Below are 55,499 nucleotides of genomic sequence, written 5' to 3'. Positions count from 1 at the left end.
GAGAAGACGTAATCGGCGGCGTCACCATCAATCGACCGGGGATTTTCGGTAGCGTCGCCGTGTGACCGAGGACCTGGATTCTGTGGACTGGAGCTTCTCCGAGAGCTGCAGCTCGACGGTCGGGTGAGCATCGCCGAGCTTGCTCGGTGAGTAAGCCTGGGTGCTAGCGCAACCTCTGACCGGGTGAAGCGTCTTGAAACGGCGGGCGTCATCACCGGCTACCAGGCGTGGGTCAACCTCACCACTGTTGGGCTACCTGTTCAGGCGGTCGTCCGTCTGCAATACGCTCAGCGTCGACATGCGCCCTTCCATGACCACCTTGCCGAGCGACACGAGATCATCGAGTGCCGGCGGATAACCGGCGAGGACTGCTACCTCCTCAAAATTGCAGCGGAATCGACAGCGCATCTCGAAGAACTCGTCGACGAACTCGGCCAATCCGGTCACACCACAACCAGTGTCATCTATAGCGAAACCCTCAAATACCGCGGACCGGTATCAACCAGGACGCGCCCCACGAAGCGTGCGTAGACCGTTCCCCCTCGTGCGCAAGGGCAGTCTCCTAGCGGGCTTCTGTTGAGCCCTGAACTGGGACATGCTCCGGCCCGTACCGCGCTCGTATCTTCTCAGTATGCGGATCAACCCCAGCTACCTTCTCCGGTCTCTCGTGGTGCTCGCGATCATGGGGGCCGTTCTCGAGGTCGTCTTGTTCGCCGTGGCGCTCATCCACCTCACCAACGGCCCGTCAAATTCGGCCTACGAGCTGCTGAACGTCGCCGTGAACGGTGCCATCACCGTCACGGTGATCGTGGCCCTAGCCTCAGCAACGGCAGCCTTTATTCGTCAAAGCCCCACGATTGTGCACGGCTTCGTGCTGCTGCTCGCGAGCGGCTTCACGGGAGGCATTGCTTTAGGTTTGTTCTGGATGGGTTCGGCCCTCGCCGGAATCGACACCAACACCCAGCCCAAAGATCTCAACTCAATCATTTTCGCGATCTGGGGCGTTGGATCTCAGCTCTGGCCCATCCCCGTGATTCTGGCAGTGACCGCAGCGATCGTGTGGTCTTCGCCCACACTTCGCACAGCCTGGTCGGCGCGCAGTCCCCACGCGACGCTGCGGACAGCTAGCTGAACAACGAAGGTGTGGACGTATGGGACGAGCAACAAGCTGACATGGACTTGGATTCTCCAGCGGTCCGCGCATGGGCGGCCGTAGCACCGATAGCGATTGAGGCGACGGCCGCGGGAAGTGACGTAGCGCCACCCCGCCGCCGGACCCTGGCGTCGAGCAGAACGCGGCACGGATGGTTCATCGCCGCGTCGCCACTTATCCTGATGATGACGATCACCGGCCTTGCCGCACTCGCAGGCGGGCTCTCCTGGCCTGAACTGCTTTTGGTCGTAGTCATGGTCGCGGGAGCCAACTTCCTTGCTGTGCGCCGCGACCTCGACGAACTCGACCGACGAGGATTCAGCCACGGCCTTTCACAGCGTGCGATTTGGACAACTCCGTTCGTGTACCTCGTCCGTCGCGCCAGGGGAACACGGGACGACTTCTACTCGTACCGGCTTGTCTGGGCAAACACGGCCTTCACGATCGGAGCATTTGCCTTCGTTGTCGCGCCAATCCTCTCCGCGACTTGGATTTCTGGTCTGACTGGGATTCTGGGATCGAATCCCTGGTAACCGCGGTCGCCTGTGGAACGCACGAAAGACGTTCTCTTGCGTGCACTCTGGAGCATTCGACAACGGCGCACGATGGACCTCCCGCTTTCGTGCGCGACGTGGTCAACCCATTCAACAGCAGCCTTTCGGCTAATGCGTTCGATAGTCCTCGAACTCCCAGTGGCCCAGGCGGCCCAGTCGAACGGCGAGGTCCGCCCAATCGTCTCCCTCCTCACGCGTGAAGAGATCCGTGAGAGTCTGACGAATGCGCGCGGCGTTCCACCGCTCAACAATCAGATGGTGTCGACCCACTACCGCCGGGTTGCGGGAGACCATGTCGGCTAGCCAGGCGGGTGTGCAGACCAGGAGATCGAAGCTCTCATCGCCGCGGTCGTCTTGAGGGCCGGCCATCACGCGTACCCACTGGGCCACGAAAGTAGGATCTGGCGGAACTACCGTCTCAAGGTCATCGTGTTCGATTGTCCAGACACTTACCTGCGCGCGCATGAAAGCAATGTAGCTGGCGCGCTGCACGCGTGGGGTTCCCCCTTCCCCCCGAGCGACGGGCGAGGCGCACGGTCGACGTTCCCTCGCGAACGCCAGCTGAGCTGCACGGAAGCCGTCCGGCTTGCGCGCGCGATTGGTCAACTGATTTGACAGCAGTCCCGGTCGACGTAGAAGTCGTCGCCGTCGACGTCGAAGTTAACTTGGCGTCCGACGAAGGAGAAGCCGGCCCCGAGCTCTTGAAGGGTTCGGATGATGTGGTCGACGAGAGCTTGTTCGATGTCTTGTTCGTTCGCGTCGCTTTCGACTCGAAGGAAGTCCAGGACGTACGGGTCCTTGACGATCTGTTGAGCCAGGTCGGAGTCGGTTGGTTCGAGGATCTGTTTGAAGTTGGTGGGGGCTGCTTCAAATCGGGTGTTGGCGCCCGTGCGGATATGGTGCTCGAGCACGTTCCGTGACCACCCGTGAGTCACGCTGTGGTGGGCGACCTGGCGCGGTCGTCTTGGTGGTCGAGGCGTCCGAAAAGGAGCTCAAGGTGCTTCCACGGTAATTGCTTAGCAAGGGGCTGACTAAAGTTGTCTTCGTTTTAGCGTGCAATTATGCGTGCTTAACTACTCGTTTGTTCGAGGGCTTACGTCTACCATGGGCCATGGCCACGATGCGACCCGCGACATCCGCACAGCGACCGGGACTCCGAGCCTACGAAGAATCGGTCGGCCTGCCATTCCCCGAGCTCGTCGCCCGCCTGCGCGAGATGCTCGGTGTAAAGCTCGTCGCCTACCTCGGCAATGTCGGCTCGACTCGCCCTGTGTCCGGCTGGGCCGCGGGCACGAGCTCGCCTGGCCAGGTCGACGAACTGCGCCTTCGCTCGGCCTACCAGATCGCCGGCATACTCCGCGAGCGGTACTCCGCCGCGACGACGCAGTCTTGGTTCCAGGGCATGAACCCGGCCCTCGACTACACGGCGCCGGCGAGGATCCTCCGCGAACAGGAACCCGCCGTCGTCGGTGGCCAGCTGCTCTCTGCCGCAGCGTCCTTCGCCTTCGTCGGATGAGCCCGACCGGCATCCGCGCCGCTGGACAGGCTCGAGACGCTATCTGCGCGTTCCAAGAACGCTGACACGCGAGCTCCGAGCCGAAAGGACCGCCGCAATTTATGCGCATGACGGATCGCCTGAGGACCTACTCAACGGGTGCATCGGAGCGTTCTATGACGATGCAGTCTGTCGCGCATCCTTGGGCCTCACACGCACAATAGATACTCACGTCGGATAGGCGAGCTATGTTTTGCCGATGCGCTCCGACGCGTTACTCGCCTCGTATCCAGTAAAGGTCGCCGTGAGGATCACCAATAGTTCGACTCGGATTCCGACTCACCGGAGATGGTCGTCTGGTCGACGTTGAGCGATCAGGTGACTTTTCCTTCTGCTGTCGCGGAGTTCCCGCGGAGGAGGACGACTCGTGTGCCTACCGCTGCCAGGATGCCGAGGTCGAGTTGCGCCCAGAGGTGCATCTCGACTTCTTGTTCGCGTCCGTTCCGGGCGCCGAAGACGCACTCGACCGCGAGCGGGAATCCCTGATCCGCTGGGTGGAGAAAGTTAATGTTCTGGTAATCGGGTCCCAAGACAATTCTTTGGCGCATGACGACATCGCCGGCGCGGTGTGCGGTCGAGAGACTTGGGGCCCTCCAACGAATCACCGCCTGTAACGTGGGCATGCCTTGTCGATCGGTGACGTAGAAACTCATGCCGGAGCTTCCGCTCTGACCACGGGGGCATGGATGGCAGCCCTTTTTGCTGCCGATTGAGAGTGGAATAGCGGCCCTGTCCGTAAGGTGTAGGCGTGGCATTCGCGCCACCGGTTCGTTCCCACGGCCCGCCAAACGTCAGCAACGTGCACGCCGAACCGCGCCGTGGCCTGCGTTCTCTCGTCGGAGTCCAACTGGCAGGGAAACTCTTCTGCAAGGTCCCTCGTGTTATGGACAAGGGCCTGGAGAGTTATCCGGAACGTCGCAACGCCTGAGCTCAGCTGCCGATAGTGTTTGCCGAAGGCGTCGGCTGCGTTGCCCCAGTCTCGGCCGCTGTAAAGATGCGTGAGTTCTTCGACAACACGCGCCCAGGATGTGGGCAGCGGCGTCGTGTGCTCGACCCGCCACGGCTGATAGTCGTCGCTGGACAGGTCAGGCATCGGAGACGAATTCCGTTTCAGAATTAGGCGAGGATCGTCGCATACGGGACCGCTCGCGGAATGCAGGTCCGACGTGCAGGCTTCGATACTCGCCTGTGGCCCAGGAGATCATTCCGGTCCGTCGCCAGGCGAGTGCGACGTGGTGCCGGAACGCTTTTTTGAGATCCGCCCGGTCGCGGCTGCGCATACCGGCAGGGAATCGAGCGGGCAGTCCTGAGTAGTCGTCGATGAGGTAGCGGAACAGCTCGTTGAAGGTCGGGCTTTCGTGGCGTCGCTTGCTGAATCCAGCGACGAAGATTGCGGCAGAGATCGCCCACTCGTGACCGTTCTCGCCCTCAGTGAGGTCGTCAAACGCGGTCACCCATTCTGCTGGTGCCGGGCTGGACTGCTGGCGCCACCATATCGGCGTGCCTACTGGACTGTCACTCATGGCGGCCTCCGGCTGTGCCATTTGTGCGTTCCGCGAGGAGTTGCTGGTGGAGGCTCAGGTGGAGTTCGACCCAGTCGGCACGGTTGTGCTGTTCGCGTGGCGTCAATTGATTCCAGGTCGTAGATCCCTCGCCGCCGAAGAGCGCATGCATGTCGTTGACCCGCTGCGCCGTGTCGTATACGGCTGCCACGTAGTCGGCGCTGCGCCCTGCGCGCCACGGTCCGCTCCTCGGATCGGGCAGGTCGTCGCTCAGCATCAATCGCGCTCGCGAATCAACGTGACGACATCCGCAGCCGGGTGTCCGTCGCGGAGCCACTCGACGGGGGTTTGTCGACCCCAGGCGACGAGCGCCGATTTAGGAGCGTTCATGAAGGAGGAATCGTTCCGCCATCCTGCGTCGCCCTCGGTGAGGGCGCCGAGGACTTCAGGGAGGCTCGGCAAAAGTTTGACGTGGGACCCGATGTTGCACTGCCAGCCGGGGAACCGGATGCGGCCGGCGATGACGACGGCGGCAACTTGACCCGCTTCCACTTTCTGACGAAGCCCCTCCTCGTCGACTCTGAGGTACCCACACATCTCGTCGACAGACAAGGTCTCGCACACACCGGTCAGCCATGCCCGCAGCGCTATGTCATGCAGACCGCCGGCTGCCACCGCAAGTTCGGCTTCATCGAGGTCCTCCTCGGTCGTGGCGCCCGAGTCGGTCAGGGCCGCCCTCTGATTAGCGCTCATGCCTTCGCGGCTGACGGGAGGCATCGCCAGCACCTTCTCAGTCAATGCTTCGACCAGCCAGCGCCAGTCGGCGTCGAGCCTCTCTAGGGCGTCGGCAAGGCGGCTTACGGTTTCGTTTGAGGGGCGTGTGCAAGCGGCTGAAATACTTTCCAAGGTAGCGTCTTGTTCGGTCATGACAAGGCAGTTTGACGGTGTTCCGGCCCCCCGTCAACTAATTTCAAGAACGAGAGTTCGACTGAGAAATATCGCTTCTGATCTGGGATTAAGATTCAACGATCACGTCGTCAATCTCGCCGTTCGCTTATGCTCGTAAACGAGGAATAACGCCGTCTTATGTGTCCCTCAGAGCAAAGATCCTCGGGCAGTATTTCACCCGGGGTGCTCTGGCGACATCTCACCTAGAGCTTCCGTCCTGGTGCATGGCGGGCTATTCTCGCGACATGTTCTCGATTGCCGGGCGCCTCGTCGTCGCGCTGACCACGGCGTGCGCTCAGATCGACAGCGTCCTCGAGCCACATGGCTTTAAAAGCCACCCGCACCCCTCTCTTAGACGCCGAGATGCGCGACAGGGGAACATTAAGCGCTATGGCAAGTCCTGAGGCGGTGTCGTGAGTGATGCTGTCAGGTCCATTGGTGGCCCCGGCACCCCATGAATGTCATGAGCGAGGCATGCCCCGACGCAGGCGCTCGGCGGCGACATGGTGCGCTGCCCGCTACCCTCGTCGTCGATCATCTCTTAAGGCGACTCGGCGCCAGACTCGTCGCCCACGTGGCCGGGGTTTGTGCCTCTGGCATCGTCATGGGCTGGGTCTAGGGCTAAATCAGACCCTGGACACACGGAGACGCGCAACTTTGAGGCTCCCACGACAACAGACGACGCTCGGCGCGAGATGCGGGTCGACGACAATGCAAACGTGGTTTCGAGGATTGAATCCGTCGGTTGGCAATACGGCTCCAGTTCGTCTTCTGCGCAGAAGACGCCCGGCAGAAGTCAATGCTTTTCCGCACGCCGCCGCCAGAAGTTATGCCCGTGTCGAGCAGCCTCATTCGCAGCGACCCGCCCTCGTCGCTGAGGCCCATCGCTCGATGAGGAAACGACTTGACCGACGATAACCTGAGCACTTGGGACGCGTACGTTGGCCCGTTCCACGACACTGCCAGCGTTCTTCGGCTCCTGAGGATCGATGCCGACGGTCTGGAGGCGCTCGTGCGGAGGCGAGAAGTGCTTCGACTGGTCACGAAAGACGGCGCGGATGTCTATCCCGCCTTTCAATTCGGTTCCGACGGCAGCCCGCTGCCACACATATCGAAAGCGCTCAACTACCTGACCCCGGCACCCGAATGCAGGTGGGGCGACGCACTGTGGCTCAACGCTCCCGACGCCGACCTCGACGGGCTCACTCCCGCCCAAACCCTCAGAACCGATCGCTTCGAGGAGGCCCTGCGACTCACTTGTCAGGCCGGCGCCTTCCGGCTACCGTGACCTGCGTCTCCGCGCCAGTGCCAGGAGGGACTAGGACCGGGCGCTAAAGTCGAGCCCGGCCCACGTCCGCACTGCTAGGCCAATGACGGGTCATCGCGCCCGGTGTCGCGATCAGAGTCATCGACGTCCACTTCCGCCCGGATCCTGGCCAAGCGTCGCCGACGATCGCGCTCAGCCGCCACAGCCGCCACAGCCGCCTGACTCTCTTTGGCGATCGGCTCCGCAGCGTCGCTGGCGACGCGCGGATTGACCAGGTGGCTGTCCGCGAGCAGTCGATCGACGGCAAGGGCAGAAGCCGTGTCGGCCGCAATCTCGTCGAGGTCGGGTCCACTCGCTGCCGCGGCACCGTCCAGGCGAGTCGGCCAGGAGGCCGTATCGAAGACGGAGACGTGATCCTGAGGTGAGTCGCTGTCCTCCCCGTGCGAGACTCCCGCTTCGTCACGCGCCGCTGCTGATGGCGCCGTTGATGATTCGGTCGCCTCTGCCCGTGCACTCTTCGACGACAAGTACTCGTCGATCGACTCGGCGCTCCGGTCGTGCGCTATCTGATCGGCCTCGTCGAGAGCAGACCTCATTCGCTTTGCAAACGAAAGCTCAGCAGGCGTCTCCAGGAACGCGCTGCCCCGGATACCGGCAGTAGCCGGCACAGCGTGCGTCGTGGCGTCAGCAAGATCAAGCTTGTCGTCGTCGCCGGACACCTGGCGGGGCCGGCCCGGTCGAGCAGCTTCGGGTGACGGCTGGCGTCGCATCTGCTCGAGCGACTGCACCAGCGCCTCGTGTGTGAAGTCCTCCGACAGGAACGATGCCTTGCGCCGCTTGAGGCGCGGCACCGGCATCGACTCGTCCCGCATCGCGAAGATGAACCCCTGGACGGACGACCCCGCCGTTCGAGCATCACGGCCGCCGTGGCTGATCCTGTGTTCTTGCACTTCGAGGCGCACACCAAGTCGCTCGCACACAGCGCGAAATGCGCCCAACAAGGTTTCTTGATTGGCCTCGAGGCTGTTGGCATATTTACGCAGAGCATCGTCACGAGCCGCCGCGACGCGGTCACCGAGCTCGACCTCAAACGGCGTCAGCCTGGAACGCTGCCTGGACCACTCCGGTGCCGTGTACTTCCGGTGGACGTCGAGGACGTCATGACCGACTTCGCGCATCAGCTCGTCGTTGGCCTGCTTGACCTGCCAATGCGTCCTATAGTCGGCTAGTGCCTTGCCGGTGACCGTGTCGTGGTTGAGAACCTTGACGTGCGCATGGGGTGCACGCCCCTTGCCGTCGGCGTGGACGACGACGAGACAGGGGGAATGCGGGTGCATCTTCTTCGCGAGGAGGAACGCCACGTCGCCGACTCGGTGCAGGTCGGCGTCGCTATCGACGGAAAGCTCCTGTGGTGAAAACGACAGCACGTAGCTCTGCGCTTTGACCTTCCGGCTGTGACGCCGTGCCAGGTCGTCGCCAAGCGCGACGAACGACGCCACGTCGGGCGCGTCGCAGTAGAAGCCGGGAACGAGACGATTTGTGCCCCCGGCGAGGTGCTTCTTCCGCTTTGCATCCGTGCCCAGCACGAGGTACTCGGTGCTGCGCTTCAGGTCGTAGTCCGGCTTGACGTCGGTCACGCTCACGGGTGCGACCGCCCACCCAGCAGCCTGACCACCTCGCACATCGACGCAGAGAGAGCATCGATTGCAGCACCGAGGCCATTTAGATCAACACCGTCCGCGCTCGCACGACGGGCCACCTCACGCACTTCGATGCCAGCCCGCATCACCTCGACCCGAAGCGCGGAAATGGCATTGATGTGCCCATCGGTGAGTGGCGGCACAGCCGCCACGGGAACACTCTCGGGAGAAGGAGGCCGGCCTTCATATGTGTTTGCGACGTCGACCGCAACAGCGCGAGTGAATGCCGAAACCGTGAGAGCGCGACGGTGAGCCGTACGTTCGAGCAACAAATACTCCTGGAGCGTGAGTCGCATGTCGAGCTTCCTCGGCCGCGACGGGGGAGCGCTCTGCCGCGTCGCCTTCCCGCTCACGACGACTGCTCCTTTCCTTGAGTACCCGAAGGGTCTGGATCCGGTTGACGCAAGCAGACGTTCTGTCCGACACGCGAAGCAGGCGGAAGCCCGTCCAGACAGGACTCATGACGCACGGCGACGTGCCTGCTGCCCTCGCCAGAATTGGTATGCGGGGTACCCTGCCGGTGCTCATGGTTTGCCATCGGAGTCGTGATGAACCCGCTCACTGGTTGAACGGCTGTTCGAAGATGGACCCGGTCGAGGTGCCGCGCGTTACGGGCATGTCGAACAGGTTGGGGTCGCCGATCCGTGGCGTGGCCTGACCGGGAGAAGTCGCCGGCCTCTCCGCGAATGCAGCCTCCGAAGCGTCAGCGGGAGCTGCAGCGTTCTGTGTTGCGACAGTCGGAATCGACCAGGCGTCCGGCTGGGACTCGACATCGGGCATCGGCAACGCAAACGGATCGGGTGTTGAGGCGGCGACGGTCCAGTCGGTTGTCGTCTCGTTTCGCGAAGTCGCAAATGTTGCCGCGCCGTTGGACGGCGCGGTCCTCTGTGAGCGACTTGCCACTTTCCCGGAGCGGGCACGCGCGGACCTCGCGCTTGTTTCCGCGTCCATCAGCGAACGGGCCCGGTCCGCATACTTTTCGTAGGTGACGGGGTCGTATTTGCGCAGGAGCTCGACGATTCGTTGGTCGAGCGTGGCCTGCTCCTTCTTCTGCTTGTCGCGGATGCTCTTGATCCGCGCTTTGTGCTTTTTGTCCGCGGCGGCGAGTGCCGCGTCGAATACTGACGTCATGCGATGGTGCTCCTTATTGAGGTGGGAGAGGCGACGATGATGTTGGTTACTCTTGCGGCGCCGAGCAGAAGCCGATTCCTGCTGAACGGAGTAGGGATGGGCGTGCGACCGCGCACAGTCCCGCGACACAGGGCTCCCGGGGGTGCGTCGGCGCGAGTCCGGTCTCAAATCCCGGCTCGAAGTCGTGCGAAGAGGTATGCGGCCGGTGCTCAGTGCACGGGGCGCGCATCAGTTGGTGGCGTCGAAAAAGTTGCGGAGCGCGGTCTCGCTGATGCGGATCGTGCGGCCGGACGTATGGGGGCGGAAGGCTTTGAGGTCTCCAGAGTCGACCATTCGGCGCACGGTCTTGAGGCTGACGCCGAGACGGTCGGCGACCTCGGCGAACGAATAGGCGCGGAGCCTGTCGAGTTCGAGAGGGGTGGAGGGATCGGTTTTGGGCATGGGTATTCCTTGCGTCGCGGTGGCGATGGCAAGGGACCCCCGGTCAGCCATCTCAGGCTGTACCCCGGTTCTGCACGACGTGCTGTCCGATGTGTGGATCGACGGTGACCCGTGCCCCCTTGTTGCTGTCTTCGGGGGCGATCTCTTTGTGAGCAACCGACGATACGCATGACCGTCCGTGACCGACCATGCCCAGAACGGGGGCCACGCGACCTCTCTCGACCAGTCCTGTCGCTCGCAGGATCATCAGCAATCTCGGTGCAGGTGACGTGGCCGCGGGTTTCCACAGCACCCGTTCCAAAACTTCCGGGCCGGCCCGGAATCTCGTGTTACCGTCGAGCCAGCCCGAAAATGCAAGGGTCAGAGCCAACCGGACGGCAAGCCGATTGATCTCGACGAGTGGACACGCACCTTCGGTGCACGACCGCCCCAGCAACCGGTAATAGGTTCGGCGGAGCCGGTCCCTCGAAAGTCACGAACTTTCGAGGTACGACCATGCCCATTTCCGCACACACTCCGACAACGCCGGCACCAGTATCCTTATCGCCCATCGGTCTTCAGACCGACGCGGCCGCCGCATACATCGGCGTCACCCGCAAGACACTCGCCAACTGGCGCGTGCTCGGCGAGGGCCCCCGTTACGTCAGGCTCGGGAAAACTGGCTCTCGGCTGATCTACCGGGTTGTCGACCTTGAGTCCTTCCTCTCTGAGCGCGTTGTGGACGCCGCCTGATGGGCGCAGTCAAGAAGGACGAAGAGTCGCCGCGCACCCGCCAGCCCAAGAAGGGCACGAAGCGCGCAGCGACGACCCGCCTCGAGCCTGGCAAGGACTCGATCGAACGTTCCGAGCCCACGGAACGCAACAACGACGGCATCTACATGTTGGATTGGTCGATCCGTCTGCACGACGGCAGGCTGCTGCGTCGGCGATCCCAGGGAAGCAGCAAATCTGATGCGCGTCGACGGGCTCGGGCCACGGCCGAGGAACTCCTCACCACGGGCGGGAGCGAGTGGAAGACGACGTCGAAAATGGTCGACTTCATTAATGCTTTTTCCCGGCCTGCCGTCGACAATGAACCTCTCCGCCCGAGGAGTAGAGCGTCATATCGAACGGCTGTGAGCCAAATCCTTGGCGAGTGCGGCGACCACAAGCACGCGGCAGCCCTTGGAAACCTTCCGATCGCAACGGGAACACGCCTTCGGTTCCTCGAAGCATGCATCCGTGAGATCGCTGAGCTCCATGGACCTAGTTGCGGAACGCGAGCCCGGACCGTGCTGTCAAAGTACGTCATCCAACAGCTCAATCGGGAAGAGCTGTTGGTCGGCAACCCTCTCAAAGGAGTCTCGATCTCGATGAGGCGCACCGGCACGGAATCGACGATGGTAAGCGAGCCTCAACGCAAGGCGCTTACGAAGAACGAGCACCAGCGGGTCCTCGCTTACTTGCTTGAGCTCGACCCGTCGGCCGGAGTTGTCCAGCCAAAAAGGAGCCGCTTCACGATCGAGGACAGGATCGCCCGCCGTCGCAACGCGATCGAGATCACCTTGCTGCAGGCCACCACCGGCCTCAGGGTCTCCGAAGCGAACGCGCTCACTTGGAACGACGTCGAGATCACAAAAGACGGCACCGTGTACGTGACCGTGCGAGCCAGCGTGTCGAAGACGCACAAGTCGCGCAAGGTGCCCATCCTCGATGATCGCGTAGCCATGCGCGTCGCCAAGCGGTACGACGCGAGCAAGCCCAGGAACTTCGTGATCGGAGCTCCTACCGATTCATCAAAGGAGTGGGATGCCAGCAACTCCAAAAAGCAGACGACGCCCCTCTATCTAGAATTCAGCACGGAGCTGGGGATCCCCGAGTTCGCCGTCCTCCGGACACACGTATGGCGAGCGACGCTGAACACGATGTTCATGGGCAAGATCGACGTCGTCACACGAGCCGCCTACTTCGGGCACGACCCAGAGATTAATAAGTCGTCCTATACGGACGTGACGGACACGTCAGCGATGCTCGACGTCGCTCGCGAACTAAGGCGGTCGTAGTTGGCTTCGGACGGCGCTGCCCCGAAACGTCGGATGTCACGCCGAACTAGTTACACAAAAAAGGCCCGACGGAGCGAGATGTGAGCGGTGAGGAAGTTCAAACCGATAACGTGCCTGGGGCCGACACATCTGTCGCTGACTACGTGTGGTTCCCGATCCGATTGAACTGTGATTGTCCCGTCATCGAATGGCTTGATGAATGGCGCGTCGACGACTACGAGTCATTAATTCGAGCCATCCGGCTTCGCTGTCTGCAGGTGTCGCTGGCTTCGAGGCCGTGTGCACCCCAACGAACACGCTTGCGCTTGACCGGTGAGCGCCGCCTGTAATGATCATGCTCACCATTGGGGATAGTCTCTGCGGTCCTGTAGGTCCGCTCTTTCAGGAGTTCCACGTATGGATTTTGAAGAGAGTCAGGCGTCTGGTGGTCGCGACGAGCCTCGTCCTGAAGATCTGGCGGTGGCTGTTCGGTTGGAGCGCCGTGAGTTGTTGCCGCTAACGTTGGGCTACGGCCGTGGTCTCTAGCGCCCGGTCGTAGAACGCCTTCCTAAGCCCCGCTCGAGTAGGTAGGGGTGGATCGTGCGAGCCGAGAGGTCAAGTACTTCACCGATACGAGCCAGTGACTCGCCGGGTTCGTATCGCCGCCGAGCTTCGTCAATGACTTGTTCGCCCATGCCCTTGTTTCGAGTCCGCACGCCGCCTGCCGCGAGACGAGCGCTGAGTGTCGCGCGATGGACGCCCACATCCGTGGAAAAGCGCAAGAGTAATTCGGCCGCCTCGTAGGGTCGAGCGGCTTTCGCGCCTTCGGTTTGATTCAGCTGCATTGCACGCCTTCTGGGGGCAGCCTGTCCGGCCCGGCCATTCGGTCTAATTCGAGCCAGTTTAAGGGTGCATCGTATGGGTCTCTGTTTTTCTGTCGGAGGCCATAGGCCCGCCCTGTGCCTTGGCAAACGAATTCGCAGGGCCACGAATGCTGCATCGGCCGATCTGGGACAACGGGGCTGGCATTGCTCCTCGCAATTGCTTTGCTCACGGGATTGCTGGGTTCTGCGGAACTCTGGCGAGAAGCTCGTGCTGCTCGAACTCGTGTCAATCCCCGCGCGCTAACTACGCGCAGAACTACGCTCTAGCTCCGGGATTCGGGAGGTATGCCACGGGTCGCGAAGGCATCGCAATCTCGACGAATGCCCTCGTAAACCAGGCAAAAGTGACCGTGATCCCGGGGCTATCGAGAGTCTCCGCCGATAATCGTGGTGTCGCGGGTTCGAGTCCCGCTCCCGCTACACGTAAGGCCCTCTGGCCTGGGTCACCCCAGGCGGAGGGCCCTTTTTCACGGTGTCTCGGCGGTCAGAGGCACGACGATCGAGTTCACGAGGGCCCGCGAGGGCGGTGCGTGTGAGAACGTCGCGTTAACTCTTCTCAGTCGTGTCTTCTGTGCCGCCAGAATGTGGCTGGCGGGTATCTGCTCGCCGTTGTGAATCGCTTTGTGAGCTGGGAGCTTCGATGAGCACGATTACGACTTCTGACGGAACCGAGATCTTCTACAAGGACTGGGGCACCGGGCAGCCCATCGTCTTCAGCCATGGCTGGCCTCTGTCGGCCGATGACTGGGACGGACAGATGCTGTTCTTCCTGAGCAAGGGCTATCGCGTTATCGCCCACGATCGGCGAGGTCATGGACGATCGACTCAGACGTCCGAAGGCCACGACATGGACCACTACGCGGCCGACCTCGCAGCACTGACCGAGCACCTCGATCTCCACGACGCGATCCACGTAGGCCACTCGACCGGTGGCGGCGAGGTGGCGCACTACATCGGGGTCTACGGGGAGGCGCGGGTCGCTCGGGCGATTCTGATATCGGCTGTCCCGCCGCTCATGGTCCAGACCGAGACCAACCCGGGTGGCTTGCCGAAGAGCGTCTTCGACGGGTTGCAGGCGGCACTGGCCGCGAACCGGTCGATCTTCTACCGCGACCTGCCCGCGGGTCCGTTCTACGGGTACAATCGCGGCGGCGTCGAGCCATCGGAGGCGGTCATCCAGAACTGGTGGCGGCAGGGAATGATGGGCGGCGCCAAGGCCCACTACGACGGTATCGTCGCGTTCTCGCAGACCGACTTCACCGAAGACCTCAAGAAGATCAGCGTGCCGACGCTGGTCATGCACGGCGAGGACGACCAGATCGTCCCCTTCGCCGACGCAGGCCCACTCTCGGCAGAGCTGGTGCAGAACGGCACCCTCAAGGCCTACCCCGGCTTCCCGCATGGGATGCCGACCACCGAGATGGACACCATCAACGCCGACATTCTGGAATGGCTCACCGCCTGAGTCGATGCGCGCAGCCACGCGTTGATGCCGAGAGGAGGTTCGGTGGCGCCTCGGCACCCCCCGAGCCTCCTCCTTCGTCTGGGTGCCGGCCATCGACATCGGGATCGGGTCGGGTCGGCCGGACCGGACGATTCTCGGCTACAAGTCCCCGGCGAGACGCCGTCGATCCTCGAAGGTGTGAAGGGGTGTGCAGGACCGCTGGGTGAAGGCTGACGCTCAGATCGATGTCCTCATCCCGCGTTTCTTGGGAGAGCGCACCAAACTGAATCTCTATGCAAGATCAGGCTGTCGTTAAGCTCCGAGTAATCCTGTTGACCCGAACGACGGAGTGCCCCCTATGACCACAATCCAGAACGATGCTGCCGCCCGCTGGGCTGCAGCCGCGAAACTCGCGGACGGCGTTACCGATGACGGCCTTCACAAGCGGCGCGCCCGAGTGCTCCTGCAGGTCGTTGCCCTCATCGGTGGAAGCTGGATCGTCGGCTTCGTCATCGCCCTCATCTTCATTCCCCACGGATCCGGCCACGACACGTCTGGGTCCTCCGACGCGCAGTTCCAGCAGCTCATCGCCCAGTTCGTCTTTCTTGGCCTCGGCTTACTCATCGGCATCCCCGGTTTCATCTGGGCTAAACGCACCGGCCACTACATCACGAGGTGGCGGGCTGTCGCGAGCCCCCTCAATCGGAAGGAGAAGAAAAGCGTCCGCCGGCAGATCAGCGGCAAAGAGCAGCCCGACGAGGGACACCTAGGAACTGTTGTGGCGATCGCACGCCAGAACCGGCGAGCCACCCTCGGCATCGCACCCATCTACTCGGCGCTGGTCCTCTTTGCCATCGCCACCGCGGTCGGCTCCAATGATCTCCTCATCAAGCTCCTCGAGCTCGCGGTGTCCTTGATGTTCGTCGTCGTCGCGATCCAACTGGTCGTGCTTTACCGCCGAGCTGGCCGTTTCATCGAGCTCCACCCAGGCGAGACCGAATGAGAGTGCGGGGGAGCAGCCCGCAAGCAATCGGTGGAACACGGGCAGCATGAGGCCGATCTCCGATGCACTGCCGGCGGCCAGTAACGAGGATCGCCGGTGGGCTGAGGCTTCTCGGCGCGTCCGGGACCAGATGGAGCATGGGCCGCGCGTGCGGGTGATATCGAACCAGCTGGCTCTTCTCCTTCTGATCGTTCTCGTTGGCGGCCTAGGCGTCGTGGCCCGCTTTAGTGAGCCTCTGAGCGCTGCTGCGGTCGGCCAGTTCCTGCTCCTCGCCGCGGCGCTTGCTGTGAGCAGTGTGGGCTATGCCCGGGCAAAACGCGGTGGCCGCCTCCTGCCGCAGATCCCGACACCACGCGCAGAGTGGCCCCTCTCGCCGCTACTCGCCGAAGAGCGTCGCTCTGTGGCCCGGCAGCTTCGCGGACGCATCCCGCCAACCGAGCATTCTCGCGAGATCGTGCGGGATCTCATCGCGAACGCGCGGATAAACAACCGGGCCGTGATGCCCTCCCTCGTTGGGTTCTTCTTGTTTCTGTTTGCAGAATCGTTGTATCTGGGATGGCCATGGCCACTGATCATTGCGGGCCTCGTGGTCTTCCTGGTGATCATGACTAGGGTCGAAGCCCGAAGGTGGCAGAAAGCACTCGAGCAGAGCCGTTCGACGTTTCACGCGTGAAGTCTCGGAGACTCGATCGCCATTCGGGAATGGCGGCTTTGTCTTGGAAACCCTCAAAAGGACTGCCTAGCTAGCGTTGCGGCGGGAACGACTTTTCGAGACGGCGCGGGGCTCTCGAATTCAGGGTTTGCGAGGCCCCTGACCCGGCGATTGAGACGTCTCGAAGACCTTCAGTGTCCCGAGACGCACCTCAGAGCACCCGTTCCGGGACTGGACCAGGTCGCCCAGCCGAGATGGACGAACCCGGGCGGGCAAGGGAGCTGTCCTCTGATCGGTGTGTCCGGCAGCGGCGCGACTGCTAGGTGCTCCCGGCGGCTCTCGACTTCGCGGCGCGAAAGTTCGCGGCGGCGTCGCGGAGCGTCATCTCAGCGTCGTCGTGGAGCGACTCAGCCACCACGGCGAGGTCGGCTCCCGAGAGGATCGCCGCTCCGACCCTGTCCGTGATGGCCTGGACGACCGTGATGAGAGCACTTGCGTGGGCCCGGGCGACCAGGGGGTTCAGCTCGGGGTCGGTGTCCCGTATGGCTTCCGCCAGCGCGTCGCCCTGCCGATGGCGGAACTGCAGGGCGTAGCGCCGCAGAACGTCGCTCTCGATCGACTGGGCCGGATACTCTCCGCGAGCGAGGACGGGATCCTCGGTCACGAAGTGGTCGATGTCGGCGTGCACCAGGTCGCGAAGCGCATCGGCGGGAGTCAGAGACGGATCCCGGTCGGCGACAGCGCGACGGGAGCGCTCGAGCATGTCGTCGGCCATGTCGAGGACGAGATCGGGCTTGGTGGGGAAGTGGTTGTACACCGTCTGCTCCGCGACCCCGGCCGCGGCCGCGACGCTCGTCATGGAGACGGCGTCGTAGCCGTGTTCCGCGAAGAGTCGAGCGGCGGCATCCGCCACGCGCTCGCGCATCTCGCGCTTCTTCCGCTCTCGGCGTCCTGGCTCCTCGGTCACGCCGATCATTCTTCCACAGTGGTTGGGGTTACTCCACCTTCGTGCTAGCGTGAAGTCGATGGGGTTACCCTACCAATTTGCTCGGGCTGAGAGAGGACGATTCATGAACACCACGAAGACGCAGACGACGGGGGAGGTCCTGATCTCCGGCGCGAGCTTTGCCGGGCTGACGACGGCCATCTGGATGCAGCGCCTGGGGTACCGGGTCACCATCGTCGAGAGGGCAGCAGGGCTCCGGAAGGGCGGCACCCCCGTCGACCTCCGGAACGACGCCATGATGATCTTCGACAGGCTCGGGTTGCTTCCTGCGGTCCGCGCGAAGGCGCTACCCGCCCGCGCGACCGAGTTCGCCCACGTCGACGGCACCCCGATCGCGAGCATGGGGCCGGAGCCCACGGCCGACACGATCCTGATCGACGACTATGAGATCCACCGCCACGACGACGTCGAGATCCACCGCGACGACCTCCTCGCCATCTTGTTCGCGGAGGTCGAGAAGACTGCCGAGATCGTCTTCGGGGAGTCCATCGCGGCTCTGACCGACACGTCTGAGGGCGTCCGAGCCGAGTTCCGCGGCGGTCCCGTCCGCCACTTCGCGCTCGCCGTCGGATGCGACGGCAACCACTCCGGTGTCCGCGGCCTCCGCTTCGGCCCCGAATCGGAGTACAGCCACTTCCTGCACCACTACACGTCCGTGACGGTGGTCGACGGCGCGCTCATCGCCCCCTGGACATCGAGGATCCAGAACACACCTGGCCGCACTCTGCTCCTGAACTCCTACGACACCACGACCGACGTCGTCCTCGTCTTCCAGTCCGACGACGAGATCGCGTACGACTACCACGACGTCGACGAGCAGAAGCAGCTGATTCGCGACCACTTCGCCGACGCCGGCGAGCCGTTCAGCGACGCCATCGTCGACAAGGCCCTCGGCGCCGACAACTTCTACTTCGACAAGCTGAGCCAGATCCGGCTGCCCGGGTGGTCGTCCGGCCGAGTCACTCTCGTCGGCGACGCCGCCTACTGCCCGTCGCCCGCCGCCGGGATGGGCGGCTCTGTCGCCATTCTGGGGGCGACCGCCCTGCACGACGCGTTCGTCACCGCCGGGGGAGACATCGAGATCGCGTTTGCGGAGTACGAGCGGAGCTTCCGGCCGACCGCCGAGAAGATCCAGACGGAGACCGAGCAATTCGGCCTCCCCATGATCTTCCCCGACACCGCCGAGGCGATCGAGGCCCGCAACGCCCAGCTTCTCGAGATGTGATCAGAGGCGTTTCCTGCCGACGACCTCGGGTGCTCCAGCCGACGCCGCCGCTAGATCACGTGATCCGGCTGCGATTCCTGTGGCTCCGGAATGAGGGCCAGGCCGGGGTTGGAGTTCGCCGCCGCGGTCAGAATCTCGATCCAGGCCCGACTGATCGACGGCATGAGCCGATTCTCGTAGTCGAAGTTCAACGGGATCGAGGGATGCAGCCAGATCGTCGACTGAGGGGCGTCGCCGTCGGCGCCCTTCTGCCACGTGAACGAGAACGACTCATCTCGCCGGAGCTTGGCGAGGATGACCAGCTGCAGGTGCGCCAGCGCCCGGTCGTCGATCCCGATCGCAAACCGGTTGTCGCCGTAGAACAAGGTCCCCACGCCTATGCCGCCTTTCCGGTCGTGTTCACTCGTCGAATTCATCGAACGGAATGCCGCCCTGGGCGCCGGAGCCCGGACCGGGCTCGGTGAGCGGAGCTGCTTTCACGTCGCCGAGGGCAGCGGTCCTCGCCCGGAGGTCCGCAATCGCGGGCCCGTCGACGATGTCGGCGTCGTCGTAGCCTGCAGGCTCGGCCATGAGCTCGCTGCTGGGCCCGATGAGGATCGTCGACTCGCCCACGATCCCATCCGGACTGATCGAGGGAATCTGAAGTGAATCCGTCGCTCCGCGTTGGCCGAGACGGGTGGCGTAGTCCACGACGGCGTCGACCAATCCGTCTGTCGTCACCAACGAGCCGCCAGCATAGAGAATTCGTTTCACAGGACCCACCTCTCATGTGCGGCGCTCTGCCGCCGGACTCGGTCTCTGAAGCCGATTCAACCTCATCGGGTGTGGTCGTTGCCGTTTCGGGGTACGCGAGAGGGCCGATCAGGACGCCGCGCACCTGAGCGCCGCCGCCACGGCGGAAGTAGCATGACGCATGCCCGCCGCCATCCGCTCCATCGAGACAGCTGTGCCGGCGACGATCGTCGGGCAGGCCGCTCTCCGCGACCTCCTCCACGAGCAGGAGGTGTACGGCCCGCTCGGGCGCCGCGTGATCTCGGCGGCTTTCGACGGGTCGGAGATCGAGACGCGCCACTCCGTGCTGGAGGAGCTCGGATCGGACGCGCCGCCCCGCGTTCCTGCGCTCTATGAGGCCTCGTCGCGGCGCCTCGCCGACCCGGGCACGGCCGCACGCAACGACGCGTACGCCCTGTACTCGAAGCCGCTGCTCGTCGAGGCGGCGCGCAAGGCGCTGGCGGGTGCGCCGGGCATCGACGCGGCTGACGTGACGCACGTGGTGACGGTGTCGTGCACCGGCTTCTACGCGCCCGGCCCCGACTACGTGCTGGTGCGGGAGCTCGGGCTGAGGCCCTCGACGCAGCGGTTCCACCTGGGGTTCATGGGCTGCTACGCGGCGTTCCCGGCTCTGCGAATGGCGGCGCAGTTCTGCGAGGCCGACCCGTCGGCCGTGGTGCTCGTGGTGTCGGTCGAGCTGTGCTCGCTGCACCTGCACGTGGTCGACGATCCCGACGCGATCGTCGCCGCCTCGGTCTTCGGCGACGGCGCCGCGGCGGCCGTCGTGACGGCGCAGGGCGGATCCGGCTCGCAGCTCGACCTCGACGCCTTCGAGTCGACGATCGTGCCCGAGGGCGCGGGCGAGATGGCCTGGACCATCGGCGACCACGGCTTCGACATGGTGCTCTCGTCGTACGTGCCCAAGATCGTCGAGCACAACATCGGCGCCGCCTTCGAGCCTCTGCTGGCCGGCGCCGGGCTGGCGGTCGCCGATGTCGACGCGTGGGCGGTCCACCCGGGCGGACGCAGCATCCTCGACCGCGTCCAGTCGGCCCTGGGCCTCGACGACGAGCTGCTCGCTCCGTCGCGCCGGGTGCTCCGCGACTTCGGCAACATGTCGAGCGCGTCGGTGCTGTTCATTCTGAGCGACCTGCTGCACGAGCAGGGAGACGGGCACCGGGCGCAGGAACTCGCCCTCGCCACCACCACGGCCTCCGCCGGCGCCTCCGCCCTCGGCGAGCCCGCCCCTCGTCCGACGGCCCTGGCCCCGTCGGCGCCCCGGCGCGTGGCCGCCGTCGCGTTCGGCCCCGGGCTCACGGTCGAGACGGCGCTCCTCACCCTGCGCGCGGGGTCGTGATGCCGCTCGCCGTGCGCGAGACGGCGGCCGCGGAGCTGATGGACGACCCCGACTGCGACCCGCTCGCGCTCGACCGCACGTACGGCCACTTCGCGCTCGTGAACCGCCTCGTCGCGGGCTGGCGGTCGGTGTACACGACCCGCATCCGCCCGCTGGCGCAGGTGGTGCCGGGAACCCTGACCGTCCTCGACCTCGGGTCGGGCGGCGGCGACGTGTCGCGGGCTCTCGCGGCATGGGCGCGGAGCGACGGCCTCGACCTCGAGGTCACGGCGATCGATCCCGATCCGCGCGCGTTCCGCTACGCCTCGTCGCGCCCCGGCTCGGAGGGCGTCCGCTTCGAGTGCGCGTCGAGCGGCGACCTGGTGGCAGACGGGCGCCGGTTCGACGTCGTGGTCTCGAACCACGTGCTCCATCACCTCGACCCCGCGGCGCTCGCCGAGGTGCTCGGCGACAGCGAGCGTCTCGCCACGCGCCTGGTCGTCCACAACGACATCCGCCGCAGCGCCCTCGCCTACGCCGCCTACTGGGCCGCCACCGTCGGCACCTTCCGAGGCTCGTTCATCCACCCCGACGGCCTCCTCTCCATCCGACGGAGCTACCGGGCGCCGGAACTCGCCGCCGCCACCCCCGCCGCCTGGACCGTCACCCGCCATCGCCCCTGGCGCCTGCTCCTGTCGTTCGCGCCACCCGGTCCGCCCCGTGCGTGACGTCGTCGTCGTGGGCGGCGGGCCTGTAGGGCTCTTCCTCGGGGCGCTGCTCGCCGAACGCGGGCTCGACGCCGCCGTGTGGGAGCGCCGCGAGGCCCCGGGGGCGTCGTCGCGGGCCATCGGCATCCACCCGCCGTCTCTGGCCGCCTTCGACCGGGTCGGGGTGGCCGACGCCGTCGCCGCCGAGGCCGTGCGCGTCCGTCGCGGCATCGCCCGCAGCGGCCGCCGCACCCTCGGCGTCGTCCCGTTCGCGGGCGTCCACCCCCGTTTCGACTTCGTCGCCGCGCTTCCGCAGCACCGCACCGAGGCGATGCTCGAGGCGCGGCTGGCCGAGCTCGCGCCCGGGGCGCTCCAGCGCGGGGTCGAGCTCCTGGCCGTGGACGACGCCGACCCGACGTGCGTGCGGCTCGTCGCGCGGGCATCGGGCACCGCGTCGTCCGAGGTGGCCCGCTTCGTCGTCGGGGCCGACGGGCCGCGGAGCACGGTGCGGGGCCACCTCGGCGTCGCCGCGGCCCTGCGCAGCTACCCCGACCCGTACGTCATGGGCGACTTCCGCGACGACACCGGGTCGGGTGACGACGCCGTCGTCCACCTGGAGGGCGACGGCGTCGTCGAGTCGTTCCCGCTCCCGGGCGGCGCCCGTCGCTTCGTCGTGCACACCGGCACCCGGCTGCAGGATGCGACGGCGGAGGACGTCGCGCGCCTCGTCTCCGAGCGCATCGGGTCGCCGGTCGATCCCGCGACGAACACGATGCTCAGCGGCTTCGTGGCACGGCGGCGCATCGCAGACAGGACGGTGCGCGGCCGGCTCGCCCTGGTGGGCGACGCGGCGCACGAGATCAGCCCCATCGGCGGCCAGGGCATGAACCTGGGCTGGCTCGACGCGCTCGAGCTCGCGCCGCTGATCGTCGCGGCCGTCGCGAAGGGCGCTGTCGATGAGGGTGCGCTCACGGCCTGGGGGGCGCGGCGGCTCGGGGCCGCCCGGCGCGCGGCCGGGCAGGCCGAGGCGAACATGGCGCTGGGCAGGCCCGTGGGCGCGGCCCGACGCGTCGTGCGCGACACGGCGTTGAGCGCCGTGCTGGCGACACCCGCCCGGCGCACGCTGGCGCGCGCCTACTCGATGGCCTGGGCCTAGCCGGCCAGGTGTGCCCCGCCGGCGATCAGCTCGGCGGCGAGCACGACCGCGGCCGCGATGACCAGCCGGAACAGCATGCGATCGGGCGGCCGGGTGACGAGCAGCCTCGTGCCCCACGCCGCGATGCCCACGGCGACGACCAGGCCGACGAGGGAGGCCGCGGAAGCCCGAGTTCCTGCGACCACGATCACGGACGACAGCACGAGGGCGCCGAACGCCACCAGACCGGAGGTGCGCGCCCCGAGCCGGTGCGGCAGCCCGCGGACGCCGGTGGCCGCGTCGTCGGCCAGGTCGGGCAGCACGTTGGTGAAGTGGATGGCCACGCCGAAGATCGCGCCGACGGCCGTCGCCCAGGGTGCGGCGGGCGTGCCCTCCTGCGCCGAGAGGGTGACGACGCTCGGCAGCAGGCCGAACGCCACGACGAACGGGAGCACCGAGACGGGCGTGCGCTTGAGTCCGGCGTTGTAGGCCCAGCCGGCGGCGACGAGCACGAAGTGGCAGGCGGCCGCACCCGGCCCCAGCGCGATCGACACCGCCATGCCGATCACCGCCGTCGAGACGGCCGCGCGGAACACCGTCGCCCGGGGGATCAGCCCCTGCGCCACCGGCTTGTCAGTCCGGCCGCTGGCGGCATCGCGCGGCGCGTCGATCCAGTCGTTCGAGAACCCGATCGAGAGCTGGCCCAGCAGGATCGCGACGGCCAGCACGGCGATCCGCGCCGGGGCGAAGCCGAGGCTCGTCGCGAGCAGCGCCGCCAGCGCCGTGACGGCCAGCGTGGGGCCGGGGTGCGACGAGAGCGCGAGTTGCCTCGCCCGGCTGAGCATCGCCCCAGCCTAGGGGACGCCCGCGGCACCGGACGGCATGAAGCGTGCCCCGCCGAGTAGCCCGGCGGGGCACACCGTGTGCGCCGGACGGCCTCGCAGCACCGTGGACTCACTCCGGAGTCCGTGGTGGATCAGTACCGAGCGCTGCGGTGCCGTCAGAACGGGGCACGTACGTCGAGTTACCATCCCAGACGTGACACGGACTATACGCCGCGATATCCCCGCCGGAAAGGGGGCAGTCGCAACTCGCTCCCGGCGGCGTCGGAGGCCGCCCGTAGACTTGTCGCCGTGCCTGTGAACCCTGAACTGCAAGGGCGGTCCTTTCCGTCCGTGAGTCCGTATCTCGTCGGGCGAGAGAAGGTGCGCGAGTTCGCCCGCGCCACCTCGTCGACCAGCTCTCTCGCCCTCGACCCCGAGGCGGCCCGTGCGGCCGGGTTCGCCGACGTCGTGGCGCCCCCGACGTTCGCGATCGTCGTGCAGGAGCACACGCTCCAGCAGCTGCTCTCCGAGCCCGACGCCGGCATCGACTTCTCGCGCGTCGTCCACGGCGACCAGCGCTTCGCCTACACGCGCCCGATCGTCGCCGGCGACGAGCTCACCGCCACGTTGACGGTCGCGAGCGTGAAGTCGCTGGGCGGCCACTCGATGGTCACCGCCGAGTCGGTCATGGTCGACGGGGCGGGCGACCACGTCGTCACCGCCATCTCGACCCTCGTCGTGCGAGGCGACGAGTGAGCGCCCTCGAAGTCGGCCAGGTCGTGGCCGAGAAGACGTACACGCTCACCCGAGACTCCCTCGTGCGCTACGCCGGGGCCTCCGGCGACTTCAACCCGATCCACTACCGCGACGACGTCGCCGCCTCCGTCGGGCTGCCGGGCGTGCTCGCCCACGGCATGCTCACCATGGGCACGGCCGTGCAGCCGGTCGTCGCCTGGCTCGAGAGCGCTGACGGGCCCGGCATCGGCGCGTGGGTCACCGACTACCAGGTGCGCTTCACGCGACCCGTGCTCGTCGACTCCGAGACCGGCGCCGATGTCACCGTCGTCGCGAAGGTCGGCCAGCTCGACGCCGACGCCAAGACCGCGCGCGTCGACCTCACGGTCACGTTCGGCGGCGAGACCGTCCTGGGCAAGGCCCAGGTGCGAGTGGCCTGGGCGTGACGTCTCCCGGCACGGTGTCACTGGCCGACCTCACCACGATGGGCGTCGGCGGCACGCCCGAGCGCCTCGTCGAGGCGACGACCTCCGACGAGCTGCTGGCGGCGGTCCGCGAGGCGATCGCGGGCGGCGACCCGTGGTTCGTGCTCGGCGGCGGCTCCAACCTCGTGGCGAGCGACGAGGGCTTCGCCGGCACGGTGGTGCGGGTCGCGACGCGGGGCGTGGAGTTCCTGCCCGCCGAATCCGGGGCCGTGCGCCTTCGGGTGCAGGCCGGCGAGCCGTGGGACGACCTCGTCGCCCTCACCGTCGCCCGCGGCTGGTCGGGCATGGAGGCACTCAGCGGCATCCCGGGGTCGACCGGCGCCGCACCGGTGCAGAACATCGGGGCCTACGGGCAGGAGGTCGGCGACAGCCTGATCAGCGTCGACTTCTTAGACGCCGAGAGCGGCGAGTTCCTGCGCATCCCCAAAGCCAACATGGGTCTCGACTACCGCACCAGCGTCTTCAAGACCGGTCGTGTGGGCGTCATCACGGCTGTCGAGTTCGCCTTGATCGACGGAGCAGGAACATCGCAGCCCGTCGCCTTCCCCCAGCTCGCGGGCGCCCTCGCCGTCGACCTGGGCGCGCGTGTGCCCGTGGCCGACGTCCGGGCGCGGGTGCTCGAGCTCCGCGCCTCCAAGGGCATGGTGCTCGACGCCGCCGATCGCGACACCTTCTCGAGCGGCTCGTTCTTCACCAACCCGATCGTCGAGCGCGCTGTGCTCGACTCGCTCCCCACCGACGCGCCCCGGTGGGAGACCAGCGCGCAGGAACCCCGCGCCCAGACCGTCCCGCTCGGCGAGACGCCGGCGCCGCCGCACCCGTCCGAGCCCGGCCCCGTGAAGCTCAGCGCCGCCTGGCTCATCGAGCACTCCGGAGTCGCTCGCGGTTTCCGCCTGCCGGGCTCCGGCGCCGCGATCTCGTCGAAGCACACCCTCGCCATCACGAACCGCGGGAGTGCGACAGCCGACGACGTGGCCGAGCTGGCCCGCTTCGTGCAGTCGCGGGTCGCGGCCGAGTTCGGCGTCGTGCTGCACCCCGAGCCGGTGCTCCTCGGTCTGGTCCTTTAGCCCACAGGCTGCCGTAATGTGAATGTCACATACGGTAGGCGGTGTCGTCGGCATCGGCGACTTCCCCTCACCGAAAGAGACCCCATGTCACGTCTTCCGATTCCCGCTTTCGCCGCAGTCGCCCTCGGCGCGGCCATCGCGCTCGCGCCGGTCGCCGCTCACGCCGCGCCGGTGCCGGCCGCTCCGGCCTCGGCACCGGCCCCCGGCGCGCCCGCCGGTGTGGTCGACACGCAGATCAAGTTCGACGACTTCGTCTACCTGAAGCTCACGTCGCCGCGCGGATCGTCGCTCAAGGTGTCGATCTACGACGACGGCGCGCTCGTCGGCAGCGGCTACACGACCGGTGACGCCCCGGCCGCCTTCGAGCTCGAAGGCCAGGGCAAGGAGACCGAGACGTACACGGTCCGCTCCGTGGCAGCCGGTGGGATCGCCGCCACCCAGGACCTCACCGTCGACTTCAGCGGCGTGGAGCTCGCCAAGCCCCGCCTGGTCGGCGCTCCCGAGCAGAACCTGTCGCCGCGTCTGACGTTCACGGCGATCCCCGGCGCCAAAGTGTCGCTCTCGGTCAACGGGTCTCCGGCCGTCTCGAAGCAGGCCGGCGCCGACGGCCTCGTCGCGTTCTCGGCGAACCTGAAGCCGCACACCCAGAACCGCCTCGTCGCCCAGCAGTTCGCGGGACAGTCGAAGTCCGGCGTGCACTCGTTCGGCATCATCCAGAAGTAGTGCGAGGCGCGACGGATCGCAGCCGGCCCGATGCGCCCCGGCGGACGGGCTCGGACGCGATCCGTCGGGCTCGGCCCCGATCCGTGGGGCTCGGCCCCGATCCGTGGGGCTCGGCCCCGATCCGTCGGGCTCGTCTGGGATATATCGGGCGGTACGCGCTGCGGGGCCTAGGCGAAGAGCTGCTGCAGGCGGCGCACGCCCTCGAGGAGGGCGTCGTCGCCGAGCGCGTACGAGAGGCGGAGGTAGCCGCTGGGGCCGAACGCCTCACCGGGCACGGTCGCGACCTCGGCCTGGTCGAGGATCAGATCGGCGAGCTCGAGCGACGTGGTCGGCGTGACGCCGCCCCAGGTGCGGCCGAGCAGGCCCGACACGTCGGGGTAGACGTAGAACGCGCCCTCGGGGGTCGGCGTGACGATGCCGTCGATCGCGTTCAGCTCGGCGACGATGGTCTTGCGACGAACGTCGAAGGCCTGGCGCATCGTCTCGACGGAGTCCTGCGAGCCGGTCAGGGCCGCGATGGCCGCACGCTGGGAGACGTTCGACACGTTCGACGAGAGGTGCGACTGGAGGTTCGATGCCGCCTTGGCGACATCGGCAGGCGCGACCATCCACCCGACGCGCCAGCCGGTCATCGCGTAGGTCTTCGCGACGCCGTTGACGAGGATCGTCGTGTCGGCGAGCTCGGGGACCGCCTCGGTGATGGACACGGCCTTGACGCCGTCGTAGACCAGGTTCTGGTAGATCTCGTCGGTGATGACCCAGATGCCGTGCTCGAGAGCCCACTCGCCGATGGCGCGGGTCTGCTCGGCCGAGTAGACGGCACCGGTCGGGTTGGACGGCGACACGAACAGCAGCACCTTGGTGCGCGGGGTGCGGGCCGCCTCGAGCTGCTCGACGGTGACGAGGTAGTCCTGGTCGGCACCGGCAAAGACCTCGACGGGCACGCCGCCGGCGAGCTTCACGGCCTCGGGGTAGGTGGTCCAGTACGGAGTGGGCAGGATGACCTCGTCGCCGTCGTCGACGATGGCGGCGAACGACTGGTAGACGGCCTGCTTGCCGCCGTTGGTGACGATGACCTGCGATGCGGTCACGGCCGTGCCGCTGTCGCGCAGCGTCTTCGCGGCGATCGCCTCGCGCAGGTCGGGGAGGCCTGCGGCCGGCGTGTAGCGGTGGTTCCGGGGGTCGCGGGCGGCGACGACGGCGGCCTCGACGATGTGGTCGGGCGTCGCGAAGTTGGGCTCGCCGGCGGCGTAGCTGATGACGTGCTTGCCCTCGGCCTGGAGCGCCTTGGCCTTCGAATCGACCTTCAACGTCGCGGACTCGGCGATCGCGGCGATGCGCGAGGCGAGTCGGGGCTTGATGGTCGTGTCGGTGCTGGCAGCGTCGGTCCTGTTCACGGCCCCAACCCTACCCGGCGACATGCCGACGGAGGGTCTCAACTTTACTTGCCCAGAGGCGTCGCCTACACTTGTCTGCGGTGGTGGAATCCACCAAGCTTTTCCATGCCCATCGTCCAGGTGAGAATCTGAGCGACGGGGCGGCGCCTTCAGGGGGGTCGCGGCGGGGGAGCGGATTCCGGTATCCAAAGGGCGGTGGCTCAATTGGTAGAGCAGCGGTCTCCAAAACCGCAGGTTGCAGGTTCAAGTCCTGTCCGCCCTGCAGCCCTGTCCGTGCAGACGCACGGGCTGGACGACACGCCTGATCCAGGCTTACGGCCGAGCAGCACCTCGCTCGGCTCGGGGCCGGGGCGGGCACACGCTTCGAAAGGCACGAACCAAGTGGCGAGAAAAGACGTTGACGTTCCCGATGAGGACGTCGTCGCGATTGCGAAGGCCGATGGGGCTGCGCGTCGCGGTCGTTTCGCGCGCATCATGCTGTTCTTGCGCCAGGTCATCAACGAGCTCAAGAAGGTCGTCACTCCGACCCGCAAAGAGCTGGTCAGCTTCACGCTGGTCGTGCTGGTGTTCGTCGTGATCATGATGGCGCTCGTGTTCGGTCTCGACACGCTCTTCGGCTTCGCCGTCCAGTACGTCTTCGGCAACGGAGTCAGTGCCGGCTAGAGCGCAGTCGGCGCCAGCCCGTCGGCGGCATCTCGAGGCCGCCCGGGCCGCCTCCAGCCGCAACTCGCAGTCTGGACGCCGGTAGCGAGCTGTCGAAGCCCACCCCGTCCAGACCCACGACAATCCCGATCCGGGCGTCCAGCATCCCGACGACGACCCGAACCATCCAACGGAAGAAGAACCCTTGCCGAAGAACGAGCGCGACGACATCGACCTCGCCACTGCCGCCGAGCAGTCCTCCGAGGTCGAAGAGGCCCAGGAGGGCTCGACGCAGACCGCTGACGAAGACAGCGTCGACTCCGCCGAGCACGAGGCGCTTCACGTCGAAGGCGACGACCAGTCCGACACGACCGGTCTCGACGAGCTTCTCGACACGCTCGACGCCGCGAAAGACGAACAGGCCGACGCCGTCGTCGACGACGCTCTCGACATCGACAGCGCCGACGAGGCCGAGGCAGCCCTCGAGGCGACCGAAGACGAGGAGGAGCTCGACGGAGACGAGGCCGAGGCGGCTGAAGAAGCCGACGAGGCCGAGGTCGACCCGTACGAGGCCTTCCGCTACGACCTGCGCGGCAAGCCCGGCAAGTGGTACGTCATCCACTCGTACGCGGGCTTCGAGCGCCGCGTGAAGCAGAACATCGAGAACCGCATGGTCTCGATGACCATGGAGGACTTCATCTACCAGGTGGAGGTCCCGATGGAAGACGTCGTCGAGATCAAGAACGGGCAGCGCAAGCTCGTCACCCGCGTCCGCATCCCCGGCTACGTGCTCGTCCGCATGGATCTCAACGAAGACTCCTGGTCGGTCGTCCGCCACACCCCGGGCGTCACCGGGTTCGTGGGCAACGCCCACAACCCGACGCCGCTGCGCTTCGAAGAGGCCTTCAACATGCTGAAGAGCCTCGTCCAGGTGCAGGAGGCCGCACCGGCCGCCAAGGGCAAGTCGGGCGGCGGCAAGGCGGCGCAGCGCGTCATCCCCGCCGAGGTCGACTTCGAGATCGGCGAGACGATCACCATCAAGGAGGGCTCGTTCGCGGGTCTTCCGGGCACGATCAACGAGATCAAGCCCGAATCGGGTAAGCTCACCGTGCTCGTTTCGCTGTTCGAGCGCGAGACGCCGGTCGAGCTCAGCTTCGACCAGGTCACCAAGCTGTAGCCCCCATTTTTTAGACCACCGGATCGTGCCGCACGGCATTCCGGGAGAGCACGTTGCAACCGCAACGAGCTCGAACCCACAAGAAGGAAGAAACACATGGCACCGAAAAAGAAGGTCACGGGTCTGATCAAGCTTCAGATCAACGCCGGCGCCGCGAACCCCGCCCCGCCCATCGGCCCGGCTCTGGGTCAGCACGGCGTGAACATCATGGAGTTCTGCAAGGCGTACAACGCCGCGACCGAGTCGCAGCGCGGCAACGTCGTTCCCGTCGAGATCACCGTGTACGAAGACCGTTCGTTCACGTTCATCCTCAAGACGCCCCCGGCCGCCGAGCTCATCAAGAAGGCCGCCGGTCTCGCCAAGGGCTCCGCCACGCCGCACACCGTCAAGGTGGGCAAGCTGACGATGGACCAGGTCCGCGAGATCGCCACGACCAAGCAGTCCGACCTGAACGCCAACGACATCGAGGCCGCGGCCAAGATCATCGCCGGCACCGCTCGCTCCATGGGCATCACGGTCGACGCGTAAGCGTCCACCCACCCCTCTAGACATCCAGTGGGAGAGCCGGCCAGGCTCGTAACCACGCCCTCGAAATCAGGAGATTTCACATGGCTCAGAAGTCCAAGGCGTACCGCGCCGCTGCCGAGAAGATCGAGGCAGGCAAGTTCTACACTCCGACCGAGGCCGTCGCCGTCGCTCGCGAGACCGGCTCCAAGAAGTTCGACTCGACCGTCGAGGTCGCGCTGAAGCTCGGCGTCGACCCCCGCAAGGCCGACCAGATGGTGCGCGGCACCGTCATCCTCCCGCACGGCACCGGCAAGACCGCCCGTGTCATCGTGTTCGCGACCGGTGCTGCCGCTGAGGCCGCTATCGCCGCGGGTGCCGACGAGGTCGGTGGCGACGAGCTCATCGAGAAGGTCGCCGGCGGCTACACGTCGTTCGACTCCGCCGTCTCGACCCCCGAGCTCATGGGCAAGGTCGGTCGTCTGGGCAAGGTCCTCGGCCCGCGCGGCCTCATGCCGAACCCCAAGACCGGCACCGTCACCCCGAACGTCGCTCAGGCCGTGAACGACATCAAGGGCGGCAAGATCGAGTTCCGCGTCGACAAGCACTCCAACGTCCACTTCGTGATCGGCAAGGCCGGCTTCACCGAGGAGCAGCTCGGGGCCAACCTCGAGACCGCCCTCGACGAGGTCGTCCGTCTCAAGCCGTCCTCGTCGAAGGGCCGCTACATCACCAAGGGCACCGTCTCGACCACCTTCGGTCCTGGCATCCCCCTCGACATCAACCAGTTCTAGAACTCGGTAACCAGTTCTAGAACTCGGTAACCAGTTCTAGAACTCGGTAATCAGTTCTAGAACTGCATGAGAAGGGCCCGCGTCTTTGGACGCGGGCCCTTCGTCGTACCCCGGGCCGCGATCGAGACGCAGGAACTCGCGCCCAGCGCGGCAGACCCGAGTTCCTGCGCCCCCTACTCGTCGGCGACCTTCAGCACCAGCTTGCCGCGCGTGTGGTTCTGCTCGAGCAGCCGGTGGGCGTCGGCGACGTCGTCGAGGTCGTACACGTCGTCGACGTAGACCGTGACGTCGCCCGAGTCGAGCAGGCGGGCGATGATGGCGAGGCAGGTGGCGTCGGGGGACATCGCGAAGTCGGTGAAGCGGACCCCGGCGGCGTCGGCGCGCTCGGCGAGGCCGTCGACCGGGTTGACCGGCACGTGCACGAGGAGGCCGCCGGGGCGGACTACCCCGATCGACCGTTCGGCGACCGCGTCGTCGTCGACCAGGTTGATGCACACGTCGACGAGCGCGACCTCGTCTTCGAAGAGGCTCGTCGTGTGGTCGACGACCTGCTGGGCGCCGAGCTCGGTGAGCCAGGACGCGTTGCGCGGCGACGTCGTGGTGATGACGTGGGCGCCGAAGTAGGCGGCGAACTGCACGGCGAAGTGGCCGACGCCTCCCGCTCCGGCGTGGATGAGGATCCGCTGGCCCTCGTGCGCCTTGGCGACGTCGACGACGAGCCCCCAGGCGGTCAGAGCCGCCAGCGGAACCGCCGCCGCCTCGACATGCGAGAGGTTCTTGGGCTTGCGGCTGACCTGCAGCGCGGGCACGCTGACGTACTCGGCGTAGCTGCCGGGGGAGCGGGGCACCGAGGCGACGCCGTAGACCTCGTGCCCGGGCTTGAGCGGGTGGGCCTGGTAGGGGCTCTCCACGACGACTCCGCTGAAGTCGCAGCCGAGGACAGCCGGGAGCTCGGGCGAGCCGAGGGTTCCTGCAAGGCCCGTGCGGGCCTCCGCATCGAACGGGTTGACGCCGGCGGCGAGGACTCGGATGAGCACCTCGGACCCCTGTCGTCCCGGCGTCGGGATCGTCGTCGGCGTCAGGACATCCGGTCCGCCGTTCTCCGTGATCACTATGGCCCGCATGGTGTGGGTCATCACGGCCCCTTCGGTCGTCGTCGTCATCGAGAGCCTTCCTTGGTGGGTGGAGCGGCTGTCGGGTCAGGCGCTTGGCGTGCTCTCAGTAAACGGGGGCGATGAGTCGGATGTGTTTCGGGAGTGTCAAGGATGCAAAAACTATGGATACGCTCGCGGGGTGAAGACCACCGTCGTCGTCGTGCGCATCGCTGCCGCCCTCGCCATCCTGGTCGCGGTGCTCGCGCAGCTGGCCAGCTCAGTGAGTTCGCCGGTGTTCGCGATCCCGAACTTCTTCGGCTACTTCACGATTCAGAGCAACCTGTTCGTGATGGTGACGTTCGTGCTCGGGGCCGTGTGGCTCGCACGCGGGCGCGCAGACCCCGAGTGGCTGCTCATCGCGCGTGGCGCCACCGCGACGTACATCGCCACGACCGGCCTGGTCTACAACACCCTCCTGCTGAACGTGCCGCCGTCCGACTTCACGGTCGCGTGGTCGAACGACATCGTGCACCGCTGGATCCCGCTGATCGCGGTACTCGACTGGATCTTCGTCGGCGACCGACGGCCGATCGCCTGGAAGCGCCTCGGGGTCTTCCTGATCTACCCGCTGGTGTGGCTGATCGTCGTGCTGCTCCGCGGGCAGAGCTTCGTGCCCTATCCGTTCCTGAACACCGCCACGCTCGGCTGGCCGGTGGTGCTGCTGTACTGCGTCGGCATCGCCGTGTTCATCGGCGGGATGAGCGCCCTGGTGATCTGGCTGAGCCGGTACCGGATCCTGCGGGTCGGTGCTCTGTAGAAGGCTGCGGCCCCTGAAGAGGGCGGCTCTAGCGGACCGTCTCGCGCAGCGCCTCGATCACCATGTCGGCGAGCCCGACCAGCTGATGGATCTGGCTCTCGTCGCGCTCGACCCACTCGCACCTCGGCGGCCCCGGGATCGGCACGAAGTCGTCGTGCTGCTCCCAGACGACGAGGGTGCGCTCGGCTCCGAGCACGTACTGCTGCCACCAGGCCTGGCGGAGGTACGACCGGGGGATCGACGTCCAGGCCTTCGACGTGGTCTTGATCTCGCAGAGGACGACGTCGCCGTTGCCGCGCTCGGCGACCCCGTCGGGTGTCGCCAGGTGGAGCGGCTGGCCGTAGGCGTGGAACAGCCTGCTCGACGGCAGGATCGCGTGGTTGCGCTGGACCCAGCGGGCGATGACGGGTTCGCGCGCGCGGCCGTGGTCGGTGAACTGGTTGCCGGTGAAGCCCGAGCCGAAGAGCTTCTCGGTGACTACGCCGCGGACGGCGGCGGGGCCCGAGAGACGCGCCACGTCGGTCGCCGTGATGCCGCGCGAGCGGGCGCGGAGCCAGGCGACGCGATCGGTCGAATCGGCGAGCACCCGCGCCTCGTGGTGGCGCTTGGCGTCGTCCGCGTCGTCGTCCCAGAGGGCGAGCATCGGCTGGACGAGGGTCATCCCCCCATTCTCCTTCGAAAGTCGAGGAGATAGCGCCGTGCGGCGGGTGTTTTGGAGCGATCGATGCCCGCCGGCGCGGAATTCTCCTCGAGATTACTGAGCGGAGGAGGAAGCGGCGGCAGCCAGAGCGTCGAGCGCCTCCGGCGCCAGCGCAAAGTGGATGGCGAGCATGCTCGCGCCGAGGATGGCCGCGTCGTCGGCGGCTCGCGACTGCACGATCTGGAGGTGCTCGGTGGCGAGCGGCATCGACCGCGAGTAGACGACCTCGCGGACGCCGGCCAGGAGATGCTCGCCGGCTTCCGACATCGAGCCGCCGAGCGCGATCACCGACGGGTTGATGAGGCTGACGCAGGTCGTGAGCACCTCGCCGATGTCGCGGCCCGCTTGGCGGACGGCACGCACGGCGTCGAGGTCGCCGCGACGGACCAGCTCGACCACGTCGTCGCCGGTTGCGACGTCGCGGCCCTGGCGGCGGAGGGAGGCGGCGATCGCCGGACCGGAGGCGATCGCCTCGAGGCAGCCCGTGTTGCCGCACCGGCACTGGATGCCGGCGCCGCGGGACACCGGGATGTGCCCGATGTCGCCGGCGCTGCCCTGGGCACCGCGCTGCAGCTGGCCGCTCGAGATGATGCCCGAGCCGATGCCGGTGGCGACCTTGAGGAAGAACAGGTGATCGACCTCGGGCCAGGAGTGGGTTCGCTCGCCGAGCGCCATGATGTTGACGTCGTTGTCGACGTACACGGGAATCGGCATGTGGCGATGCACCCAGCCGGGAACGTCGAAGGCGTCCCAGCCGGGCATGATCGGCGGGTTCACCGGCCGCCCGGTCGAGAACTCGACAGGGCCGGGGAGGCCGATCCCTGCCGCGATGAGGTCGGCCCGCGACTTGCCCAGCTCGGCGAGAAGACGATCGGCGTGCTCGACCATCCAGCCGAGGACGACCTCCGGGCCGAGGCTGATCTCAAGTCGCTCGGTGTGGCTGGCGAGCTCGCCGCCCATGAGGTCGGCGAGGGCGACGTGCGCGTGGCTGGCCCCGAGGTCGGCGGCGAGCACGACGCGTGAGGAGGGCTTGAGGGCGATGCGCGACGGCGGTCGGCCGCCCGTCGATGCGGCGTCGGCGACGGGGCCGATCAGGCCGAGAGAGGTGAGCGCGTCGAGGCGCAGGCCGATCGTCGAACGGGCGAGGCCGGTCACCGCGGCGAGCTCGGCGCGGGTGCGTGGACGGCCGTCGCGGAGCAGCTGGAAGAGGTCGCCCGCCCCTGTCGATCCGAGGACAGACGTGCGCATCGCGTCTGACATAGGAGGAGTAAACCACAGGCGTCCACCCAGGTGATCGATTCGTGACCAAAGGCGTCGAGAATCGTTCGTCTTTTGCTTGACGCTCGACAGAAGTCCACCTAATGTGTGACTCGGTCAAGGATGACCTCTCCGATGGTGCATCCTTCCGCCCGCTCTCCCTCGCGATGTTTTCTCTTCACCGAAGCGAAAGTTTCGTTCGATCCGCACAACTTTCGAAAGACGAGGGGGAGATCACGAGTCGACATCGAACGCCGGGAAACAGGCGATCGTGCGTTGACTTAGCGAACCAGAGGGGTCAAGATGACTCCAGCAATTGGTTGCAAGAGGCCACAAACCACTGAAACACAGCAGCGGGGCTTCGAAAGTTTTATCCGTTCAACGACGAACCGCCAGGCAACGCAGCCGGCGAAAGGACACTGACCATGCCAACCCAAATCACCAGCTCCGCATTCAGCCGTAGGGCATTCCTCGGCGGGGCAGCGGGCGTCGCCTCGATCGCAGTGCTTGCGGCCTGCTCCTCCGGGGGCGGAAGCGGCGGCACCAGCTCCAAGACCATCAAGTTCTGGAACATGCCCTGGGGCAACACGACCTTCAACACGCTCGACAAGACCATCACGACGGGCTACAAGCCTTCCGGCTCGAACGGGGCCGCCACCTACCAGGTCATCCAGTGGGCCAACTTCACGCAGACGTTCGCTTCGGCCGTCTCGTCGAACACCGGCCCCGCTGTCTCCTCCGGCGGTGGAACGCAGGCCTTCCAGTACGCCGCGCAGGGCAAGATCGCCTACGCCGACGACCTCATCGACTCGTGGAAGTCCAACGGCCTCTACGACGACTTCCTGCCCGGCCTCATCGACACGATGAAGACCGACAAGGGCTACGCGGCCGTTCCGTACAACCTCGACATGCGCGTGCTCTGGTACAGCAAGTCGCTCTTCGAGAAGGCCGGCATCGACGAGGCGCCCACCGACTGGCAGAGCTACATCGACGCCTGCAAGAAGCTCAAGGCGATCGGCGTCTACGGCTGGGGCCAGGGCTCGGGCGCCGGAAACTTCACCGGCTCGCACACGATGGTCAGCCACATGATCAACAACGGCGGAGGCCTCTTCGACGAGAACCAGAAGCCCAACGTGGTCACGCAGAACAACATCGAGGCGATGGAGTTCATGCTCGAGCTGGTGAAGAACGGCTACACCGACCCGGCGGCCGCGACCTACACGAGCGCCAACGTCCAGGCGCAGTGGAAGGCCAAGAAGTTCGGCATGGGCTTCGACGGCGCCGCGCTCAACCAGAACGTCGGCGGCGACTTCCAGACCGACCTCGTCGTGGGCACCCCGCTCGTCGGCCAGAACGGCGGCAAGGGCGCGCTGTACTTCCCGAACAACATCATGATGTACACGAACACCCCCAGCCAGAAGGGCTCGGAGGCGTTCCTCACGTACTACTACAAGAACATGGCGCCGCTCTGGACCAAGAACACCGGTGTCGGCCTCCCCGTTCTCCAGTCGATCGCCGACACCGCGGAGTTCAAGGCGAACGCCAATGCGGTCAAGGTCATCAAGGAATGGCAGCCCATCTCGAAGACGTGGGCCTCGCCGGGTGGCGACGCCCTGTTCGCGGGCGTCACCGTCGCCGACGGAACCCCTGCTATGAGCAACTTCACGCAGTCGATCCTCGGCGGCAAGGTCTCGGCGAAGGACGCCCTGACCACACTTCAGAACGCTCTGAAGTCGGCCTGACCCCCTGCGACGTGGTCGCCATCCCCCCGTTCTGTCACGAAGGAGTGAAGTATGTCGGCCAGTAGCGTCGCAGAGAACCTGAGGCGCGCTCGGCGCGGAGTCGGTATGTCCGGCTCCGGGTCGGGCGCGCCCCGCCCCACCCGCAAGTCCAAGAAGTTCACCGCCCGCACGTGGACGCTCCTCGCGTTCGCTCTCCCGTCGCTGGCGCTGCTGCTTCTGCTCAACCTCTACCCGGTCATCTACGCAGGCATCCAGTCGCTGCGGAGCGGCTCGCTGATCGACAGCGGCACGTTCGTCGGCCTCCAGAACTACACGAACATCCTGACCGAGCCGGCCTTCTGGAAGGCTGCTCAGTTCACGGTGATCTTCACCGTGGTCGGCGTGTTCGGATCGTGGCTCGTCGGCCTCGTGTTCGCGCTCCTGCTCCGCACCCGCATCCCCGCGGGCGGCGTCTTCAAGGTGCTCCTGCTGCTGCCGTGGATCGTCCCGGTCGTCGTCTCGTCGACCTCGTGGAACTGGCTGGTCGCCACCCCGCAGTCGCCGTTCCCGGTCATCGCGTCGCACCTGGGCCTCGGGAACGTGCTGTTCCTGGCCGACCCGGTGCTGGCTCAGGTGACGGTCTGCATCTTCAAGGTGTGGATCTCGTTCCCCTTCATGATGATGATGATGGCCTCGGCGCTGGCCTCGGTCGACACCAACGTCTACGAGGCCGCGAAGGTCGACGGCGCGTCGAACTGGCAGTCGTTCCGCCTGATCACGCTGCCGCTGATCGCCCGCACCACCTTCGTGTCGTGGATCCTGATGACGATCTTCTGCGTCAACGACTTCCCGACCATCTTCCTTCTCACCGGCGGCGGGCCCGTCAACGCGACCCAGTCGCTCGTGGTCCTCGCCTACCTGACCGTCTTCCAGAACTTCCAGACCGGCCCCGGCGTCGCGATCGCCTTCCTGATGACCTTCGTCCTGGTCGTCATCTCGGTCGTCCTGTACCGCCAGATCCGAAAGGTGAATGTCGAATGAGCACCCTCAGCGTCCGCAAGGCCCGTATCGGCGCCGAGCCCGGCGAGATCACGAAAGTCGCCAAGCGAATCACCTCGCAGGATCTCCAGGAGCGCGGCAAGTGGTGGCGCTTCGTCCTGATCCTGATCATCACGGCCATCGTGCTGGTCCCGATCATCGCGGTCGTCGGCCTGTCGTTCACGCCCTCGCTCGGATCGACGGTCACGGGCAACTTCACGCTCGAGAACTACGGCCTGGTGTTCTCGCAGACCGCCGTGGCGGCCTGGCTGAAGAACAGCCTCACGGCGACCCTCATCACGGTCGTCATCGCCACCGCAGTCGCGGCCCCTGCCGGCTACGTCCTGAGCCGGGCCCGCAACAAGCTGGTCTCGGGCTACTCGCTGGTCCTGTTCGTCGTCCAGTCGCTGCCGGTCGTGACCGCGGTCATCCCGCTGTTCATCCTGTTCGCGAAGTTCAACCTGGTCGACAACCTGGCCGGCGTCACAATCATCTACGTCGGCTCGACGATGTCGGTCGCGATCTGGATGATGGCGGCGTACTACGACTCGATCCCGATCGCGCTCGAAGAGGCCGCCTGGATGGACGGCGCCTCGCTGTTCGGCTCGTTCACCCGCATCGTGCTCAGGAACGCCCTTCCGGGAATCCTCTCGACGGCGATCTTCTCGTTCCTGCTCGCCTGGAACGACTACCTGATCGCGCTGGTGTTCCTGCGCTCCGACCCGAACTACACGCTCCCCGTCGGCCTGGAGACGTTCTTCCAGCAGAACGCGACCAACTGGGGTCTCGTGATGGCCGTCGCCGTCGTGATGATGCTCCCGCCGGTGATCCTGTTCACGTTCCTGAACAAGTACTTCAGCGTCGGCGGAATCGGCGGATCGCTTGCCGGCCGCTGAGGCCACCCCGTTCACCGCACCTCTGAAGTTCTCCGCACGCCTCCGCGCCGCCGTCGACCGGGTCATCCCGGCCGACGGCTGGCCGGCCGGCTGGTCGGGCGGCGTCGCCGACTACGTGTCGACGGCCGGCTCCGACCTCGACTGGGCGCGTGAGCCGCTCCGGTCGCTCGACGTCCGCCTCGGCGAGAGCTTCGCCGAGCTCTCCGCGGCTGAGCAGGACGCCATCCTCCACACCCTCGAAGCCGAGAGCGACCCTGGCTTCGCAGCCCTGCGCCGCATCTGCTGGGAGGGGTTCTACGCCTCGACCCCGGGTCGCCGCCCGGCGGGCCTCGACATGGTCGGCTTCCACGCCGTCCCTCCGGGAGTCGCCCCGATCGAGCCCGACCCGGTTCCGAGCATCCGCCCCGAGCAGGTGCGCCGCTCGTACGACGCGGTCGTCGTCGGCTCCGGCCCCGGCGGCGGCGTGGCCGCCCAGGTGCTCGCGCAGGCCGGCCGCCACGTGCTCCTGATCGAGCGGGCGCGCCAGCTGTCGAACGCCGATCTGCGCGGCGACCACCTCCACGGCAAGCGGGCCGCGGTCTACGCGCCGTCGGCCGGCCCCGGAGCCGGACACCCCCGAATCGCCCAGCTGCCGACCGGCGACGTCGAGCTCGACGGCACCGGCGATGCCGCCCTCTACGGCCTGAACGCCGACGCGTTCGGCGGCGGCACCCGGCTCTGGCAGGGGATGGCGTGGCGGTTCCTGCCCGAGGACTTCGCCATGCGCGACCACTACGGCAACCCCGAGGGCGCCTCGCTGCAGAACTGGCCGGTGGGCTACGACGAGATGGAGCCGTACTACACCCTCGCAGAGCAGGAACTCGGCGTCGCCGGCACCGAGGGCGGCCTCACGAGCCGCACCCCGCGCTCGTCGGGGTACCCCCTCCCCCCGATGGGCACCGAGCCCGCGCGGGAGCTCCTCGGCCACGCGGCCGACACCCTGGGCTGGGGCTGGGGGCCGATTCCCCTGGCCATCAACAGCGTTCCGAACGACGGCCGTCCGGCCTGCGTCCGCTGCCCGCAGTGCGTCGGCCACGCCTGCCCCGTCAACGCGAAGAACGGCTCCCACAACACGTTCGTGCCGCGCGCTGTGGCCACCGGCCGCTGCGACGTCCTGTTCGACGCCGAGGTGATCGAGGTCCGCGACGGCTCCGGCCGCGCGGGCGTCACCGTCATGGCCGACACCTCGGGCGCTCCGGTGAGCCTCGCCATCGACGCCGATGTCGTCGTGCTGTCGGCCGGAGCCGTCGAGACGCCGCGGCTGCTGCTCGCCAGTGGCATCGGAAACGACGAGATGGGCCGCCACCTGCACGACCACCGCTTCACGACCGTGCTGTCGACCGTCGCCGAACCCGCCAAGCCGTTCGTCGGCCCGGGCCACTCGGTCGCCACGCTCGACCACGTGCACCGCGACACGATCCCGTGGGGCGGCGGCGTGCTCGTCGACCTGATGGGGCTGCTGCCGCTGACCTCCGCGATGGCGCCGAGCGCCGAAGGAGTTCCTGCGTGGGGCGACGGCCACAAGGAGTGGATGAGGGAGGGGCGCCGCCACGTGTTCGGGGTGTTTGGCATGGGGCAGGAGGTGCCTCTGCCGACGTCGCGGGTCTCGCTCGCGAGCGTCCGGGACCGCTGGGGCCGGCCGGGTGCAGCTCTCCGAAAGGATGTCCACTGGGCCTCGCGCGAGGTCGAGATGGGGATGGCGGTGGCGGGCCGGGAGTGGCTGGCCGCGGCCGGAGCCACCGACATCCGCGTCCCGCATGGCGGAGCGACGGCATCGGCTGCCGGCGAGCACTCCTGCGGGACCGCCCGGATGAGCGATGACGCCGCGACGGGTGCCACCGACCGGTACGGCCGGGTGCACGGCGCTCGACGGATCGTGGTCTGCGACTCCTCGCTCCACCCCACCAACGGCAGCGTGAACCCGACGCTCACGATCGTGGCGAACGCGTTCCGCGTCGCCGAGCACCTCGCCGGCAACTGGCCGAGCGCCTGAAGACCTGATCGAACGACCAGAGAAGACGAAGAACCGAAGATGACTGGAGATACCGACGTGACGACGACAAAGCGCGCCCTCGTGGTGCGAGGCGGATGGGACGGCCATGAGCCGGTGGAGGCGACGGAGCTGTTCCTGCCGTTCCTCAAGGAGAACTTCGCCGAGGTGCGGGTCGAGGAATCGCCCGCGATCTACGCCGACGCCGAGTACATGGACACGGTCGACCTGATCGTGCAGTCGGTGACGATGTCGACGATCGAGCGCGAGGAGTTCGAAGGACTCCGCGCGGCGGTCGAGAAGGGCACCGGCCTCGGCGGCTGGCACGGCGGCATCGCCGACTCGTACCGCAACAACTCCGACTACCTGCACCTGATCGGCGGGCAGTTCGCCTCCCACCCCGGCAAGGCGCCGGACGAGCGGATCGGCGAGCAGTCCGACAACTACCGGCCCTACGTCGTGGCCATGACGGACGCGGCGAAGGACCACCCCATCACGCAGGGCATCTCGGACTTCGAGCTGACCAGTGAGCAGTACTGGGTGCTGCACGACGATTACAACGATGTGCTGGCGACGACGACCCAGGCCGTGCGGCCGTGGGACCCGTGGACCCGTGAGGTCACCAGCCCGGCCATCTGGACCCGGCAGTGGGGCGAGGGCCGCATCTTCGTGACGACGCCCGGCCACCACGTCGACATCCTCCAGAACGAGAACGTCCGCACCATCATCGAGAGGGGGCTCCTGTGGGCCAGCCGCTGACAGTAGGAATCATCGGCGTCGGCAAGATCAGCGAGCAGTACTTCGCGAGCTTCCCGTCGCTGCCCGGCCTCGAGCTCGTGGCCGTCGCCGACATCGACGCCGCCCGCACGGCCGAGGTCGCCGCGGCCCAGGGCGTCCGCGCTCTGACCGTCGACGAGCTGCTCGCCGACCCGACGATCGACGCCATCGTGAACCTCACGATCCCGGCAGCGCACGTCGAGGTCGGCATGCGCGCCCTCTCCGCGGGCAAGCACGTCTTCGCCGAGAAGCCGCTCGGCCTCTCGACCGAGGAGGCCGGCCCGCTGCTCGCGCTCGCCGAGACGACCGGGCTGCGCGTCGGCAGCGCACCCGACACCGTGCTCGGGACAGGAGTCCAGACCGCCCGCGACGCCCTCGACGCCGGCCTCATCGGCGCCCCCGTGGGCGCTCAGGTGCACTGGTCGGCGCCCGGGCACGAGCGCTGGCACCCGTCGCCGCTGTTCTACTACCAGCCCGGCGGCGGCCCCCTGTTCGACATGGGCCCCTACTACCTGACGAGCCTGATCACCCTGTTCGGCCCCATCGTCCGCGTCACCGGGCAGGCGACGCGCTCCACCCGCGACCGCGTGGTCGAGACGGGCCCCCTCGCAGGAACTGCGATCCCCGTCGACGTCGACACTCACATCGCCGCCCTCATCGAGCACGCCTCCGGCGTCACCTCCACCCTCACCGTGAGCTTCGAGGTGTGGGCGACCCGCTCGCCGCTGTTCGAGGTCTACGGCACCGCCGGCACGATCGCCGTCGCCGACCCCAACCGGTTCTCCGACCCGAGCGAGATCGCGACGAAGGACGAGCCCGAGTTCCGCGAGCTGCCGGTCTCGGCCGGCTACGCCGACGCCGGCCGCGGCTACGGCCTCGCCGACATGGCCCGCGCCATCGAGACCGACCGGCCGCACCGCGCCAGCGGCGAGCTCGCGTTCCACGTGCTGGAGGCGATGGAGGCGATCCTGGTCTCGAGCGACGAGAAGCGCGTGGTCGAGATGTCGAGCACGGTCGAGCGCCCGGCGCCGGTGCCGCTCGGCGCCCGCCCCGAGGACTGGTGAGCGGCCGCTAGGTCGCCGCGCCGGACCGAGACGCGAGCATCAGTACGATGACGACCGTGACGAACAGGACTGCGGCGCTTTCGGCCGCCGACAGCGGCCCCGCCTCGCGGGCCACTCTGTCGGAGGTGGCCGAGCGCGCCGGCGTCTCGATCTCGACGGTGTCGAAGGTGCTCAACGGGCGCGGGGGAGTCTCTCTCGACACCCGCGCCCGTGTCACGGGGATCCTGCGCGACCAGCGCTACAACCGGCGCAACTCGACGCAGGCGGCGGCGCCGCTGCTCGAGCTCGTCTGCCAGGCGCTCGACAGCCCGTGGATGGTCGAGGTCGTCGTCGGCGTCGAGAGCGTCGCGCGCGAGAACGGGCTGAGCGTCGTGGTCACCGGCATGAAGGACCGCGGTGCGGGCGACGCGAGCTGGATCGAGGGGGTCCTGCAGCGCCGGCCGCTCGGCGTCGTGCTCGTCATCGCCGACCTCTCGGACGACAACCGGCACCAGCTCCGCAGCCACAGCATTCCGTTCGTCATCATCGATCCGGAGGGCGATCCTGATCCCGACGTCCCGGCGATCGGCTCGGCGAACTGGATGGGCGGCTTCATGGCGACCCGCCACCTCATCGGGCTCGGCCACCGGGACATCGCGACCATCTCCGGCCCCGACGGCTTCATGGCGTCGACCGCGCGGCTCTCCGGGTACCGGGCGGCTCTCGCCGGGGCCGGCATCCCCGAGCACGGCGGCTACGTGCGCGGCGGCGACTTCTCGCTCGAGGTGGGGCTGGCCGAGGGGCTGGTGCTTCTCGGCCGGCCGGACCGCCCGACGGCGATCTTCGCGGCCAGCGACATGCAGGCCCTGGGCGTCTACGAGGCGGCCCGCACGCTCGCGCTCCGGATTCCCGACGACCTCTCGGTCGTCGGCTTCGACGACCTCCACATGACGCGCTTCACCGGCCCGCCGATGACGACGGTGAGGCAGCCGCTCACCGAGATGGCGGAGGAGGCCACGCGCCTCGTGCTCCGCCTGCGCGAGGAGCCGGCGCTCCGCTCGACCCGCCTGGAGCTCGCGACGACGCTTGTCGTGCGCGGCAGCACGGCGCATCCCGCTCCGTCGGGTTGACTGGGGGCATGCCCCGCACCCTCCTCCCCGGCCAGAGCAGCCGAGTGCTGCTCGTCGACCCCGCGACCGGCGACGCCGAGACCGTCTTCGAGAGCGACACCGTGCTCGTCGAGGCGCCGAACTGGGACCCGGATGGACACTCGCTCGTCGTCAACGCCGACGGGCTGCTGTGGAGGCTCGGGCTCGCGGACGGTCGTCTGGAGCCGATCGCGATGGGCGGAGTTCCTGAGATCAACAACGATCACGTCATCGCGCCCGACGGGGCCTCGATCTTCGTCAGCGGGAAGGACGGCCACGTCTACGAGGTGCCCGCCGCCGGCGGGACCGCGCGGCGCGTGACCCGCGAGCACCCGGAGGGCCGCGGCTACAAGAACTACCTGCACGGCGTCTCGCCCGACGGCACCGCGCTCTCGGTGGTCGTCGGCGGGAGGCCCACGCCCGAGTCCGCGTTCGACGAGTGGCGCACGAACCTGGCGCTCGTGGCGGTCGCCGACGGTGCGACGACGCTGGTGACCGACGACGAGCACCCCGACGACGGCGCCGAGCTGGCGGGCGGCTGGGTCTGGTTCAACACCGAGCGCTTCACCGACGAGCCCGGCCACGCCCAGCTCGCGCGCGTCCGCCCCGACGGCTCCGAGCTCGAGCGGGTGGTCGACTCCGACACGGTCGACTGGTTTCCGCACCCGGCGCCCGACGGGTCGTGCCTGGTCTACCTCTCTTATGACGCAGGAACTCGCGGCCACCCCGAGAACCTCCCCGTGGCGATCCGCGCGCTCCTGCTCGTCGGGGGCGACCCCGACGGGCTCGGCGACCGCGAGCTGCTCCGCCTCTTCGGCGGCCAGGGCACGCTCAACGTGGCGGGCTGGGCGCCCGACTCGAGCCGCTTCGCCTGCGTCGCCTACCCTCTCGCCGACGCCTGAACCCTCCCGATCGGCGTCTCCGCCGGTCCGCGGACGCGCGTCTCGGCCGATCGAGAGGGTCTGGCCGTGCCCACGAGTGGGCGCGGCGGCGGGCTAGGCGTCTTTGACGTGACCGCCCTTGAGATGGAGGCGGCGCTCGGCGCGGCGAGCCACCGACGAGTCGTGCGTCACGATCACCAGGGTCAGGCCGCGGTCGCGCCACACACCCTCCAGCAGGTCCATGATCTCGTCGCGGGTCGCCTCGTCGAGGGCGCCGGTCGGCTCGTCGGCCAGGAGCACGCTCGGCTCCTTGACCAGCGCGCGGGAGATCGCGACGCGCTGCTGCTGGCCGCCCGAGAGCTCCGACGGCAGGTGGTCGGCGCGCTCGGCGAGCCCGACCGACTCGAGCGCGGCCCTCGACCGTGCCTTCTGCTCGTCGCGGGACAGCGGCGAGCGGGCGAACGCGGTCTGCACGTTCTCGAGCGCCGTGAGCGTCGGGATCAGGTTGAAGCCCTGGAACACGAAGCCGATGTCGGTGGCGCGGATGTCGGCGAGCTTCGAGTCGCCGAGGGTCGAGACGGTCTTCGTGCCGAGCACGATCTCGCCCGACGTGGGCTTGTCGAGGGCGCCGAGCATCTGCAGCAGCGTCGACTTGCCGCCGCCGGTGGGGCCCTGGATCGCGACCATCTGGCCGGTCGGGATCTCGAGGTTCACCTTGCTGAGCGCGGTGACGGTGCGCTTCTTCTGGACGTACGTCTTGGTGACGTCTTTCAGGGAGTACATGGGAGTCCTGTCGTGTCGATGTCGGAGGTCGCGGCTCAGGCCACGCTGCGGAGAGCTTCGGCGGGACGGAGGCGCGAGGCGCGCCATCCGCCGATCGCACCGGCGAGGAGGCCGCCGATCACGGCGAGGGCGACCGCGATCACGATGATCGAGACGGCGATCGGGGCGTGGAGGCTGACCTCGGTTGCAGTGGAGGCGACCTGGGCGCCGAAGCGGGCGCCGGTGGCGTCGGTTCCTGCGCCCGTGCCTGCCTCGGCTCCGCCCGACGTTCCGCCGGCCGCCCCGCCCGGGGGAGTGCCGCCGCCTGCGCCTCCGGCTGTCGTCGTCGCGGCGCCGCCCGAGAGCGTCGGGGCGATGACGTTGATCACGATGACTCCGACGATGCCGACGATCACGCCGGCGACGCCGCCGATGAGCCCCTGCACGAACGACTCGCCGGCCACCTGACGCACGATGCGGCCGTTCGACCAGCCGATCGCCTTCAGCGTGCCGAACTCGCGGGTGCGGCGGGTGACGCCCGAGACCGTGAACAGGATCGCGATCAGGAAGGCGGCGGCCAGCACGATGATCGACAGCCAGGTGCCGAGGTTCGAGACCAGGCTGGAAGCCGTCGACAGGGAGCCGGAGACGCTGGACGCCAGGTCGGACTCCGTCGAGACCGTCGCCTTCGGGAGGGTCTTCTCGAGAGCGCTCTTGAGCGTCGAGACGTCGCTGGACGACTCGGCGCTGACGTAGATGGTGCTGACCTTGCCCGAGAGGTCGGCGACCTTCTGGGCGGTGTCGAGGGGCATGTACATGTCGGAGCCGGTGGTCGCCGACGACGAGGTCGACTTGACGATGCCGATCACGGTGAAGGTCGTGGAGCCGATCTTCTTGGTGTCGCCGACCGCGAGGCTCTCGGTCTTGGCGTACGAGCTGTCGACGATCAGGACGTGCTTGCCGGCGTCGGCCGACGTGAAGGTGCGGCCCTTGGTGAGCGAGACGCTCGTGAGGGGACCCACGGCGTCGGCCGTGACGCTGACGCCCGAGACCGTCGTCTGGTCGAAGCTGAACGAGCCGCCGCCGAAGCCGCCGCCGCCCTGGCCGCCGGTCGGCGCGCCGGTGGCCGTGCCGGTCGGGGCCTGCTGCTGGGCGGTGCCTCCGGTCGTGCCCGACGTGCCCTGCTGCGTCGTGGTGCCCGAGAAGTCGTTGAGCTGGAGCGACAGGGTCGCCGCGGCGCTCTTCACGCCGGTCGTCTTCTCGACCTTCGCGAGGGCGGAGTCGGCGAAGGTGGCCGTGCCCCGCGCAGCGCTCAGGCTGGACTGCGACAGCGACGTGCTGTTGCCGCTGGTCGTTCCGCCGCCGGAGCCGAAGGTGAAGGTCGGCCGACCGCCGGTCGACGACGGCGTCTCGGTCTGGCTGATGGTGATGTCGGTGCCGACGCCGTAGACGGACTGGAGCACGGTCGACTGCGCCGCCTTCACCCCGCCCGCGACGGAGTTGACGATGATGACGAGCGCGATGGCCAGGGCCATGCCGGTGGCGATGATCGCCGTCTGCTTGCGCCGGTTGCTCAGCTCCCGGTACAGGTAGGTGAAGAACAAGGGGTACTCCTCGGGGTGGTGGCAAGGTGCTGTGAACATGGCGACAGTACGGACGGCGCATATGGCCGGGTTATCGCGACCTTGTCAAATTCCTATGAAGCAAATCCCTGGCGGGCTCATCAGGTCGTCACAGGCGGCTCATAGAAACCGGCAGATACTTGAGAGCGTGACCACTTCAGCCCCCATCACCGCCCCCGCCGCACCGCGCCTCACCCGCGCCGACGGCTCGCCCCTCCGAGTGCTCGTCGTCGACGACGAGAACAGCCTCACCGACCTGCTCTCCATGGCGCTCCGCTACGAGGGCTGGGAGGTCAAGGCCGCACCGGACGGACAGACCGCTCTGACGCTCGCCCGCGAGTTCAAGCCCGACGCGATCGTCCTCGACGTCATGCTCCCCGACATCGACGGCCTCCAGGTGCTCGGCCGCCTCCGCACCGGCGGCGACGACACCCCCATCCTCTTCCTCACGGCGAAGGACGCCGTCGAGGACCGCGTCACGGGCCTGACCGCGGGCGGCGACGACTACGTCACCAAGCCGTTCAGCCTCGAAGAGGTCGTCGCCCGTCTCCGCGGCCTTATCCGCCGCTCGGCCGCGATGGTCTCCGAGGGCGGCGACTCGCGCATCATCGTGGGCGACCTCGTGCTCGACGAGGAGAGCTACGAGGTGTCGCGCGCCGGTCGCGAGATCGAGCTCACCGCCACCGAGTTCGAGCTGCTGCGCTTCCTCATGCGCAACCCGCGCCGTGTGCTGTCGAAGGCGCAGATCCTCGACCGCGTGTGGTCGTACGACTTCGGCGGCAAGTCCAGCGTCGTCGAGATCTACATCTCGTACCTCCGCAAGAAGATCGACGCGGGCGAAGAGCCCATGATCCACACCGTGCGCGGCGTGGGTTACGTGATCAAGCCCGTCGCATGACGGTCCACCCCGTAGCCGTCGCGCGAGGATGGGCGAAGAGCTTCGGTGGTCCGTTCACGCTCCGCCGGCGCCTCGTGCTGAGCATCGTGGCGATCTCGGCTCTGCTGGCGATCCTGATCGGCGCCCTGAGCGTGGTCGTCCTGCAGCGCGTCCTCTCGGCCCAACTTGACTCGCAGCTCACGTCCGCCGTCGCTCGCGCCTCAGGCCAGGACGGCCGCAGCGGCTTCGGCGGGTCGGGTGCCGACACGGGCGGACCCAACCAGGCACCGGGCACCGTGACCATCTACTACTCGGGCAGCGCGGCCTCTACCACGAGCAGCACGCTCGGTTCCGGGCTCGTGCTCGAGTCCGGACGCGTCGGCACCGTGTCGTCTGCCACGAAGACAGCCCTCTCGAACGTGGCGACCGGCGACAAGAGCGAGGAGATCCAGCTCGGTTCGAGCTACGGCAGCTATCTCGTGCGTGCGGTGCCGGTCACGGTGCAGCTTCCCAGCGGTAGCTTCGTCCAGGCTCGCGTCGTCGTGGGCCTGCCGCGAGACTCCGTCACCGGCCCCGTCGGCAAGCTCATCGCCGGCATCGCGATCATCGCGGCCGCCGGCATCGCCGCCGCGATCTTCTTCGCCATGATCACCGTCAAGTACGCCCTCGGACCGCTGCAGCGCATGGCCGAGACCGCGGCTCGCGTCGCCGAGATGCCGCTCGACCGCGGCGAGGTCGCGCTCGACGCCCGCGTGCCCGAGGAGGACACCGACACCCGCACCGAGGTCGGACGCGTCGGCGCCGCCATGAACCGCATGCTCGGTCACGTCTCGCATGCGCTCACGGCCCGCCAGGAGTCCGAGAACAAGGTGCGGCAGTTCGTCGCCGATGCGTCGCACGAGCTCCGCACGCCGCTCGCCTCGGTGCGCGGCTACGCCGAGCTCACCCGCCGCATGGGCAAGGACCTCCCCGAAGACGTGGTCTACGCCATGGGCCGAATCGAATCCGAGTCGGTCCGCATGACGTCGCTGGTCGAGGAGCTCCTGCTGCTCGCCCGCCTCGACGAGGGCACCGACCTCGTCAAGAAGGAGGTCGACCTCACGCGCATCGTCCTGGACGCCGTGCACGACACGCACGTTCAGGCGACGGAGCACCAGTACGACGTCTCGGTGCCCGAGGTGCCGATCACGCTGCTCGGCGACCCGATGCGCTTGCACCAGGTCGTCGCGAACCTCCTGGCCAACGCCCGCACCCACACACCCGACGGCACCGAGGTGTGGGTCGGCCTGGAGCGCGACGACACGACTCACGAAGCCATCGTCACGGTCTCGGACAACGGTCCAGGGATCGACCCCGCCGTCATGCCGGTGTTGTTCGAGCGGTTCGCCCGAGCCGACAGCTCGCGGTCGCGCAAGGCCGGCTCGACCGGTCTCGGCCTGGCCATCGTCCATGCCGTCGTGCACTCGCACGGGGGCACGGTGACCGCGACGAACGGCGACCCCGGTGCCGTCTTCACGGTGCGGCTGCCGCTCGAGCGCGCACCGCAGGGTCGGCCGGTTCCGCTGCCGGCGCCCGAGCCGGTGCGCTCGTAGCGACCGCCCCGAGTTCCTGCAGACACTGCCTGTGACCGATGCCCGGCGTCTTCGGCGGGAGTTGCAGGAACTCGGGCCGGTCGCCTATAGTGATCGAAGCCCAAGACCGCTGGTTGTCGGCGCCCGCTCGAAAGAGCAAGCGCTGGCCGAAGGTTCTCTCCCGAGAGACGTCCCGCGCAGGTGTTCGAAGCTCAAGCTCCGTGCATTCTGCGCGGAGCTTTTTTCGTGTGAGCACTGGACTCGAGAGAGTCACGAGGGGCTGCCAGCTTTCACACGTTAGGAGCGACATGGCGAACAAGGAAGCTTCGGTCGCCGAGCTCACGGAGTCGTTCCGTAGCTCGACCGCCGTCCTGCTCACCGAGTACCGCGGCCTCACCGTTGCTCAGCTCAAAGCGCTGCGCACCGGTATCCGTGAGGACGCCACCTACGCCGTCGTGAAGAACACGCTCACCAAGATCGCGGCGAACGCTGCGGGGATCTCGTCGTTCGACGAGGAACTCGTCGGCCCGTCCGCGATCGCTTTCGTCCACGGAGACCCTGTCGCCGTGGCCAAGAGCCTGCGTGACTTCGCCAAGGCGAACCCCGAGCTGATCGTGAAGGGCGGTTACTTCGACGGTAACCCTCTGAGCGCAGCCGAGGTCAACCAGCTCGCCGATCTCGAGTCGCGGGAGGTGCTGCTGGGCAAGCTGGCTGGTGCCTTCAAGGCTTCGCTGTTCGGTGCGGCCTACCTGTTCCAGGCTCCGCTGTCGAAGACCGTTCGCACGGTCGAGGCTCTGCGCGCCAAGCAGGAGGACGCCGCGTAAGCGGTCGTCCAGTACTCACCACCCCACACTTTCAGCACTACCAACAAGGAGAAACAAATGGCAAAGCTCAGCCAGGACGAACTGATCGAGGCTTTCAAGGAGCTCACGCTCATCGAGCTCAGCGACTTCGTCAAGAAGTTCGAAGAGGTCTTCGAGGTCACCGCCGCTGCCCCCGTCGCCGCTGCCGGTGCCGCTGGCCCCGCCGCCCCGGCCGAAGAGGTCGAGGAGAAGGACTCGTTCGACGTCGTCCTCGAGGCCGCCGGTGACAAGAAGATCCAGGTTATCAAGGAGGTTCGCGCGCTCACCAGCCTCGGCCTCGGCGAGGCCAAGGCCGTCGTCGACGGTGCCCCCAGCACCGTCCTCGAGGGTGCCAACAAGGAGACCGCCGAGAAGGCCAAGGCTCAGCTCGAGGCCGCCGGCGCCACGATCACCCTCAAGTAGTCTCACCACTGCTGACACGAAAGCCCCGGGCCGAGAGGTCCGGGGCTTTCGCGCTGCCAGCGTCGCCTGCGCCGGTCAGCGCTGCTGCTACTGCTCCTGCTCGGCGAGGCCCAGCTGCACGGCGCGCGCGATCGCCTCGCGGCGGTTCGTCGCCGAGAGCTTGCGGTAGATGCTGCGGACGTGGCTCTTGACCGTGTTCACCGAGATGAAGAGCTCGGCGCCGATCTGGCTGAGGGTCGCGCCGGTCGCCAGGTGCCGCACGATGACCAGCTCGCGCTCGCTGAGCGGGTCGACGAGCACGACGGAGTCCGTCGAGGGGGCGGTGCGGAGGCGCTCCATCATCGCGACGACGATCGCCGGCTGAACGCGCCCGGCGGCGCGGCCGAGCAAGCGCTCCAGCACCTCCGACGGGAGCGTGGCGAACGGCCACACGACGCCGTTCAGGGCCGCCATGAGCAGCGACCGGTCGAAGGCGATGCTCGATGCGACCGCGTTGCCGAGGTCGTCGTGCGCGGCCGCGGCGATCGCGTGGATCTGCACCATCGACCGCATCGAGTGCAGGTCGCCGAGCGCCAGGCACGACTCGAGCGCGTCCAGCGCCTGCTGCGGGTCGCCCAATGTGAACGAGGCGAGAGCGGTGATGCTGGCGGGGCAGTTGACGTGGTGCTGGCCTACCGGGATGTCGGCGAGGGCGTCGTGCGACTGCGATGCCTCGCCCAGCGACCGAAGGGCTTCGGAGCGCAGGATCCGCGTCGCCGAATCGAGCGCCGACGCGCCCGAGAAGTGCGCGAGCAGCCGTGTGACGCGGCCGAGCAGATCGAGCGCCTCGATCGAGGCGCCGTCGTCGTAGCGGGAGAGGGCCTCGACGTACAGCGAGTGCGCCTCCCAGTCGGTGTTGCGGCAGGCGATGCGCAGGTCGCGGAGCAGAGCCTCGTGCGGTTCGGAGCCGCTCTCGCGCTCGATGTGGAGGTGGAAGCGCGTCACCTGCGCGAGCGCGCCGAACGACGAGCGCAGCAGGTCGGTTCCGTCGGCGTGCTGGGCGGCGAGGTCGATCTGGCTGTCGGCGAGGGCGAAGTCGCCGAGCAGGAACGCCACGTAGGCGAGCGCCGAGTGGCACTCGACGCGCTCGGCGGTCGACAGGTGCTCGTCGGCGAGCCCCTCGGCCAGCGACAGCGCGAACAGGGCCTCGTCGAAGGCGCCGGTGTGGATGCGCGCGAGGCCCAGCTGCAGCGAGAAGGAGGCGCTCAGGTCGATGCGGCGGCTGATGTCGAGCGACTCGTCGCTCTCGATCATGGTGCGCGCCGTCTCGAGGTTCTCACGGGAGCGCTCGATGTCGCCCATCGTGCGCATGGTGGCCGCGAAGTGGATCAGGTAGCCGACGCGGACGTCGAGCGGACTGCCCGGATCGGCCCTGATGCTCTTGTCGACGGCGCGGAACCAGGGCAGCGCGGCACTCCGGGACGTCGAGCCGATGGAGCGGTAGCTGGCCGCGAGAGCGAGCAGGATGCGGGCGCGGTCGCTCCACTCCTTCTCGGGGATGCTGCGGATGGCGTCGCGAAGCCGGGCACCCTGGATGGGCGCGATCTGGGGCCACATCGTCTCGATCGTGTCGAGCGCGTTGCGGCCGTCGAGTTGCAGCGCCGTCGAGTTTTCGGGTTCGCCGGTCGTATCGTTTCGGGAGTTCACGGAATACCTCTGCTGCATCGGGTAGTTCCCCGGTCGGGACGGGGAATGCAGCTCGTTGGACGCGATCCGAAGGCGACGATCGTGCTTCGGGCGGATCGTCCTGACGGGAGAGACCTCGATCTGCCCCCTGCTTCGGGCCACTGCCCGACAACATCATAAACTGAGATTTCTTTCCACCGGGAGCTTTTCGCACATCGGCCAGAACTGGGGTCATCGCAGCGGGCGTACTGTGAGCCGGTGAGCAGGATGGATCAGATCGCCTCGGGCGGCGGCATGCGAGGCGGCGGCGGCCGACCGGGCGGCCCCGGGCGGGTATCGGCCGCCGATGCCCGGGCGCAGAAGGCGGCCAACGCGGACGCCCCGAAGATCCCCGACCTGTTCCGGCGGATCCGCAGCCTGTTCCAGCCGCATCGGCGGGCGCTCATCGTGACAGTCGTGCTGGTGCTCGTGTCGGCGGCGATCAGCGTCCTGCCCCCGCTCCTGACCCAGCAGGCCTTCGACAGGGGCCTCTTCCCGGCCGGCGGCCCGAACATCCCCGTGCTCATGCGCCTCGTCGGCGCCATGGTCGGCCTCTGGATCCTGTCGGCCGGTCTCGGCGTCTGGCAGACCTACCTGACGGCCACCGTGGGCAACAAGGTGATGGGTGCGCTCCGCATCCGCCTGTTCGGGCACCTGCAGCGCATGGAGCTCGCGTTCTTCACCCGCACCAAGACGGGGATCATCCAGTCGCGCCTGCAGAACGACGTGGGCGGCGTGGCCAATGTCCTGAGCAACACGGTCTCGAGCATCCTCGGCAACACGGTCACGGTGATCGCGGCGTTCGTGGCGATGCTGCTGCTGTCGTGGCAGATGACCGTCGTGGCCGTGATCCTGCTGCCTGTGCTCGTCGTCGCGCAGCGGCGCGTGGGCCAGGTCCGGGCGCGGATCGCCACTCAGACGCAGGAGTCGCTGTCGGACATGACGGCCATCACGCAGGAGACGCTCAGCGTGTCCGGGATCCTGCTCGCGAAGGCCTTCAATCAGCAGCGCACCGAGGTCGAGCGCTACGCGAACGAGAACCGCACGCAGATCGGCCTGCAGGTGCGGCAGACGATGAGCGGCCAGGGGTTCTTCGCGACCGTGCAGATCTTCCTGTCGATCATCCCCGCCGTGATCTACATCGTCGCCGCCTACCTGATCCAGGGCGGCGTCGACGTGACTGCCGGGACGATCGTCGCGTTCACCACCGTCCAGGCCCGTCTGACGTTCCCGCTCATGGCGCTGCTGCGGGTGGCGCTCGACATCCAGACGTCGAGCGCCCTCTTCGCCCGAATCTTCGAGTACCTCGACCTGACGCCGGCGATCCGCGAGCCTGCTGTGCCCGAGCGGGTCGACCGGTCGCAGCTGGGGCGCGTCGAGTTCGACGACGTCACGTTCGCCTACCCGGACGCCGAGCCCGGAGCCCGGACCCTCGCCGGACTCACGTTCGATATCGAGCCGGGCCAGTTCGCCGCCTTCGTCGGCCCTTCCGGCGCCGGCAAGACCACGGTCTCGTATCTGATCCCGCGGTTCTACGAGGCGTCCGGGGGCAGCGTGCGCTTCGCCGGAGTCGACGTGCGCGACCTCGGCCAGGACGACCTCGTTTCGAACATCGGCATCGTCAGCCAGGAGACCTACCTCTTCCACGCCACGATCGCCGAGAACCTCCGCTACGCGCAGCCGGGCGCCTCTCAGGAGCAGCTCGAGGACGCAGCGCGCCAGGCGAACATCCACGAGACGATCGCCTCCTTCCCCGAGGGGTACGAGACGCTCGTGGGGGAGCGCGGCTACCGGCTCTCGGGCGGCGAGAAGCAGCGGTTGGCCATCGCGCGCGTGCTCCTGAAAGACCCCGCAGTGCTGGTGCTCGACGAGGCGACCAGCGCGCTCGACTCGGTGTCGGAGCGCATCGTGCAGGCGGCGCTCGACAACGCCTCACGCGGGCGCACCACGATCTCGATAGCGCACCGCCTGTCGACCGTCCGCGCGGCTGACGTGATCTTCGTCGTCCGGGCCGGCCGCATCGTCGAACGGGGTACGCATGACGAGCTGGTCGCTCTCGGAGGGCTGTACACGGAGCTCTACGAGCAGCAGGCGAACGTCCCGCTCTGACCTTCGGGACGCAGGGTGTCCTCCGTGGTGCCGAGAGCCGTTCGCGGTGACCGCACGATGCCGAAGTCGCGTCGATCGAGGACGCGCCGACGCTCGCGATTCGTCCGTCGGCGTAACAGCCTCCGGTCGTCGGGCGGCGCTCGATAGACTCGGACGGTGAAGTACGCGGACTCCGTCATCGACCTCGTCGGCAACACCCCGCTCGTGAAGCTCAATCGGCTGACGGAGGGCATCAGCGCCACCGTGCTCGTCAAGGTCGAGTACCTGAACCCGGGCGGATCGTCGAAAGACCGCATCGCGACGCGCATCATCGACGCCGCCGAGCGCGACGGGCTGCTGAAGCCCGGGGGTACCATCGTCGAACCGACCAGCGGCAACACCGGCGTGGGGCTCGCCCTGGTCGCCCAGCAGCGCGGCTACCGCTGCGTCTTCGTTCTGCCCGACAAGGTCGGCGAGGACAAGCGCAACGTGCTCACCGCCTACGGTGCCGAGATCATCGTCACGCCGACCGCCGTCGCTCCCGACAGCCCCGAGTCGTACTACAGCGTCTCCGACCGCCTCGTCAGCGAGATCCCCGGCGCCTTCAAGCCGAACCAGTACGAGAACCCGAGCGGCCCGCTCAGCCACTACGAGACCACCGGCCCCGAGATCTGGCGCGACACCGACGGGCGCATCACGCACTTCGTCGCCGGAGTCGGCACCGGCGGCACGATCAGCGGCACCGGTCGCTTCCTGAAGGAGGCCTCCGAGGGCGCCATCACCATCGTCGGCGCAGACCCCGAGGGCAGCGTCTACTCAGGCGGCACCGGTCGGCCCTACCTGGTCGAGGGAGTGGGCGAGGACTTCTGGCCCGGCGCCTACGACGGCTCCGTCGTCGACCGGATCATCGCCGTGTCGGACGCCCGGTCGTTCGACATCACGCGCCGTCTCGCCCGCGAAGAGGGGCTGCTGGTCGGAGGATCGAGCGGCATGGCCGTCGCCGCCGCCCTCGACGTGGCCCGCGAGCTCGGACCCGACGACATCGTGGTCGTGCTGCTGCCCGACTCGGGCCGCGGCTACCTCGGCAAGATCTTCAACGACCGCTGGATGCGCTCGTACGGCTTCAGCGAAGAGAGCGACGAGACCACCGTCTCAGACCTCATCGCCTCGAAGAGCGGCGAGCTGCCCGACCTCGTGCACGCCCACCCGTCCGATACCGTCCGCGACGTCGTCCAGATCATGTCGAAGTACGGTGTGTCGCAGATGCCGGTGCTGTCGGCCGAGCCGCCGGTCGTCATCGGCGAGGTCGTCGGCGCCGTCGAGGAGCGCGCGCTCCTGGAGCAGGTCTTCTCGGGCCAGGCCCAGATGACCGACCCGGTCGCCACGTTCATCGGGCCGCCGCTCGCCCTGATCGGCCTCAACGAGT

Annotated in this window: 57 protein-coding genes and 1 tRNA gene (1 of these 58 cut by a window edge); 38 read left to right on the top strand and 20 right to left on the bottom strand. The window is 67.5% G+C overall.

Annotation, left to right across the window (positions count from 1 at the left end):
• Positions 1–183: 183 nt before the first annotated feature.
• From AC07TY_RS15300 to AC07TY_RS15290, 3 genes are all read left to right on the top strand, one after another.
• Positions 184–531 (top strand): Lrp/AsnC family transcriptional regulator, encoded by a 348-nt coding sequence (locus AC07TY_RS15300; RefSeq protein ID WP_494785862.1) that lies wholly within the window; start codon positions 184–186, stop codon positions 529–531.
• Between the two features lie 136 nt (positions 532–667).
• Positions 668–1,132, top strand: coding sequence for a hypothetical protein (locus tag AC07TY_RS15295; RefSeq protein ID WP_494785861.1), 465 nt, complete (start codon positions 668–670; stop codon positions 1,130–1,132).
• A 203-nt stretch (positions 1,133–1,335) separates the two neighbouring features.
• The gene (locus tag AC07TY_RS15290) at positions 1,336–1,686 is read left to right on the top strand and encodes a hypothetical protein (protein WP_494785860.1); all 351 of its coding nucleotides are present in this window, start codon (positions 1,336–1,338) and stop codon (positions 1,684–1,686) included.
• 129 nt (positions 1,687–1,815) lie between these two features.
• On the opposite strand, the gene AC07TY_RS15285 is transcribed toward AC07TY_RS15290, so the two are convergent.
• Both AC07TY_RS15285 and AC07TY_RS15280 read right to left on the bottom strand, forming a co-directional pair.
• Positions 1,816–2,199 carry an immunity 8 family protein gene (locus tag AC07TY_RS15285; RefSeq protein WP_494785859.1) on the bottom strand — a complete coding sequence of 128 codons (384 nt, stop codon included), beginning with the start codon at positions 2,197–2,199 and terminating at the stop codon, positions 1,816–1,818.
• Between the two features lie 110 nt (positions 2,200–2,309).
• On the bottom strand, positions 2,310–2,618 hold the full coding sequence (locus AC07TY_RS15280) for a PDDEXK nuclease domain-containing protein (RefSeq protein ID WP_494785858.1): 309 nt from the start codon (positions 2,616–2,618) through the stop codon (positions 2,310–2,312).
• Between the two features lie 200 nt (positions 2,619–2,818).
• On the opposite strand from AC07TY_RS15280, the gene AC07TY_RS15275 reads away from it, so the two are divergent.
• The gene (locus tag AC07TY_RS15275) at positions 2,819–3,223 is read left to right on the top strand and encodes a hypothetical protein (RefSeq protein WP_494785857.1); all 405 of its coding nucleotides are present in this window, start codon (positions 2,819–2,821) and stop codon (positions 3,221–3,223) included.
• A gap of 353 nt (positions 3,224–3,576) precedes the next feature.
• Here AC07TY_RS15275 and AC07TY_RS15270 read toward each other — a convergent pair whose 3' ends face one another.
• The 3 genes from AC07TY_RS15270 to AC07TY_RS15260 all read right to left on the bottom strand — a co-directional run bounded on the left by AC07TY_RS15270 (position 3,577) and on the right by AC07TY_RS15260 (position 5,691).
• The gene (locus AC07TY_RS15270) at positions 3,577–3,915 is read right to left on the bottom strand and encodes a hypothetical protein (protein WP_494785856.1); all 339 of its coding nucleotides are present in this window, start codon (positions 3,913–3,915) and stop codon (positions 3,577–3,579) included.
• A 432-nt stretch (positions 3,916–4,347) separates the two neighbouring features.
• Positions 4,348–4,785: a hypothetical protein gene (locus AC07TY_RS15265; RefSeq protein WP_494785855.1), complete on the bottom strand. Its 438-nt coding sequence runs from the start codon at positions 4,783–4,785 to the stop codon at positions 4,348–4,350.
• Between the two features lie 255 nt (positions 4,786–5,040).
• The gene (locus tag AC07TY_RS15260; RefSeq protein ID WP_494785854.1) at positions 5,041–5,691 is read right to left on the bottom strand and encodes a hypothetical protein; all 651 of its coding nucleotides are present in this window, start codon (positions 5,689–5,691) and stop codon (positions 5,041–5,043) included.
• Positions 5,692–6,616: 925 nt separating this feature from the next.
• Here AC07TY_RS15260 and AC07TY_RS15255 point away from each other — a divergent pair.
• A complete protein-coding gene (locus AC07TY_RS15255) occupies positions 6,617–7,000 on the top strand; it encodes a hypothetical protein (RefSeq protein WP_494785853.1) in 384 nt (127 codons plus the stop codon).
• 74 nt (positions 7,001–7,074) lie between these two features.
• Here AC07TY_RS15255 and AC07TY_RS15250 read toward each other — a convergent pair whose 3' ends face one another.
• From AC07TY_RS15250 to AC07TY_RS15235, 4 genes are all read right to left on the bottom strand, one after another.
• Positions 7,075–8,616: a relaxase/mobilization nuclease domain-containing protein gene (locus AC07TY_RS15250; RefSeq protein WP_494785852.1), complete on the bottom strand. Its 1,542-nt coding sequence runs from the start codon at positions 8,614–8,616 to the stop codon at positions 7,075–7,077.
• 2 nt (positions 8,617–8,618) lie between these two features.
• Positions 8,619–8,975: a hypothetical protein gene (locus AC07TY_RS15245; RefSeq protein WP_494785851.1), complete on the bottom strand. Its 357-nt coding sequence runs from the start codon at positions 8,973–8,975 to the stop codon at positions 8,619–8,621.
• 262 nt (positions 8,976–9,237) lie between these two features.
• Entirely contained in the window at positions 9,238–9,810 is a 573-nt protein-coding gene (locus tag AC07TY_RS15240; RefSeq protein ID WP_494785850.1) for a hypothetical protein, read from the bottom strand.
• 228 nt (positions 9,811–10,038) lie between these two features.
• Positions 10,039–10,251, bottom strand: a complete 213-nt coding sequence (locus tag AC07TY_RS15235; RefSeq protein WP_494785849.1) for a helix-turn-helix domain-containing protein — start codon at positions 10,249–10,251, stop codon at positions 10,039–10,041.
• 495 nt (positions 10,252–10,746) lie between these two features.
• Between AC07TY_RS15235 and AC07TY_RS15230 the strand changes: the two genes are divergently transcribed.
• The 5 genes from AC07TY_RS15230 to AC07TY_RS15210 all read left to right on the top strand — a co-directional run bounded on the left by AC07TY_RS15230 (position 10,747) and on the right by AC07TY_RS15210 (position 16,276).
• Positions 10,747–10,983, top strand: coding sequence for a helix-turn-helix transcriptional regulator (locus AC07TY_RS15230; protein ID WP_494785848.1), 237 nt, complete (start codon positions 10,747–10,749; stop codon positions 10,981–10,983).
• A complete protein-coding gene (locus tag AC07TY_RS15225; RefSeq protein WP_494785847.1) occupies positions 10,983–12,293 on the top strand; it encodes a tyrosine-type recombinase/integrase in 1,311 nt (436 codons plus the stop codon). Before AC07TY_RS15230 ends, AC07TY_RS15225 begins: the two co-directional genes overlap by 1 nt.
• A 1,503-nt stretch (positions 12,294–13,796) precedes the next feature.
• On the top strand, positions 13,797–14,621 hold the full coding sequence (locus AC07TY_RS15220) for an alpha/beta fold hydrolase (protein ID WP_494785846.1): 825 nt from the start codon (positions 13,797–13,799) through the stop codon (positions 14,619–14,621).
• Positions 14,622–14,958: 337 nt separating this feature from the next.
• Entirely contained in the window at positions 14,959–15,603 is a 645-nt protein-coding gene (locus AC07TY_RS15215) for a hypothetical protein (protein WP_494785845.1), read from the top strand.
• A 46-nt stretch (positions 15,604–15,649) separates the two neighbouring features.
• A complete protein-coding gene (locus AC07TY_RS15210; RefSeq protein ID WP_494785844.1) occupies positions 15,650–16,276 on the top strand; it encodes a hypothetical protein in 627 nt (208 codons plus the stop codon).
• A 298-nt stretch (positions 16,277–16,574) separates the two neighbouring features.
• Here the strand turns inward: AC07TY_RS15210 and AC07TY_RS15205 are convergent, their stop codons facing one another.
• Positions 16,575–17,222, bottom strand: a complete 648-nt coding sequence (locus AC07TY_RS15205; RefSeq protein ID WP_494785843.1) for a TetR/AcrR family transcriptional regulator — start codon at positions 17,220–17,222, stop codon at positions 16,575–16,577.
• Between the two features lie 103 nt (positions 17,223–17,325).
• On the opposite strand from AC07TY_RS15205, the gene AC07TY_RS15200 reads away from it, so the two are divergent.
• Positions 17,326–18,486: an FAD-dependent monooxygenase gene (locus tag AC07TY_RS15200; RefSeq protein WP_494785842.1), complete on the top strand. Its 1,161-nt coding sequence runs from the start codon at positions 17,326–17,328 to the stop codon at positions 18,484–18,486.
• 50 nt (positions 18,487–18,536) lie between these two features.
• Here AC07TY_RS15200 and AC07TY_RS15195 read toward each other — a convergent pair whose 3' ends face one another.
• Positions 18,537–18,860 carry a DUF7882 family protein gene (locus AC07TY_RS15195; protein WP_488624484.1) on the bottom strand — a complete coding sequence of 108 codons (324 nt, stop codon included), beginning with the start codon at positions 18,858–18,860 and terminating at the stop codon, positions 18,537–18,539.
• Positions 18,861–18,885: 25 nt separating this feature from the next.
• Complete coding sequence (locus AC07TY_RS15190) at positions 18,886–19,098, bottom strand: hypothetical protein (RefSeq protein WP_494785841.1); 213 nt, start codon at positions 19,096–19,098, stop codon at positions 18,886–18,888.
• 301 nt (positions 19,099–19,399) lie between these two features.
• Between AC07TY_RS15190 and AC07TY_RS15185 the strand changes: the two genes are divergently transcribed.
• Genes AC07TY_RS15185 through AC07TY_RS15175 form a run of 3 tightly spaced genes read left to right on the top strand, consistent with a single transcriptional unit; the run spans position 19,400 to position 22,456 of the window.
• Entirely contained in the window at positions 19,400–20,614 is a 1,215-nt protein-coding gene (locus AC07TY_RS15185; RefSeq protein WP_494785840.1) for a type III polyketide synthase, read from the top strand.
• Complete coding sequence (locus AC07TY_RS15180) at positions 20,614–21,321, top strand: class I SAM-dependent methyltransferase (protein ID WP_488626735.1); 708 nt, start codon at positions 20,614–20,616, stop codon at positions 21,319–21,321. The genes AC07TY_RS15185 and AC07TY_RS15180 overlap by 1 nt, the downstream gene beginning before the upstream one ends.
• Positions 21,314–22,456, top strand: coding sequence for an FAD-dependent oxidoreductase (locus AC07TY_RS15175; RefSeq protein ID WP_494785839.1), 1,143 nt, complete (start codon positions 21,314–21,316; stop codon positions 22,454–22,456). The genes AC07TY_RS15180 and AC07TY_RS15175 overlap by 8 nt, the downstream gene beginning before the upstream one ends.
• On the opposite strand, the gene AC07TY_RS15170 is transcribed toward AC07TY_RS15175, so the two are convergent.
• The gene (locus AC07TY_RS15170; protein WP_494785838.1) at positions 22,453–23,280 is read right to left on the bottom strand and encodes a UbiA family prenyltransferase; all 828 of its coding nucleotides are present in this window, start codon (positions 23,278–23,280) and stop codon (positions 22,453–22,455) included. The two genes, AC07TY_RS15175 and AC07TY_RS15170, sit on opposite strands and share 4 nt — an antisense overlap.
• 288 nt (positions 23,281–23,568) lie before the next feature.
• Here AC07TY_RS15170 and AC07TY_RS15165 point away from each other — a divergent pair, with 288 nt between their 5' ends.
• The 4 genes from AC07TY_RS15165 (at position 23,569) to AC07TY_RS15150 (ending at position 26,269) form a co-directional block, all read left to right on the top strand.
• Entirely contained in the window at positions 23,569–24,015 is a 447-nt protein-coding gene (locus tag AC07TY_RS15165) for an FAS1-like dehydratase domain-containing protein (RefSeq protein ID WP_123507469.1), read from the top strand.
• Positions 24,012–24,440 carry a MaoC/PaaZ C-terminal domain-containing protein gene (locus tag AC07TY_RS15160; protein WP_494785837.1) on the top strand — a complete coding sequence of 143 codons (429 nt, stop codon included), beginning with the start codon at positions 24,012–24,014 and terminating at the stop codon, positions 24,438–24,440. Before AC07TY_RS15165 ends, AC07TY_RS15160 begins: the two co-directional genes overlap by 4 nt.
• Positions 24,437–25,546 (top strand): UDP-N-acetylmuramate dehydrogenase, encoded by a 1,110-nt coding sequence (locus tag AC07TY_RS15155; RefSeq protein ID WP_494785836.1) that lies wholly within the window; start codon positions 24,437–24,439, stop codon positions 25,544–25,546. The genes AC07TY_RS15160 and AC07TY_RS15155 overlap by 4 nt, the downstream gene beginning before the upstream one ends.
• A gap of 84 nt (positions 25,547–25,630) precedes the next feature.
• Positions 25,631–26,269, top strand: a complete 639-nt coding sequence (locus AC07TY_RS15150) for a hypothetical protein (RefSeq protein ID WP_494785835.1) — start codon at positions 25,631–25,633, stop codon at positions 26,267–26,269.
• 167 nt (positions 26,270–26,436) lie between these two features.
• On the opposite strand, the gene AC07TY_RS15145 is transcribed toward AC07TY_RS15150, so the two are convergent.
• Positions 26,437–27,630 (bottom strand): pyridoxal phosphate-dependent aminotransferase, encoded by a 1,194-nt coding sequence (locus tag AC07TY_RS15145; protein WP_494785916.1) that lies wholly within the window; start codon positions 27,628–27,630, stop codon positions 26,437–26,439.
• Positions 27,631–27,855: 225 nt separating this feature from the next.
• On the opposite strand from AC07TY_RS15145, the gene AC07TY_RS15140 reads away from it, so the two are divergent.
• From AC07TY_RS15140 to rplA, 5 genes are all read left to right on the top strand, one after another.
• Positions 27,856–27,928 (top strand) — tRNA-Trp (locus tag AC07TY_RS15140).
• A gap of 119 nt (positions 27,929–28,047) precedes the next feature.
• On the top strand, positions 28,048–28,329 hold the full coding sequence (gene secE, locus AC07TY_RS15135; RefSeq protein ID WP_123507463.1) for a preprotein translocase subunit SecE: 282 nt from the start codon (positions 28,048–28,050) through the stop codon (positions 28,327–28,329).
• Between the two features lie 184 nt (positions 28,330–28,513).
• A complete protein-coding gene (nusG, locus tag AC07TY_RS15130; protein WP_123507461.1) occupies positions 28,514–29,485 on the top strand; it encodes a transcription termination/antitermination protein NusG in 972 nt (323 codons plus the stop codon).
• 96 nt (positions 29,486–29,581) lie between these two features.
• The gene (gene rplK / locus AC07TY_RS15125) at positions 29,582–30,013 is read left to right on the top strand and encodes a 50S ribosomal protein L11 (protein WP_123507459.1); all 432 of its coding nucleotides are present in this window, start codon (positions 29,582–29,584) and stop codon (positions 30,011–30,013) included.
• 80 nt (positions 30,014–30,093) lie between these two features.
• Positions 30,094–30,783, top strand: a complete 690-nt coding sequence (gene rplA, locus AC07TY_RS15120; RefSeq protein WP_123507457.1) for a 50S ribosomal protein L1 — start codon at positions 30,094–30,096, stop codon at positions 30,781–30,783.
• 173 nt (positions 30,784–30,956) lie between these two features.
• Here the strand turns inward: rplA and AC07TY_RS15115 are convergent, their stop codons facing one another.
• Positions 30,957–31,946 carry an NADP-dependent oxidoreductase gene (locus tag AC07TY_RS15115; RefSeq protein ID WP_494785834.1) on the bottom strand — a complete coding sequence of 330 codons (990 nt, stop codon included), beginning with the start codon at positions 31,944–31,946 and terminating at the stop codon, positions 30,957–30,959.
• Between the two features lie 130 nt (positions 31,947–32,076).
• Here AC07TY_RS15115 and AC07TY_RS15110 point away from each other — a divergent pair, with 130 nt between their 5' ends.
• Positions 32,077–32,694 carry a Pr6Pr family membrane protein gene (locus AC07TY_RS15110; protein WP_494785833.1) on the top strand — a complete coding sequence of 206 codons (618 nt, stop codon included), beginning with the start codon at positions 32,077–32,079 and terminating at the stop codon, positions 32,692–32,694.
• A gap of 28 nt (positions 32,695–32,722) precedes the next feature.
• Here AC07TY_RS15110 and AC07TY_RS15105 read toward each other — a convergent pair whose 3' ends face one another.
• Together AC07TY_RS15105 and AC07TY_RS15100 are read right to left on the bottom strand one after the other, a co-directional pair.
• A complete protein-coding gene (locus AC07TY_RS15105) occupies positions 32,723–33,337 on the bottom strand; it encodes a YqaJ viral recombinase family protein (RefSeq protein WP_494785915.1) in 615 nt (204 codons plus the stop codon).
• Between the two features lie 111 nt (positions 33,338–33,448).
• Entirely contained in the window at positions 33,449–34,642 is a 1,194-nt protein-coding gene (locus AC07TY_RS15100; RefSeq protein ID WP_123507451.1) for an ROK family transcriptional regulator, read from the bottom strand.
• A 434-nt stretch (positions 34,643–35,076) separates the two neighbouring features.
• Here AC07TY_RS15100 and AC07TY_RS15095 point away from each other — a divergent pair, with 434 nt between their 5' ends.
• The 8 genes from AC07TY_RS15095 to AC07TY_RS15060 are packed head-to-tail and all read left to right on the top strand — an operon-like array spanning position 35,077 to position 44,205.
• Positions 35,077–36,393: an ABC transporter substrate-binding protein gene (locus AC07TY_RS15095; protein ID WP_123507449.1), complete on the top strand. Its 1,317-nt coding sequence runs from the start codon at positions 35,077–35,079 to the stop codon at positions 36,391–36,393.
• A gap of 51 nt (positions 36,394–36,444) precedes the next feature.
• The gene (locus tag AC07TY_RS15090; RefSeq protein ID WP_123507447.1) at positions 36,445–37,413 is read left to right on the top strand and encodes a carbohydrate ABC transporter permease; all 969 of its coding nucleotides are present in this window, start codon (positions 36,445–36,447) and stop codon (positions 37,411–37,413) included.
• Positions 37,410–38,306, top strand: coding sequence for a carbohydrate ABC transporter permease (locus AC07TY_RS15085; RefSeq protein WP_123507445.1), 897 nt, complete (start codon positions 37,410–37,412; stop codon positions 38,304–38,306). Before AC07TY_RS15090 ends, AC07TY_RS15085 begins: the two co-directional genes overlap by 4 nt.
• Positions 38,293–40,338, top strand: a complete 2,046-nt coding sequence (locus AC07TY_RS15080) for a GMC oxidoreductase (RefSeq protein ID WP_494785832.1) — start codon at positions 38,293–38,295, stop codon at positions 40,336–40,338. Before AC07TY_RS15085 ends, AC07TY_RS15080 begins: the two co-directional genes overlap by 14 nt.
• A gap of 39 nt (positions 40,339–40,377) precedes the next feature.
• Positions 40,378–41,094, top strand: coding sequence for a ThuA domain-containing protein (locus AC07TY_RS15075; protein ID WP_488624472.1), 717 nt, complete (start codon positions 40,378–40,380; stop codon positions 41,092–41,094).
• A complete protein-coding gene (locus tag AC07TY_RS15070) occupies positions 41,079–42,176 on the top strand; it encodes a Gfo/Idh/MocA family protein (protein ID WP_494785831.1) in 1,098 nt (365 codons plus the stop codon). The genes AC07TY_RS15075 and AC07TY_RS15070 overlap by 16 nt, the downstream gene beginning before the upstream one ends.
• 47 nt (positions 42,177–42,223) lie before the next feature.
• A complete protein-coding gene (locus tag AC07TY_RS15065) occupies positions 42,224–43,285 on the top strand; it encodes a LacI family DNA-binding transcriptional regulator (RefSeq protein WP_123507439.1) in 1,062 nt (353 codons plus the stop codon).
• 8 nt (positions 43,286–43,293) lie between these two features.
• Positions 43,294–44,205 carry a TolB family protein gene (locus tag AC07TY_RS15060; RefSeq protein WP_494785830.1) on the top strand — a complete coding sequence of 304 codons (912 nt, stop codon included), beginning with the start codon at positions 43,294–43,296 and terminating at the stop codon, positions 44,203–44,205.
• A gap of 93 nt (positions 44,206–44,298) precedes the next feature.
• Here AC07TY_RS15060 and AC07TY_RS15055 read toward each other — a convergent pair whose 3' ends face one another.
• Positions 44,299–44,967 carry an ABC transporter ATP-binding protein gene (locus AC07TY_RS15055; protein WP_494785829.1) on the bottom strand — a complete coding sequence of 223 codons (669 nt, stop codon included), beginning with the start codon at positions 44,965–44,967 and terminating at the stop codon, positions 44,299–44,301.
• A 35-nt stretch (positions 44,968–45,002) separates the two neighbouring features.
• Positions 45,003–46,589, bottom strand: a complete 1,587-nt coding sequence (locus AC07TY_RS15050; protein ID WP_494785828.1) for an ABC transporter permease — start codon at positions 46,587–46,589, stop codon at positions 45,003–45,005.
• Positions 46,590–46,704: 115 nt separating this feature from the next.
• On the opposite strand from AC07TY_RS15050, the gene AC07TY_RS15045 reads away from it, so the two are divergent.
• The 4 genes from AC07TY_RS15045 to rplL all read left to right on the top strand — a co-directional run bounded on the left by AC07TY_RS15045 (position 46,705) and on the right by rplL (position 50,281).
• Positions 46,705–47,466 (top strand): response regulator transcription factor, encoded by a 762-nt coding sequence (locus AC07TY_RS15045; RefSeq protein WP_255410980.1) that lies wholly within the window; start codon positions 46,705–46,707, stop codon positions 47,464–47,466.
• Entirely contained in the window at positions 47,463–49,037 is a 1,575-nt protein-coding gene (locus AC07TY_RS15040; protein WP_494785827.1) for a sensor histidine kinase, read from the top strand. Before AC07TY_RS15045 ends, AC07TY_RS15040 begins: the two co-directional genes overlap by 4 nt.
• Positions 49,038–49,324: 287 nt before the next feature.
• Positions 49,325–49,840 (top strand): 50S ribosomal protein L10, encoded by a 516-nt coding sequence (rplJ, locus tag AC07TY_RS15035; protein WP_123507427.1) that lies wholly within the window; start codon positions 49,325–49,327, stop codon positions 49,838–49,840.
• A gap of 57 nt (positions 49,841–49,897) precedes the next feature.
• Complete coding sequence (gene rplL, locus AC07TY_RS15030) at positions 49,898–50,281, top strand: 50S ribosomal protein L7/L12 (RefSeq protein WP_123507426.1); 384 nt, start codon at positions 49,898–49,900, stop codon at positions 50,279–50,281.
• Positions 50,282–50,368: 87 nt separating this feature from the next.
• Here rplL and AC07TY_RS15025 read toward each other — a convergent pair whose 3' ends face one another.
• Positions 50,369–51,967 (bottom strand): helix-turn-helix transcriptional regulator, encoded by a 1,599-nt coding sequence (locus AC07TY_RS15025; protein WP_494785826.1) that lies wholly within the window; start codon positions 51,965–51,967, stop codon positions 50,369–50,371.
• A gap of 246 nt (positions 51,968–52,213) precedes the next feature.
• On the opposite strand from AC07TY_RS15025, the gene AC07TY_RS15020 reads away from it, so the two are divergent.
• Positions 52,214–54,094 (top strand): ABC transporter ATP-binding protein, encoded by a 1,881-nt coding sequence (locus AC07TY_RS15020; RefSeq protein WP_494785914.1) that lies wholly within the window; start codon positions 52,214–52,216, stop codon positions 54,092–54,094.
• 156 nt (positions 54,095–54,250) lie between these two features.
• A protein-coding gene (locus AC07TY_RS15015) for a cystathionine beta-synthase (protein ID WP_494785825.1) crosses the window boundary here: on the top strand, positions 54,251–55,499 show its 5' portion. The gene runs 116 nt beyond the window's last position; the window shows 1,249 of its 1,365 coding nt (coding positions 1–1,249); its start codon is at positions 54,251–54,253; its stop codon lies beyond the right edge, outside the window.

Source organism: Frondihabitans sp. GW821-FHT04F02, assembly GCF_059420045.1.
Note: the sequence above shows the minus strand (reverse complement) of the source record. Positions and strands in the feature narration are given on the sequence as shown.

What these genes read in the sequence shown, in the direction of transcription:
- AC07TY_RS15290 (WP_494785860.1), top strand. Translation starts at nt 1,336, where the DNA reads ATGATGACGATCACCGGCCTTGCCGCACTCGCAGGCGGGCTCTCCTGG.
- AC07TY_RS15275 (WP_494785857.1), top strand. Translation starts at nt 2,819, where the DNA reads ATGGCCACGATGCGACCCGCGACATCCGCACAGCGACCGGGACTCCGA.
- AC07TY_RS15270 (WP_494785856.1), bottom strand. Translation starts at nt 3,915, where the DNA reads ATGAGTTTCTACGTCACCGATCGACAAGGCATGCCCACGTTACAGGCG.
- AC07TY_RS15265 (WP_494785855.1), bottom strand. Translation starts at nt 4,785, where the DNA reads ATGAGTGACAGTCCAGTAGGCACGCCGATATGGTGGCGCCAGCAGTCC.
- AC07TY_RS15260 (WP_494785854.1), bottom strand. Translation starts at nt 5,691, where the DNA reads ATGACCGAACAAGACGCTACCTTGGAAAGTATTTCAGCCGCTTGCACA.
- AC07TY_RS15245 (WP_494785851.1), bottom strand. Translation starts at nt 8,975, where the DNA reads ATGCGACTCACGCTCCAGGAGTATTTGTTGCTCGAACGTACGGCTCAC.
- AC07TY_RS15240 (WP_494785850.1), bottom strand. Translation starts at nt 9,810, where the DNA reads ATGACGTCAGTATTCGACGCGGCACTCGCCGCCGCGGACAAAAAGCAC.
- AC07TY_RS15235 (WP_494785849.1), bottom strand. Translation starts at nt 10,251, where the DNA reads ATGCCCAAAACCGATCCCTCCACCCCTCTCGAACTCGACAGGCTCCGC.
- AC07TY_RS15230 (WP_494785848.1), top strand. Translation starts at nt 10,747, where the DNA reads ATGCCCATTTCCGCACACACTCCGACAACGCCGGCACCAGTATCCTTA.
- AC07TY_RS15225 (WP_494785847.1), top strand. Translation starts at nt 10,983, where the DNA reads ATGGGCGCAGTCAAGAAGGACGAAGAGTCGCCGCGCACCCGCCAGCCC.
- AC07TY_RS15220 (WP_494785846.1), top strand. Translation starts at nt 13,797, where the DNA reads ATGAGCACGATTACGACTTCTGACGGAACCGAGATCTTCTACAAGGAC.
- AC07TY_RS15215 (WP_494785845.1), top strand. Translation starts at nt 14,959, where the DNA reads ATGACCACAATCCAGAACGATGCTGCCGCCCGCTGGGCTGCAGCCGCG.
- AC07TY_RS15210 (WP_494785844.1), top strand. Translation starts at nt 15,650, where the DNA reads ATGAGGCCGATCTCCGATGCACTGCCGGCGGCCAGTAACGAGGATCGC.
- AC07TY_RS15200 (WP_494785842.1), top strand. Translation starts at nt 17,326, where the DNA reads ATGAACACCACGAAGACGCAGACGACGGGGGAGGTCCTGATCTCCGGC.
- AC07TY_RS15185 (WP_494785840.1), top strand. Translation starts at nt 19,400, where the DNA reads ATGCCCGCCGCCATCCGCTCCATCGAGACAGCTGTGCCGGCGACGATC.
- AC07TY_RS15180 (WP_488626735.1), top strand. Translation starts at nt 20,614, where the DNA reads ATGCCGCTCGCCGTGCGCGAGACGGCGGCCGCGGAGCTGATGGACGAC.
- AC07TY_RS15170 (WP_494785838.1), bottom strand. Translation starts at nt 23,280, where the DNA reads ATGCTCAGCCGGGCGAGGCAACTCGCGCTCTCGTCGCACCCCGGCCCC.
- AC07TY_RS15150 (WP_494785835.1), top strand. Translation starts at nt 25,631, where the DNA reads ATGTCACGTCTTCCGATTCCCGCTTTCGCCGCAGTCGCCCTCGGCGCG.
- rplK (WP_123507459.1), top strand. Translation starts at nt 29,582, where the DNA reads ATGGCACCGAAAAAGAAGGTCACGGGTCTGATCAAGCTTCAGATCAAC.
- rplA (WP_123507457.1), top strand. Translation starts at nt 30,094, where the DNA reads ATGGCTCAGAAGTCCAAGGCGTACCGCGCCGCTGCCGAGAAGATCGAG.
- AC07TY_RS15115 (WP_494785834.1), bottom strand. Translation starts at nt 31,946, where the DNA reads ATGACGACGACGACCGAAGGGGCCGTGATGACCCACACCATGCGGGCC.
- AC07TY_RS15105 (WP_494785915.1), bottom strand. Translation starts at nt 33,337, where the DNA reads ATGCTCGCCCTCTGGGACGACGACGCGGACGACGCCAAGCGCCACCAC.
- AC07TY_RS15100 (WP_123507451.1), bottom strand. Translation starts at nt 34,642, where the DNA reads ATGCGCACGTCTGTCCTCGGATCGACAGGGGCGGGCGACCTCTTCCAG.
- AC07TY_RS15095 (WP_123507449.1), top strand. Translation starts at nt 35,077, where the DNA reads ATGCCAACCCAAATCACCAGCTCCGCATTCAGCCGTAGGGCATTCCTC.
- AC07TY_RS15090 (WP_123507447.1), top strand. Translation starts at nt 36,445, where the DNA reads ATGTCGGCCAGTAGCGTCGCAGAGAACCTGAGGCGCGCTCGGCGCGGA.
- AC07TY_RS15085 (WP_123507445.1), top strand. Translation starts at nt 37,410, where the DNA reads ATGAGCACCCTCAGCGTCCGCAAGGCCCGTATCGGCGCCGAGCCCGGC.
- AC07TY_RS15075 (WP_488624472.1), top strand. Translation starts at nt 40,378, where the DNA reads ATGACTGGAGATACCGACGTGACGACGACAAAGCGCGCCCTCGTGGTG.
- AC07TY_RS15065 (WP_123507439.1), top strand. Translation starts at nt 42,224, where the DNA reads ATGACGACCGTGACGAACAGGACTGCGGCGCTTTCGGCCGCCGACAGC.
- AC07TY_RS15060 (WP_494785830.1), top strand. Translation starts at nt 43,294, where the DNA reads ATGCCCCGCACCCTCCTCCCCGGCCAGAGCAGCCGAGTGCTGCTCGTC.
- AC07TY_RS15055 (WP_494785829.1), bottom strand. Translation starts at nt 44,967, where the DNA reads ATGTACTCCCTGAAAGACGTCACCAAGACGTACGTCCAGAAGAAGCGC.
- AC07TY_RS15050 (WP_494785828.1), bottom strand. Translation starts at nt 46,589, where the DNA reads ATGTTCACAGCACCTTGCCACCACCCCGAGGAGTACCCCTTGTTCTTC.
- AC07TY_RS15040 (WP_494785827.1), top strand. Translation starts at nt 47,463, where the DNA reads ATGACGGTCCACCCCGTAGCCGTCGCGCGAGGATGGGCGAAGAGCTTC.
- rplJ (WP_123507427.1), top strand. Translation starts at nt 49,325, where the DNA reads ATGGCGAACAAGGAAGCTTCGGTCGCCGAGCTCACGGAGTCGTTCCGT.
- rplL (WP_123507426.1), top strand. Translation starts at nt 49,898, where the DNA reads ATGGCAAAGCTCAGCCAGGACGAACTGATCGAGGCTTTCAAGGAGCTC.
- AC07TY_RS15020 (WP_494785914.1), top strand. Translation starts at nt 52,214, where the DNA reads ATGGATCAGATCGCCTCGGGCGGCGGCATGCGAGGCGGCGGCGGCCGA.